Origin of the sequence: Streptomyces sp. T39, assembly GCF_008042045.1 — a bacterium.
Lineage (GTDB): Bacteria > Actinomycetota > Actinomycetes > Streptomycetales > Streptomycetaceae > Streptomyces.
In genome coordinates, this window is sequence record NZ_RDBP01000012.1 from 255,247 (window position 1) to 304,674 (window position 49,428).

The 49,428-nt window shown below is 72.9% G+C and carries 36 protein-coding genes, 2 tRNA genes and 4 pseudogenes; 8 read left to right on the forward strand and 34 right to left on the reverse strand.

The window, feature by feature from the left end; all coding sequences use genetic code 11:
- Together EAO77_RS02025 and EAO77_RS02030 are read left to right on the forward strand one after the other, a co-directional pair.
- Positions 1–409: pseudogene (locus EAO77_RS02025) on the forward strand (hypothetical protein); the annotation flags it as partial.
- Positions 406–1,995: an NADH-quinone oxidoreductase subunit NuoF family protein gene (locus tag EAO77_RS02030; RefSeq protein ID WP_147986416.1), complete on the forward strand. Its 1,590-nt coding sequence runs from the start codon at positions 406–408 to the stop codon at positions 1,993–1,995. The pseudogene EAO77_RS02025 and the gene EAO77_RS02030, both read left to right, overlap by 4 nt.
- Positions 1,996–2,121: 126 nt before the next feature.
- Here the strand turns inward: EAO77_RS02030 and EAO77_RS02035 are convergent.
- The 9 genes from EAO77_RS02035 to EAO77_RS38390 all read right to left on the reverse strand — a co-directional run bounded on the left by EAO77_RS02035 (position 2,122) and on the right by EAO77_RS38390 (position 7,371).
- A tRNA-Ala gene (locus tag EAO77_RS02035) sits at positions 2,122–2,194 on the reverse strand.
- A gap of 163 nt (positions 2,195–2,357) precedes the next feature.
- Complete coding sequence (locus EAO77_RS02040) at positions 2,358–2,591, reverse strand: hypothetical protein (RefSeq protein ID WP_147986417.1); 234 nt, start codon at positions 2,589–2,591, stop codon at positions 2,358–2,360.
- Between the two features lie 3 nt (positions 2,592–2,594).
- Positions 2,595–2,768 (reverse strand): hypothetical protein, encoded by a 174-nt coding sequence (locus EAO77_RS38385; RefSeq protein ID WP_187283090.1) that lies wholly within the window; start codon positions 2,766–2,768, stop codon positions 2,595–2,597.
- A 346-nt stretch (positions 2,769–3,114) separates the two neighbouring features.
- Positions 3,115–3,187: transfer RNA gene (locus tag EAO77_RS02045), tRNA-Ala, on the reverse strand.
- Between the two features lie 152 nt (positions 3,188–3,339).
- Positions 3,340–4,023 carry a histidine phosphatase family protein gene (locus EAO77_RS02050; RefSeq protein ID WP_147988891.1) on the reverse strand — a complete coding sequence of 228 codons (684 nt, stop codon included), beginning with the start codon at positions 4,021–4,023 and terminating at the stop codon, positions 3,340–3,342.
- Positions 4,020–4,454, reverse strand: coding sequence for a ribosome silencing factor (gene rsfS, locus EAO77_RS02055; RefSeq protein ID WP_147986418.1), 435 nt, complete (start codon positions 4,452–4,454; stop codon positions 4,020–4,022). Before rsfS ends, EAO77_RS02050 begins: the two co-directional genes overlap by 4 nt.
- Before the next feature lie 190 nt (positions 4,455–4,644).
- Complete coding sequence (locus EAO77_RS02060; RefSeq protein WP_147986419.1) at positions 4,645–6,528, reverse strand: LCP family protein; 1,884 nt, start codon at positions 6,526–6,528, stop codon at positions 4,645–4,647.
- 19 nt (positions 6,529–6,547) lie between these two features.
- Positions 6,548–7,171 (reverse strand): nicotinate-nucleotide adenylyltransferase, encoded by a 624-nt coding sequence (nadD, locus tag EAO77_RS02065; protein WP_147986420.1) that lies wholly within the window; start codon positions 7,169–7,171, stop codon positions 6,548–6,550.
- Between the two features lie 38 nt (positions 7,172–7,209).
- Positions 7,210–7,371 (reverse strand): hypothetical protein, encoded by a 162-nt coding sequence (locus EAO77_RS38390; RefSeq protein WP_187283091.1) that lies wholly within the window; start codon positions 7,369–7,371, stop codon positions 7,210–7,212.
- 191 nt (positions 7,372–7,562) lie between these two features.
- On the opposite strand from EAO77_RS38390, the gene EAO77_RS02070 reads away from it, so the two are divergent.
- The gene (locus EAO77_RS02070; protein ID WP_147986421.1) at positions 7,563–8,627 is read left to right on the forward strand and encodes a M48 family metallopeptidase; all 1,065 of its coding nucleotides are present in this window, start codon (positions 7,563–7,565) and stop codon (positions 8,625–8,627) included.
- Positions 8,628–8,689: 62 nt separating this feature from the next.
- On the opposite strand, the gene EAO77_RS02075 is transcribed toward EAO77_RS02070, so the two are convergent.
- The 5 genes from EAO77_RS02075 to proB form a co-directional block, all read right to left on the reverse strand.
- Complete coding sequence (locus EAO77_RS02075) at positions 8,690–9,769, reverse strand: hypothetical protein (protein WP_147986422.1); 1,080 nt, start codon at positions 9,767–9,769, stop codon at positions 8,690–8,692.
- 100 nt (positions 9,770–9,869) lie between these two features.
- Entirely contained in the window at positions 9,870–10,457 is a 588-nt protein-coding gene (locus tag EAO77_RS02080; RefSeq protein WP_147986423.1) for a hypothetical protein, read from the reverse strand.
- 88 nt (positions 10,458–10,545) lie between these two features.
- Positions 10,546–11,838 (reverse strand): glutamate-5-semialdehyde dehydrogenase, encoded by a 1,293-nt coding sequence (locus tag EAO77_RS02085; RefSeq protein ID WP_147986424.1) that lies wholly within the window; start codon positions 11,836–11,838, stop codon positions 10,546–10,548.
- A gap of 656 nt (positions 11,839–12,494) precedes the next feature.
- Positions 12,495–13,091, reverse strand: a complete 597-nt coding sequence (locus tag EAO77_RS02090) for a hypothetical protein (RefSeq protein ID WP_147986425.1) — start codon at positions 13,089–13,091, stop codon at positions 12,495–12,497.
- A 140-nt stretch (positions 13,092–13,231) separates the two neighbouring features.
- Positions 13,232–14,359, reverse strand: a complete 1,128-nt coding sequence (proB, locus tag EAO77_RS02095; protein WP_187283092.1) for a glutamate 5-kinase — start codon at positions 14,357–14,359, stop codon at positions 13,232–13,234.
- Between the two features lie 330 nt (positions 14,360–14,689).
- Here proB and EAO77_RS02100 point away from each other — a divergent pair, with 330 nt between their 5' ends.
- Together EAO77_RS02100 and EAO77_RS02105 are read left to right on the forward strand one after the other, a co-directional pair.
- A complete protein-coding gene (locus tag EAO77_RS02100; RefSeq protein WP_261993771.1) occupies positions 14,690–16,765 on the forward strand; it encodes a glycosyltransferase family 2 protein in 2,076 nt (691 codons plus the stop codon).
- A gap of 69 nt (positions 16,766–16,834) precedes the next feature.
- A complete protein-coding gene (locus EAO77_RS02105) occupies positions 16,835–17,491 on the forward strand; it encodes a dTDP-4-dehydrorhamnose 3,5-epimerase family protein (protein WP_147986426.1) in 657 nt (218 codons plus the stop codon).
- 72 nt (positions 17,492–17,563) lie between these two features.
- Here EAO77_RS02105 and EAO77_RS02110 read toward each other — a convergent pair whose 3' ends face one another.
- The 10 genes from EAO77_RS02110 to EAO77_RS02155 form a co-directional block, all read right to left on the reverse strand.
- Entirely contained in the window at positions 17,564–18,358 is a 795-nt protein-coding gene (locus tag EAO77_RS02110; RefSeq protein WP_147986427.1) for a class I SAM-dependent methyltransferase, read from the reverse strand.
- Positions 18,359–18,433: 75 nt separating this feature from the next.
- On the reverse strand, positions 18,434–19,336 hold the full coding sequence (rfbD, locus tag EAO77_RS02115; RefSeq protein ID WP_147986428.1) for a dTDP-4-dehydrorhamnose reductase: 903 nt from the start codon (positions 19,334–19,336) through the stop codon (positions 18,434–18,436).
- On the reverse strand, positions 19,333–20,316 hold the full coding sequence (gene rfbB / locus EAO77_RS02120; protein ID WP_147986429.1) for a dTDP-glucose 4,6-dehydratase: 984 nt from the start codon (positions 20,314–20,316) through the stop codon (positions 19,333–19,335). The genes rfbD and rfbB overlap by 4 nt, the downstream gene beginning before the upstream one ends.
- Positions 20,313–21,380 (reverse strand): glucose-1-phosphate thymidylyltransferase, encoded by a 1,068-nt coding sequence (locus EAO77_RS02125; RefSeq protein WP_147986430.1) that lies wholly within the window; start codon positions 21,378–21,380, stop codon positions 20,313–20,315. The genes rfbB and EAO77_RS02125 overlap by 4 nt, the downstream gene beginning before the upstream one ends.
- 64 nt (positions 21,381–21,444) lie before the next feature.
- Positions 21,445–22,710 (reverse strand): glycosyltransferase family 2 protein, encoded by a 1,266-nt coding sequence (locus EAO77_RS02130; RefSeq protein WP_147986431.1) that lies wholly within the window; start codon positions 22,708–22,710, stop codon positions 21,445–21,447.
- Between the two features lie 141 nt (positions 22,711–22,851).
- The gene (locus EAO77_RS02135) at positions 22,852–24,978 is read right to left on the reverse strand and encodes a hypothetical protein (protein WP_261993772.1); all 2,127 of its coding nucleotides are present in this window, start codon (positions 24,976–24,978) and stop codon (positions 22,852–22,854) included.
- A gap of 158 nt (positions 24,979–25,136) precedes the next feature.
- Positions 25,137–26,621, reverse strand: coding sequence for a bifunctional cytidylyltransferase/SDR family oxidoreductase (locus EAO77_RS02140; RefSeq protein WP_147986433.1), 1,485 nt, complete (start codon positions 26,619–26,621; stop codon positions 25,137–25,139).
- Between the two features lie 229 nt (positions 26,622–26,850).
- Entirely contained in the window at positions 26,851–28,872 is a 2,022-nt protein-coding gene (locus EAO77_RS02145) for a glycosyltransferase family 4 protein (protein WP_147986434.1), read from the reverse strand.
- 251 nt (positions 28,873–29,123) lie between these two features.
- Positions 29,124–30,104 (reverse strand): UDP-glucose 4-epimerase GalE, encoded by a 981-nt coding sequence (galE, locus tag EAO77_RS02150; protein WP_147986435.1) that lies wholly within the window; start codon positions 30,102–30,104, stop codon positions 29,124–29,126.
- Between the two features lie 44 nt (positions 30,105–30,148).
- Positions 30,149–32,089 carry a PIG-L family deacetylase gene (locus EAO77_RS02155; RefSeq protein WP_187283093.1) on the reverse strand — a complete coding sequence of 647 codons (1,941 nt, stop codon included), beginning with the start codon at positions 32,087–32,089 and terminating at the stop codon, positions 30,149–30,151.
- A gap of 501 nt (positions 32,090–32,590) precedes the next feature.
- On the opposite strand from EAO77_RS02155, the gene EAO77_RS02160 reads away from it, so the two are divergent.
- The gene (locus EAO77_RS02160) at positions 32,591–33,508 is read left to right on the forward strand and encodes a hypothetical protein (protein WP_261993773.1); all 918 of its coding nucleotides are present in this window, start codon (positions 32,591–32,593) and stop codon (positions 33,506–33,508) included.
- A 163-nt stretch (positions 33,509–33,671) separates the two neighbouring features.
- Here the strand turns inward: EAO77_RS02160 and EAO77_RS39695 are convergent, their stop codons facing one another.
- Positions 33,672–34,079: a hypothetical protein gene (locus EAO77_RS39695; protein ID WP_261993774.1), complete on the reverse strand. Its 408-nt coding sequence runs from the start codon at positions 34,077–34,079 to the stop codon at positions 33,672–33,674.
- Here EAO77_RS39695 and EAO77_RS39700 point away from each other — a divergent pair.
- Positions 33,991–34,575 (forward strand): annotated as a pseudogene (locus EAO77_RS39700) (glycosyltransferase); the annotation flags it as partial. The gene EAO77_RS39695 and the pseudogene EAO77_RS39700 sit on opposite strands and share 89 nt — an antisense overlap.
- On the opposite strand, the gene EAO77_RS39705 reads toward EAO77_RS39700, so the two are convergent.
- From EAO77_RS39705 to EAO77_RS02210, 9 genes and pseudogenes are all read right to left on the reverse strand, one after another.
- A complete protein-coding gene (locus EAO77_RS39705; RefSeq protein ID WP_315986071.1) occupies positions 34,516–37,104 on the reverse strand; it encodes a stealth conserved region 3 domain-containing protein in 2,589 nt (862 codons plus the stop codon). The pseudogene EAO77_RS39700 and the gene EAO77_RS39705 sit on opposite strands and share 60 nt — an antisense overlap.
- A gap of 187 nt (positions 37,105–37,291) precedes the next feature.
- Positions 37,292–38,728 carry a GTPase ObgE gene (obgE, locus tag EAO77_RS02175; RefSeq protein ID WP_147986438.1) on the reverse strand — a complete coding sequence of 479 codons (1,437 nt, stop codon included), beginning with the start codon at positions 38,726–38,728 and terminating at the stop codon, positions 37,292–37,294.
- Between the two features lie 127 nt (positions 38,729–38,855).
- The gene (gene rpmA / locus EAO77_RS02180) at positions 38,856–39,110 is read right to left on the reverse strand and encodes a 50S ribosomal protein L27 (RefSeq protein WP_147986439.1); all 255 of its coding nucleotides are present in this window, start codon (positions 39,108–39,110) and stop codon (positions 38,856–38,858) included.
- A 14-nt stretch (positions 39,111–39,124) separates the two neighbouring features.
- Positions 39,125–39,445 carry a 50S ribosomal protein L21 gene (gene rplU, locus EAO77_RS02185; protein WP_147986440.1) on the reverse strand — a complete coding sequence of 107 codons (321 nt, stop codon included), beginning with the start codon at positions 39,443–39,445 and terminating at the stop codon, positions 39,125–39,127.
- Positions 39,446–39,914: 469 nt separating this feature from the next.
- Positions 39,915–43,940 carry a ribonuclease E/G gene (locus tag EAO77_RS02190; RefSeq protein WP_147986441.1) on the reverse strand — a complete coding sequence of 1,342 codons (4,026 nt, stop codon included), beginning with the start codon at positions 43,938–43,940 and terminating at the stop codon, positions 39,915–39,917.
- A gap of 234 nt (positions 43,941–44,174) precedes the next feature.
- On the reverse strand, positions 44,175–44,954 hold the full coding sequence (locus EAO77_RS02195) for a TIGR03936 family radical SAM-associated protein (RefSeq protein ID WP_147986442.1): 780 nt from the start codon (positions 44,952–44,954) through the stop codon (positions 44,175–44,177).
- Positions 44,955–45,081: 127 nt separating this feature from the next.
- Positions 45,082–46,296, reverse strand: coding sequence for a hypothetical protein (locus EAO77_RS02200; RefSeq protein ID WP_147986443.1), 1,215 nt, complete (start codon positions 46,294–46,296; stop codon positions 45,082–45,084).
- A gap of 144 nt (positions 46,297–46,440) precedes the next feature.
- Positions 46,441–48,366, reverse strand: a complete 1,926-nt coding sequence (locus EAO77_RS02205) for a TIGR03960 family B12-binding radical SAM protein (protein WP_147986444.1) — start codon at positions 48,364–48,366, stop codon at positions 46,441–46,443.
- 98 nt (positions 48,367–48,464) lie between these two features.
- A pseudogene (locus tag EAO77_RS02210) lies at positions 48,465–49,202 on the reverse strand (CHAD domain-containing protein); the annotation flags it as partial.
- On the opposite strand from EAO77_RS02210, the pseudogene EAO77_RS02215 reads away from it, so the two are divergent.
- Positions 49,197–49,428, forward strand: a pseudogene (locus tag EAO77_RS02215) (CYTH domain-containing protein); the annotation flags it as partial. The pseudogenes EAO77_RS02210 and EAO77_RS02215 overlap by 6 nt on opposite strands.

Below are 49,428 nucleotides of genomic sequence, written 5' to 3' on the forward strand. Positions count from 1 at the left end.
GCCCCCGCCCGCGAGGTCCGTGCGCCCCGATGACGGCCCGGCCGCGGGAACCTACGGAACGCCGACCGGCGAGGACGCCTACGGCTCCCCCGGGACGTTCGGCGCATCCGCCCCGTACGGCGCCGACACGGGCGCCACGGCTCCGTACGGCACCGGCGCCTCCGCCACGTCCCCGTACGGCACCTCCCCGTACGGAAGTTCCGCTTCCGACCCGTTCACGGGCCCGGTGCCCGACGGTGCCCCGTACGGCCCGGACGCCTACGGCGGTCCGTCCGGCGGCTTCCCGTACACCGCCTCCCCCTACCCGCCCGGCGCCGCTCAGGACGGGCCCGCCCCGGCTCCGGACACCCTCTTCCGGCCGCCGTCCGCCGGAGAACCCTGGAACGCACCCGCAGGAGATCGGCCGTGAACACCCCCCTCCCCGACGTCCCCGAGGTCCGGGTCGTCGGTCTTCCCCAGCTGACGCAGGGCTTCGACCTCGTCGAACGGCTGGACCTCCAGATGCATCTGAAGGTCCACGGTCCGCTGGAGCCGGTGAGCGGCGAGCGACTCGCCCAGCTCGCCGAGGAGATATCCCTGACCGGGCGCGGCGGCGCCGGCTTCCCGTTCGGCAGGAAGCTGCGCGCCGTGGCCAAGTCGGCGATCCGGCGCGGGATACGCCCGGTCGTCGTCGTCAACGGCAGCGAGGGCGAGCCCGCCTGCCGCAAGGACACGGTGCTCCTCAACCGCGCGCCGCATCTGATCCTCGACGGCGCGCTGCTGGCCGCCGAGGCGCTGGGGGCGCGCACCCTGGTCGTCGCGGTGACCCGCAACTCCACGGAGGTCTCGATGCGCGCCGCGCTCGCGGAGCGGGGGCTGTCCGACCGCCGGGGCCAGCAGCTGCGCGCCCGCGTGGTCCGCACGCCGGAACGCATGGTCTCCGGTGAGGCGTCGTCGGTGATCCGCGCGGTGAACGGCGGCCCCGCGCTGCCGCCGGGCCGCCGGGTGCGCGCGGCCGACTCCGGGGTCGGCGGCGCCCCGACCCTGCTGTCGAACGCCGAGACGTTCGCGCAGCTCGCCGTCGCCGCGCGCATCGGCTCCCGGCGCTACGCCCACACCGGGCTCGACTCGGAGCCGGGGACGGTCATGCTGACGATCTCGGGGGCGGTGGCCCGGCCCATGGTCGTCGAGGTGCCGACGGGCGTCCCGCTGCGCTACGTGCTGCAGCTGGCGGGCGCCCCGCCGCTGCCGCAGGGCGTGCTGACCGGCGGGTACCACGGCAACTGGATCGACTCGGTCGCCGTGCACGAGGCCGTCGTCTCCAAGGCGTCCCTGGCGTCCGTGGGCGGCGCGCTGGGCGCGGGGGCGATCCTGCCGATCGGACCGGAGACCTGTCCCCTCGGCGAGTCCCTGCGGGTGGCCAACTGGCTCGCCGCCGAGACGGCCGGCCAGTGCGGGCCGTGCAAGCTCGGACTGCCCGCCGCCGCCGGCGGTCTCGCCGATGTGATGAACGGCGGCGGGCCCGCGGCGCTGGAGGCGCTGCGTGAGGTCACCCAGGCCGTGAAGGGCCGGGGGGCGTGCAAGCACCCGGACGGTTCGGCCCGTTTCTTCGCCTCGACGCTCTCCGCCTTCACGGACGACCTCGCCGCCCATGTGCTGCACGGCGGGTGCGGGCGGCCCACCCTGGGCGTGCTGCCGCTTCCGCTGCCGGGCTACGAGGAGGCCGAGGAGTCCATCCCCAGCGGCGAGAAGGTCTTCATCGACTGGACGCTCTGCCAGGGGCACGGCCTGTGCGCCGACATCGTGCCGGAACTGATCCGGCTGAATCCGGACGGATACCCCTCCGTCGCCGACGCGGTGGTCCCGGTGCATCTGCGCGGCCGTGCGCAGCGCGCCGTGCGCCGCTGCCCGGCACTGGCGATGCGCATCGAGCAGGTGGACGCCCCGCCACCGGCGGCGGCTCGGCCCGCGTTGCCGAGCAGCAACCGCAAGGCCCTGGGCAGCGGCCGCGATTGACGTCCGCCACTCCTCGCGGGGACGGCCTCGGCCGGTCCCCGCGAGGGTGCGGGAACGGTGAGGGGTGCGGGAGCACCACGACGAGAAGCGGGCCACCCTGACCGGGTGGCCCGCTTCTTCTTGCTGTGGAGCTAAGGAGAATTGAACTCCTGACCTCCTGCATGCCATGCAGGCGCTCTACCAACTGAGCTATAGCCCCTTGTTGTGCGTCCTCCGCCCGGTTTCCCTCGCGGCGACGTAGAGAACATTAACGCCCTCGTCGGCGCATCTCCAAATCGTTTCCCTGACGGGCTCCGCGCGGGCCCTCCGGCGGCCGGGGCGGGCGGGGCGCGCCCGGCGGTGCGCGGGCGGAGCCGGGCGGCTCACGCCGTTGCGAACGAATAGAAGCGCTTGAGCGTGCAGTGCTCGTCGAGGAGCCGCCCGTAGATGGGCTCGCCCTCCAGTTCCCGATACGTCTCGATCGGGTCGCCTTTTATGATCAGCGCCCTCGCGCACTCCTCGCACCAGTACTGGTACTCGGGGTTGACCGGGTCCATGTCCCTGACGATGGGCGTACCGCCGCCGCACCAGTCGCATTTCCGCCTGTGTGCACCCATCACTCAGCTCCAGCTGTGACCGCAGGCCGTGCACACGTACGACACACCGCCGTTGTCGCCGAGGACCTGGGCGACATGGGAGGAACCGCAGGAGGGACAGCTGAGGCGGGTACGCGCCCCGGCCGTGGCAGGCAGGTCACCGGCAGCCTCCTCGGCTTGCTCGCCGCTGGCGGGCATCGTGCGCTCCCTCCGTACAGCCGGCGTCCCCTCCCGGCCGTCCGATTCTGCCACGGCGGCGCGCGGAGGTCAGCGGCGTTTGCGAACGAGACCGGCCAGGGAACCGACTACGCAGACAGCGAACAGCGCCGGGATGCGGGCCCGCTGAGGCGCCCCCGGAAACGGAGGCTCCCGCCCCTTCGAGCCGGGTCGGGAAGCGGGCCCGGGGACGGCGGCCCCGGCAGTCGGCGCCGACCCCGGAGCGCAGTGCCGTCCGCGGGCCTTCAGCGCGCCGGGGCCCTCACGACGGCCAGGGTGGCCCTACAACGCGAAATCCCGCCCCCTGACGGGGGCGGGATCCGGATTGTGGAGCTAAGGAGAATTGAACTCCTGACCTCCTGCATGCCATGCAGGCGCTCTACCAACTGAGCTATAGCCCCGCGTGTTCTTCGCGCTCCGCGCTGCGAACAAGAAGAACTTTAGCCTGCGACCTGCCGGAAAGTGAAATCCGGGCCGCGAGCCCGTCCGGGCCCCCTGCGCGGGGGCACGGACCGCGGCACGGACACCGGCGCGGCCGCCCACCGGGCACCGCTCAGGTGTCGTCGCCGAGCACCGGCTCGGGCAGCGTGCCGGCGTTGTGCTCCAGGAGCCGCCAGCCCCGTGCGCCTTCGCCCAGGACCGACCAGCAGCAGTTGGACAACCCGCCGAGGCTCTCCCAGTGGTGGGCCTCCATGCCGAGCAGCCGTCCGATGGTGGTGCGGATCGTGCCGCCGTGGCTGACCACCACGAGCGTGCCGTCGTCGGGCAGTTTGTCGGCGTGGTGCAGCACCACGGGCGCGGCCCGGTCGGCGACCTCGGTCTCCAGCTCGCCGCCGCCGCGGCGCACCGGCTCCCCGCGCTTCCAGGCCGCGTACTGCTCGCCGTGGCGGGCGACGATCTCGTCATGGGTCAGGCCCTGCCACACGCCGGCGTAGGTCTCGCGCAGCGCCGCGTCGTAGGAGACGTCGACGCCCGTGAGGGCGGCAAGCTCGGCCGCGGTGGCGGCGGCCCGCTTGAGGTCGGAGGCCACGACGGCGTCCGGCTGAAGGGCCGCGAGCAGGCGGGCGGCACGCCGCGCCTGGGCCACGCCCGTCTCGGTCAGCTCGATGTCCGTGGTGCCCTGGAAGCGGCGCTCCAGATTCCAGGAGGTCTGACCGTGCCGCCACAGGACGATCCGGCGACCGCGCTTCCTCTCCGTGCGGCCGGCGGCCGCACCCCCGTCCGGCTTCCCGTTCAGCTCAGGTCCCCTTCCGCTTCCTTCCCGGCGAGCTGGGCGTGCTCCTCCGCCTTGCCGCGCGTCCTGCGGGCGTCCTCGGGGAGGGGCAGCTCGGGGCAGTCCTTCCACAGGCGCTCCAGCGCGTAGAAGACGCGCTCCTCGCTGTGCTGGACGTGGACGACGATGTCGACGTAGTCGAGCAGGATCCAGCGGGCGTCACGGTCGCCCTCGCGGCGCACCGGCTTGGCGCCGAGCTGCTTGTTCAGCCGCTCCTCGATCTCGTCGACGATCGACTTGACCTGGCGGTCGTTGGGCGCGGAGGCGAGCACGAAGGCGTCGGTGATCGACAGCACGTCACTGACGTCGTACGCGATGATGTCGTGCGCGAGCCGGTCGGCGGCCGCCTGGGCGGCGGCGTTGACGAGCTCGATGGAACGGTCCGTAGCGGTCACAAGCAGGCTTTCGTCGGTGGTCGGAATTGCTTCAAGGGTCTCACGGACCGCCGACACACCTCGCCCGTATTCCGGCACGCTCCCGCGTGCGCCGCAGCCGCGGGCGGGCACGCCCGCACCGCGCGGCGCGAGGGGCCGCTCCGGGCCTCGTGCCCGGGGCGGCCCCTCGCCGCGTTCCCGCGGCGGTCGGTCAGTCCCCGGAGCCGGATCCCTCGAAGTCGGATCCGAGGACCACCGACACGTCGGCGTTGGTCGCGGCCTTGCCCTTGGCGACCGCGTTCGCGGGGAGTCCGAGGGTCTTCGCGACCTCGTCCGCCTTCGCCCTGTGGGCGTCGTCGGCATAGGTGACCCGGGACGCGTCCGCCCGGTCCGCCGAACCGCCGTCGATGACCGTGTAACCGCCGTTGACCAGGGAGATCCGGGCCTTCTCCGTGGCGTCGGTGTCGCCGGTCGCGTTTTTGACGCCGACCCGGACGGCCGCGCCCGCCTCCGGCGCGCTGACCGAGCCGCCGAGCACGTCCTCGACGACGCTGTCCGCGGCCTCCTCGGTGAGGGTGCCGTTCTGCTGCACCGGCAGGAGGGCGGTTCGGTAGTCGCCCCCCTTGGCGTGCTCGGCGAGGCCGGCGAGGGAGCTGCCGAGGTCCTTCTCGTTGAGGGACGGGTCGAGGATCTGCCCCAGCGTCTCGACGATCACGGTCGCGGACGCCCCGTCGTCGGGCAGCTTCTTCAGCACGGCCTGCATGACCTGGCCGAAGCGCTGGAGCTGCTTCTCCTCCGCCTCGCCGGGGGCCGACCAGGTCGCGTAGGCCACGGCGGCCCGCCCGTCGAGGGTCTGGTTCTCACCCTTCTCGACGAGCAGGGCATCGCCCTTCTCGGCGGCCGGCACGGCGGCGTCCGTCGTCAGGTCGATCGTGCCGACCAGCTCGACGAGGTTCTCCAGGTACGGGGTGTCCAGCCGCCACGTGCCGGAGATCTTCGCCCCGAGCAGGGTGCCGATCGCCTCACGGGTGCCGGTCGAGCCGTCGTCCTCGACGGACTTGCCGAGGGTGGTGGCGGTGCCGTCGTCGTTGGCGACCGACAGGGTGTTGGGCAGCAGGACCGTGGTGCCCTGCTGGGTGGTGACGTTGTCGACCAGCAGGGCCGTGGACGTCTTCTCGCTCTTGGTGTTGTGCAGGTGCACCACGATCACGTCGCGCTTCTGCGGGCCGGCGGCGGTACCGGCGGAGGTCTGCGCGTCCGACGTCCCGGGCAGCTTTCCGGCGTACCAGAGGTAGCCGACACCGCCGACGAGCGCGAGCGCGAGGACGACGGCGAGGGCGACGACCCGGTTGCGGCCGCGGCGCTTGGCCTCCTCACGGCGCTCGGAGCGGCTCTCGGTGAACTTGAGCCAGTCGATGACGTCCTCGGAGTCCTCGTCCGGCTCCTCGATGAAGGCGAACTGCTCCGTGCGGTAGTCGCGGTCCCCCGCGTCCCGCACGTCGCCGCCGGGGCGCACGTCGCCGCCGGAGCGGACGTCGCCGTCCCCGGCCTCCGCCCGGCGCTGCTCCGGGACGGCGGGCGCCTCCGGGGCCGCGGGGGCGGCCTGCTGCTGGGGGATGTTCCACTGCTGGGTGGTGTCGACGGCGGGCTGCGTGCCCGTGTCGTAGCCGTACGGGTCGTAGCCCTGCCCCTGGCCGGCCGGCCCGCTCCCGTACTGCTGGTTGCCGTAACCGCCGGCGCCGGGCTCCGTTCCGTACCCGCCGCCGGCGGTGTCGCCGTAGCCGCCGCCGGCGGTGTCGCCGTAACCGTCGCCGGGGGCCCGGCCGTACCCGCCCGTGTCCCGCTGCGCGGCGTACGGGTCGTGGGTGGCGTACGGATCGTGCGCCGCGTAGGGATCCTGCGGGGCGTACGGGTCGTAGCCCCGGCCCCCGGCGCCCTGCCCGCCATCCTGGGGCTGCTGAGGGTACGGGGAGGACTGCTGAGCGTAAGGGTCGTACTGCTGGGGCTGCTGGTAGACCGGCTGCCCGTACTCGTCGTAGCCGACGATCCTGGGCTGCTGCCCGTACGGGTCGTAGGAGTCGTGCTGGTCGTTCACCGGTGCCCCTCTCCGTGGCTCACTGGCCGCGGTACAACTGGCGCTTGTCGATGTAGCGCACCACACCGTCCGGCACCAGATACCAGACCGGGTCGCCCTGGGCGACCCTCTCCCGGCAGTCGGTCGACGAGATCGCCAGGGCGGGCACCTCCACGAGGGAGACACCGCCCTCCGGCAGCCCGTCGTCGGTCAGATCATGGCCGGGACGCGTCACCCCGATGAAGTGGGCGAGCGAGAACAGTTCCGCGGCGTTGCGCCAGCCGAGGATCTGGGAGAGCGCGTCGGCGCCGGTGATGAAGAAGAGGTCCGCGTCGTCGTTGAGATCGCGCAGGTCCTTCAGGGTGTCACTGGTGTACGTCGGGCCGCCGCGGTCGATGTCGATGCGGCTCACCGAGAACTGCGGGTTGGACGCCGTGGCGATGACCGTCATCAGATAACGGTCCTCGGCCGGTGACACCTGCTGATGGCTCTTCTGCCACGGCTGCCCGGTGGGCACGAACACCACCTCGTCGAGGTGGAACAGGGCGGCCACCTCGCTGGCGGCCACCAAGTGCCCGTGGTGGATCGGGTCGAAGGTCCCGCCCATCACACCGAGACGGCGCCTGCCGGAGCCGGTACCCGCCGCCGCGTTCTGCTCTCCCATGCGTGCAGAGCCTACTGGCACGGGCCGCCGGCCCCGACTCAGCGGTCGCGGTTGAAGCGGGTGGTGATCCACAGCAGCAGCATCAGCACGACGAAGGCGCCGATACCGGTGAGGTAGGGGCTGAGGCTTGCGTGATTGCCGCCGTGCTCGGCGCCCTCGGCGAGAGTGACCAGGTTGGCGGCGGCGCTCGTGAGGCTCATCTTCAGCAGGACCTTTTCATCGGGGAACCGGGCGGAGAGACTTCGCGCACATCGTATGCGGGCCGCTCGGGCACGCTCACGGCGACTCGGTCGTTGAGGTTGTCCACAGGCTCCGTCACGCCTCGGCACCAGCACCTACGCTGGGGTCCTGTCAGGGGGACGAGCACGACTCGCGACACACAGGGGGCATCATGACCGACGGTCAGGAGTACGCGCCGAGCAGGAGGCGCCGGCGCTTCGAGGACATCTCCTCCCGGGCCTACGAACATCCCGCCGACCGCTCGGCGCTGGTGGCGCTGCGCAAGCTCAGCGGTTTCGACACCGTCTTCAAGGCGCTCAGCGGGCTGCTGCCCGAGCGCAGCCTGCGACTGCTCTTCCTCTCCGACTCCGTGCGGGTGAGCGACGATCAGTTCGCGCATCTGCACACCATGCTCAGGGACGCCTGCTACATCCTGGACCTCGAGAAGGTCCCCTCGATGTACGTGACGCAGGACCCCAAGCCGAACGCCATGTGCATCGGCCTCGACGAGCCCATCATCGTCGTGACGACCGGCCTCGTGGAACTGCTCGACGAGGAGGAGATGCGGGCCGTCGTCGGACACGAGGTCGGCCACGCCCTCTCCGGGCACTCCGTGTACCGCACCATCCTGCTTTTCCTCACCGGCCTGGCGGTGAAGGTCGCCTGGATCCCCCTGGGGAACGTGGCGATCATGGCGATCGTCACGGCGCTGCGTGAGTGGTTCCGCAAGTCGGAGCTCTCGGCGGACCGGGCCGGCCTGCTCGTGGGCCAGGACCTCCAGGCGTCGATGCGGGGCCTGATGAAGATCGCGGGAGGCAACCACCTCCACGAGATGAACGTCGACGCCTTCCTCGAGCAGGCGGAGGATTACGAGGCAGGCGGCGACCTGCGCGACTCCGTCCTGAAGATCCTCAACGTCCTCCCCCGCTCGCACCCGTTCACCACGGTCCGCGCGGCGGAGCTGAAGCGATGGGCCGAGAGCCGCGACCACCAGCGGATCATGGACGGGCACTACCCGCGCCGCTCCGAGGACAAGGACACCTCGGTGACCGACTCGTTCCGCGAGTCGGCGTCCCACTACGCCGACTCGGTGCGCACCAGCAAGGATCCGCTGATGAAGCTGGTCGGCGACATAGCGGGCGGGGCCGGCGACCTGGGCGGCAGACTGCGCGACAAGTTCACCGGCGCGACCGGCTCCGGAGGGAGCAACGGCAGCGGCGCCACGAGCGAGGGCTGACCCGCCCCGGCCGGCGTTCGGGGCGGTGCGCACGGCGCCGTGCCCGGCCGGTGCGCCGGGTGTCAGGGTGCGGCGGGCGAAGGGCCGGGCCGGTCGGCCAGCGATCCGCACAGGGCCGCCCTGGCGGGGCCCGGGGCGTAGGGATCCGTGCCGGCCGGGCCCGTGGACGTGGCGCGCCGGCCGGCCAGCAGGGGGTGCAGCACGGCCGCCGTGTCCTCCGCGCAGTCCTGCGGACCGGCCTGCGCATGGCTGGTCAGCACGGTGAGCCGGTGGTGGCGCAGATCGTCGCGGTCGAGGCGGAAGTGCAGCTCGCGCCGCACGGTGTACAGCGACGCCCGTTCCTCGACCGGGCCCGCTGCGGCGGCCGGCCGCAGGGCATACGCGAAGGTGTGGTCGGCCGTGACCTCCAGCGCCCCGGCGTCCTGCTCGGTGACGAGCAGCGCGCCCGACACCCGCACCCCGGTGGCTGCCAGCTCCACCTTCGCGGGGTCGAAGCGCACCAGCCAGCCGGTGGCCGCGTGCCGCCCGTCCGCCGCCGGCGTGGCCATGCTCCGGTCGAACTGGGCCAGCTGGTCGGGGTGGAGCAGCGCCCGCACGCCCCGCACCTCGCCGCCCGTGAGCACATCGGGATCGACGGAGGAGGCGACGAGGTAGTCCTTCACGGTGGCCAGCGCGGTGGTCACCTGGTCCTCGGTGAAGTGGTCGGTGCGCCGCACGGCGGGCAGCGCGATGCCCGAGGCGCCGGTGCGGTACTGGGCGGCCGGCCCCTCCTCGAAAACCTGCTCGGGGGTGCCGCCGGGCACCGTGCCGCGGGGGGCCAGCGGGACGAGCGTCATCCGCAGGGTCTCCGCCGGGCGGGAGGCGGAGGGCTGGTAGGGCTGGCGCACACCCAGATAGACGGCGGTCCCGAAGGCGAGGGCCACCAGCACCAGGAGAAGGAGGATCCGACGGGGGCCGTGTCCGCCGCGGGAGGGCAGGCTCCGCACGGCCGGTGCGTGATCGCCCATGCGCTCCACGGCGGAGAACTCCTGGACGCGGGCAGCGTTCACGAACGATTCGTCGAAGACGACGGATGCGTACTCGTCCTCACCGCCGGGCGGCCCCTCGGGCGGCCCCTCAGGCGGGTCTCCGCGCCGACCCATACTTTCAGGGTAGGTCTCCCGGCATCGCCGTAAACGCGCTGGTACGCGTCAAGTTCTGACGAGTTCTCACGCGCTGGGCCACATGGCCGCACCCGCCGGTTCAGGGCGCTGCGGGCCCGGTGGGGACGCGCGACCGCGGGTCGCCGACGGCGGCCGTGGGACCGCCTCCGCTGCCGCTGACGGTGGCGCCCGTCGGCGGTGCGTCCACCCCGGTCCTGGCGGGCTGCGGCACCTCGCGGCCCCCGGAAGCGCCCCGGTAGACGGCGGTGAAGGCCAGGGCGACCATGCCGATGCCCATCACCAGGGCGAGGATCCAGGCCACGGGCCGGTGCCAGTGGGCGGTGCCGCGGTAGGGGCGCAGTGCGCCGCCGTGGCGCCCGTACGGGCCGTCCGGGTCGTCGTGGGCGACGTCCTCGTCGTACGCGTGCCCGGGGTCACGGCCGTGGGCACGGTCGCGGAGGTCGTCGTCGGAGGGGGCGTTGCGGAAGCCGGAGCGGGCGGCCTCGGCCTCGGCCCGGGCCTCGGCGGCTGCCAGCAGCCGCTCCACCGCCGACGGTTCGTGGAACTCCGCGGCCCGTACGAAGTCCTCGTCGAACACCACGGAGGCGAAGTCCTCGTCCGCGCCCCCGCGGTCGTCGTCGGGCTCCCAGCCGTCCGGGAACGGCCTGCCCCCCACGTCGTCCGGCACCGTCCCAGAGTAGACCGGCGGGACCGCTTTCGGCAGGCAGAGCGAGAAGTCTCCCCGCCCGGGTGACGGTCCGGGCGGGGGCCGGCGGCTACCGGGTGTGACCGTCGCCGGTCACGATGTACTTGGTCGAGGTGAGTTCCGGCAGGCCCATGGGCCCGCGGGCGTGCAGCTTCTGGGTGGAGATGCCGATCTCGGCGCCGAAGCCGAACTCCCCGCCGTCGGTGAAGCGGGTGGAGGCGTTCACCGCGACCGTCGTGGAATCCACCAGCTGGGTGAACCTGCGGGCGGCGGCCTGGGAGGTGGTGACGATGGCCTCGGTGTGCCCGGAGGACCACAGCCGGATGTGCGCGACGGCCGCGTCCAGCGACTCGACCACGGCGGCGGCGATGTCGTAGGAGAGGTACTCGGTCTCCCAGTCCTCGGCCGTCGCGGGCACGATCGTGGCCTTGGTCCCGTCGGCGTAGCCGACGACCCGCTCGTCCCCGTGGACGGTGACTCCCGCCTCGGCGAGGGCGTCCAGCGCGCGGGGCAGGAAGGCGTCGGCGATGTCGCGGTGGACGAGCAGCGTCTCCGCGGCGTTGCAGACGCTCGGGCGCTGGGCCTTGGAGTTCAGCAGGATGTGGACGGCCATGTCGAGGTCGGTCTCGGCGTCGACGTAGACGTGGCAGTTGCCCGTGCCGGTCTCGATGACGGGGACCGTGGAGCCCTCGACGACGGTGCGGATGAGGGAGGCGCCGCCGCGCGGGATCAGCACGTCGACCATGCCGCGGGCCCGCATCAGCTCCTGCACGGAGTCGCGGCTCTCGCCCGGGACGAGCTGCACGGCGTCGGCCGGCAGGCCCGAGCCGCCGACCGCGTCGCGGATGACCTTCACCAGCGCGGTGTTGGAGGAGTACGCGGAGGACGAGCCGCGCAGCAGCACCGCGTTGCCCGACTTGAGGCAGAGCGCGGCGCCGTCGACGGTCACGTTGGGGCGGGCCTCGTAGATGATGCCGACGACACCGAGCGGGACGCGCACCTGGCGCAGGTCGATGCCGTTGGGCAGCGTCGAGCCGCGCACCACCTCGCCGACCGGGTCGGGCAGCGACGCGACCTGTCGTACGTCGGCGGCGATGGCCCGCACCCGCTCGGGGGTGAGCGTGAGCCGGTCGATGATCGCGTCGCTGGTGCCGGCCTCGCGGGCCCGCTCGATGTCCACGGCGTTGGCCTCGACGATCTCGCTCGTCCGCACTTCGAGCGCGTCGGCGATCGCCAGCAGCGCGTCGTCCTTCGCCGCCCGCGGCAGCGGCGCGAGGTCGGCGGCGGCGGCCTTGGCCCGGTAGGCGGCCCGGGTGACCGGGGACATGTTGTCGTACGGCGTGACCGAAGAGAGCGACGTCATACCCCGCAGGGTAGTGCGCCCGCGGGGGTGGACCGGAAGTATCCCGGAGTGCGAGACGAATGCGGGACGAACGCCGCGAAGCGGCGGGCGGGCGGGCGTCCGTCGCCCGGGCCGGGCGGCGGACGGCGCCCCGCGCGGGCTCCGGCACGGGCCGACCGCGCCGGGGGCGGGCGCGGGCGCGGGACGGGCCGACTGCGGTCGGGGCGCAGGACGGGCCGACTACGGTCGGGGCGCGGGCAGCGGGCAGCGGGCCGGGCGGCCCCGCCCCGTCGACCGGGGCGTCGCGCCGAGGGACGGCGTCGACGGTGGCCGCACCGCGCCCGAGCCCGATCGCGGCACGCCACCGGTTCAGCGCCCGCGCGTACCGCTCGCCGCGGGACGGCATCGGGGGGCCGCCCACCGCCTGCCGCCGGGGCACGGGCAGCGGGCAGCAGGCCGGGCAGCCCGCCCCGTCGCCCCGGGGCGCCGGCGCGAAGACTCGTCCCCGAGCCGCCAACGACCACGCGGAGATCCGCTACTGGGAGGAGGCCCGCGACCTCCACGACGCGGCGGCGGTGGCGCTGCGGCTGTGGGGCGAGCACCGCTCGACGGCCAAGCTCCCGCCTGCCCGAGCCGGGCCGCGGGATGGCGCCCAGGGGCGCGCCGCGCCGGGCGCGTCAGAAGGGGTGGACGCCGATCGGGGAGGCGGGTGGCGGGCCGTAGCCCTCGGCGACCCGCAGGTGGTACGTCTGCCGGTCGATGACCTCCAGGCCGACGATCTCCCACGGCGGGAGCTTGGCCGTCGAGCGGTGCTCGCCCCACAGCCGCAGCGCCACCGCCGCCGCGTCGTGGAGGTCGCGGGCCTCCTCCCAGTAGCGGATCTCCGCGTGGTCGTTGGCGTACCGGCTGGTCAGCAGGAAGGGGTGGTCGTGGGCGAGCTGTTCGAGACCGCGGCGGACCTCCTTCAGCGGCGCCTCGGGCCCCGAGACGCTCAGCGTGATGTGCCAGAGCCGGGACAGCGGCTGCTCCCGCGGCGTCCGACCGCCCTCGCCGGGCTGCCGCGCGCTCTGGGTGCCCTGCTCCCGCGTGGCCTGGGACCCGCTCCGCGCGCCTGCCGGTGTCCCGTCGGGCGCGCCGGTGCCGGGCTCGCCCAGGTGTCCGCCGAGGTCGGCGACCCCGCCGACGCTGGTCAGGGTCCGCTCCTCACCCGACGCCCGGTGGCCGGGGGGCCTCCCAGGGCCTCGGGGGGTGTCCCCCGGGCGCGCTCGTCTCACCGGCCGCCTCCTGTCGCTTCGTCGCGGGATCGTGGATCCCGCGCGTCCGCATCAAAGTGGACCAGTCCGCGGCTCGGTCCGGGGCGGTTTTGGTAAAGGTCTCTGCCTGATGCCGGGACTTTCCGCCTTTCAGGGGCGGGTCACGTCTCCAGGACGACGAGATCGTCCCTGTGTACGACCTCGCGTTCGTAGGCCGGTCCGAGTTCGCGGGCGAGCTCCCGGGTGGAGCGGCCGAGCAGCTGGGGGATCTCCTTGGCGTCGAAGTTGACGAGCCCCCGGGCCACCGGCCGCCCCTCGGCGTCACGCAGCTCGACCGGGTCCCCCGCGCTGAACTCGCCGTCCACGGCGGCGATCCCGGCGGGCAGCAGCGACTTCCGGTCCTCGACGACCGCCCGCACGGCGCCTTCGTCGAGGGTCAGCGAGCCCTGGGGCGTCGAGGCGTGGGCGAGCCACAGCAGCCGGTCCGCGGAGCGCCGTCCGGTGGCGTGGAAGAACGTGCCGGTGTCGCGGCCGGCGAGGGCGTCCGCGGCACGGCTGGCGGAGGTGAGGACGACGGGCACGCCGGCCGCGGCGGCGATCCGGGCGGCCTCGACCTTGGTGACCATGCCTCCCGTGCCGACGCCCGCCTTCCCCGCGCTGCCGATCTGCACGTGCGCGATGTCGCCGGGGCCGCGCACCTGGTCGATCCGGGAGGTGCCGGGCCGGGAGGGGTCGCCGTCGTAGAGGCCGTCGACGTCGGAGAGGAGGACGAGCAGGTCGGCGCGGACGAGGTGGGCGACGAGCGCGGCGAGGCGGTCGTTGTCGCCGAAGCGGATCTCGTCGGTGGCGACCGTGTCGTTCTCGTTGACGACGGGCACGGCGCCCATGTCGAGCAGCTGGTCGAGGGTGCGGTACGCGTTGCGGTAGTGCGCGCGGCGGCTGGTGTCGTCGCCGGTGAGCAGCACCTGGCCGACCCGGACGCCGTAACGGGCGAAGGAGGCGGTGTAGCGGGCGACCAGCAGGCCCTGGCCGACGCTGGCCGCGGCCTGCTGCCGGGCGAGGTCCTTCGGCCGGCGGGCCAGCCCGAGCGGTGCCAGACCCGCGGCGATGGCGCCGGAGGAGACCAGGACGATCTCCTTCTCACCCCCGCTGCGGACCTTGGCGAGGACGTCGACGAGCGCGTCCACGCGGTCGGCGTCGAGGCCGCCCGCGGCGGTGGTCAACGAGGACGAACCGACCTTGACGACGATCCTGCGGGCCTGCGTCACCTGCTGTCTTGCCACTGTCACACCACGAATCTATGCCAGCGTCCGCTCCGGGCGCGCGGGTGTTCCGAGCGCTGGACACCGCACCGGGCGGGACGGCGGGTCGCGAACGGTCACGACGCGGCGGCCCCCGGCCCCCGGAGGCGCCGTCGCCGAGTCCGGCCGGGGCGGACGGGGCAGCGGCAGGACGGACACAGGAGAGGGAGGGAACGCCTTGTTTCGGCACGAGTTGTGTCGGATGTCCCTGATGGTTCACTCCAGCCGATAAGGTGCCCGTCGGGCGGTGGCACGCGCCCGCACCGTCCTGCCTCCGGCCTGTTCGAGTCGGGCTTCCACAAGAGACGGGGCACAGCCGTGTCGGTCAAAGTGAGTGTCGTCATCCCGGTGTACAACCCGGGCAAGTACCTCGATCCCTGCATCGAATCGCTCGTCGGCCAGACCATGCCCGCCGGGGAGTTCGAGGTGCTCTTCGTCGACGACGGGTCCACCGACGACACACCGGCCCGTCTGGACGAACTGGCCTCGCGCCACCCGCACTTCCGGGTGATCCACATCCCCAACTCGGGCTGGCCGGGCAAGCCGCGGAACATCGGCGTGGAGGCGGCCAGGGGCGAGTACGTCCAGTTCCTCGACCAGGACGACCACCTCGGCACCGACGCCCTGCGCCGGCTCTACGCCATGGGGCACCGCAACGGTTCGGACATCGTGATCGGCAAGGTGGCCAGCAACTTCCGGGGCGTCCCGCACGGCGTCTTCCGCAAGAACCGCGAACGCTGCACGCTGCGCAACGCCCCGCTGTTCGACAGCCTCACACCGCACAAGATGTTCCGCACGGCGTTCCTCCGCGAGCACGGCATCGCCTACCCGGAGGGCAGGCGCCGCCTCGAGGACCAGCTGTACATGATGAAGGCGTACATCCCCGCCCAGGTGGTCTCGATCCTCGGCACGTACACCTGCTACCACTACTCGAAGCGGGACGACGGCAAGAACGCCGGGTCGGCCAAGCTGGTCCCCGAGGGGTACTACGGAAACCTGCGCGAGGTGCTGGACGTCGTCGTCGCGGGCACCGAGCCCGGGCCGCTGCGCGACCGGGTGCTGCGCCGTTTCTACCGGGTGGAGATGCTCGGCCGCCTCAGTGAGCCGGCCGTGCTCGGCTACGACGACGCCTTCCTGCGCGCGATGACCGACGCGGTCCGCCCGCTCGCCCTGGAGTTCATGGGCGGCGCGGTCCACGACGGCCTCGGCCCCATGCTGCGGCTGCGCTCCGGGCTGCTGCGCGCCGACGACGCCGAGGGGCTGGTCCGCCTCGCCCGCTTCGCCGCCTCGGTCAAGGGCGCGGTGCGCCTGGAGGACCTGGCCTGGCAGCCGGACGGCCGGGTCGCGGTGCGGATCGAGGCCCGGCTGGTGCACGGGGAGGGCCGCGAACCGCTGACCATGGTCCGCCGCGACGGGCGGCTGTATCTGGACCCCGCGGTCACCGACCGGTTCCTGCCCGCCGGGGAACTCGTCGACATCACCGACGACCTGCGCGGCTTCACGGCCGAACTGTCGCTGCGGGACCGGGAGACGGCGGTCGAGTGGCCGTGTCCCGCGTCGTTCGCCGCCGAGGTGACCGACCGGCCGGACGGGACCTGCGAAGTGGTGCTGCGCGGCACGGGGCACCTGGCCACGGAGGGCGGCAGGAAGGGGCGCGGCAGCCTGCCGCGCGGCTTCTGGGACGCCTGGGTGACCGTGCGGGGGCTGGGTGTCGTCCGCAGGACCCGGCTCGGCGCCGACCGGGCGGACCATGTCGCCGACCGCTGCGTGCCGGCCCTGCTGTCCGGCGGGCCGCGGTCGGTCATCCCGTACTTCACCGACCCGCACGGCAACCTGACGCTCGACGTGGCGCGCCGCGGCAAGCGGACCGCCGCGTATCTGCGCGGCCGGACGGTGCTGCGGATGCCGGGGACGCCGGTCCAGCTGCGGCTGGACCTGTTCACGACGGGCGGCACCGCCCCGGGGACGGGCGCCGGCACCGGCGCTCCCGAGCTGGTGCTGACCAAGCCGTCGTACGACGGCGAAGTCGCCGAGGCCACCGTGGTGCACTCCGCCGCGGGCGCGCTGCGCCCGGCTCTCGGCCGTGCCCATCTGACGCTGCCCCGGCGGCTGCCCGGGGCCCCGGAGGGGACCTGGCAGCTGTCGGTGCGGCTGGACGGGGAGACGGGGCCGCTGCTGCCTCTCTGCACCGCGGACGTCGACGGCGCGGGACGGCTCCGGCCGGACGGCGGCCTGCCGGTGCCCGACCCCGTGCTGCTGCGGCAGCTGATCACCGAGCGCCGGCGGGCGGCCGCCCGCCGGGCGGTGCGGTCCGTCGTCGGGCCGATCGTGCGCAGGCTGCCGGCCGGGGGCCGCAAGCGGGCCCGCCGCCTCGCGGCCCGGGTGTTCGGCTGAGGTCCCGGGCCGGGCCGCCGCGCACCGCGGCGGCCCGGCCCTCAGCAACGACAGAGAGGACGTGAACAGATGCGGGAACTCTCCATCGCCGGAGCCTGGGTGCACGAGCCGAGGGTCTTCCCCGACAGCCGCGGCAGCTTCCACGAGTGGTTCAAGGCACCGGACTTCGCCGCCACGACCGGCCACCGGCTGCGGCTGGAGCAGGCCAACTGCTCCGTCTCCAGCCGGGGCACGCTGCGCGGCGTCCACTTCGCCGATGTGCCGCCGAGCCAGGCGAAGTACGTGACCTGCGTGCGGGGCGCGGTGCTGGACGTGGTCGTCGACATCCGGGTCGGGTCGCCGACGTTTCGCCGGTGGGAGTCGGTCCGGCTCGACGACCTCGACCACCGCGCGGTGTACCTGTCGGAGGGGCTCGGGCACGCCTTCATGGCCCTGACGGACGACGCGACCGTGGTCTACCTCTGCTCCGAGGGGTACGCCCCCGAGCGGGAGCACGGCCTCCATCCGCTCGATCCCGGCCTGGGCATCGCCTGGCCCGAGGGCATCGCGCCGGTGCTCTCCGAGAAGGACGCCGCCGCGCCCGGGATCGCGGAGGCGGAGCGCCGGGGCCTGCTGCCCCGCTACGAGGAGTGCCGGGCGTACTACGCGCGGCTCAACGGCGAGGACGGCGGCACGGGGACCGCCGACGGCACGGGAGCGGCCCGGCGGGCGTACGACCGGGCCTGACCGCGCGCGCCGGCGGCGGGTGTCCCGCGGACCGCGGGGTCCGCGGGACACCCGCCGCCGGGCTGCCGCCCGTCAGCCCGTCAGCCGCTCCAGGCTCCGCCGCACCGGGGCGAAGGACGCGCGCCCTCTGCGCAGCGTGCGGGCCCGGACGAGACCCGGCCAGAAGCCGGCACCGAGGAGCGCCTCGGGGCTCACCGCGTTCTTGCGGGTGAGCACCGCGTCGGGGACGTCCTGCGGGTCCGGGACGACGTACTCCTCGATGATCCGGTCGTAGGCACCCTGCAGCACGGTGTTCGCGGGGTCGGCGCCGAAGACGACGGCGACGCCGGTGGGCGCGGTGTCCACCTCCACGACGACGAGGTCGGGCCGGTATCTCCGGAGCACCTGGACGACCTTGTAGACGTCCCCCGTCCAGAACTTGGTGTGGCGGTCGCGCGCGGCCTCGTCCACGTTCCTCGGCAGCATGTCGTCGAGGACGATCACACTGGACCAGCGGGAATGCCGTTCGACGTTCATGAAATCACGCAGGGCGTATTCGAACAGGTGCATTCCGTCGATGAACGAGAGTTCCAGGCGCGGTGCGCCGCCCAGTACGTTCATCGGATCCCGGCGGGCGAGCGCACGGAAGGGATTGCGTCCGGTCCGCAGATGGACCAGAGGATCCCTGCGGGCGAAGAAGTCGTCACTCGTGGCCCTCACCAGATGCACGTCGCAGCTGATACTCGTGACCACCCGGAATGCCGGGTCCACGGCCACCGAGGGAACGCGGGAAAGCGCGAGACTGCGTCCGTCGTTGACCCCGATCTCCAAATAGTTCCGGGGTTTGCTCACACGGTGCAGTTGACGCAGGAAGCCGTGACGGTCCACTGGAATCCCTTCATGGGGAATCGCATTCTGTGCTTTCGAGCGAAGTTAGCGTGCGACGTGTCCGGACGCACACTTCTACGGCCCGGTGACACGCGATCTCCTGTGCGCCCGGACGATTTCCGGGAACGCCTCTGCGAGCGCCTCACGCCATTCGCGAATGGGTTCGATCCCCGACGTCCGCAGCCTCTCGTGCCCCAGCACGCTGTACGCCGGCCGGGGCGCGGGCCGGTCGAAGGCCGCGCTGGTCGTGGGCCGCACCCGTTCCGGGTCGGCGCCCAGCAGGCGGAAGATCTCCCGGGTGAGGCCGTACCAGGTGGTCTCACCGGAACTCGTGCCGTGCTGGATCCCGGGCGGCACGGTGCCGGCCAGGGCTCCGCGGCCCAGCCGCAGCAGCAGGGCGGCGAGATCGGCGCTCCAGGTCGGCTGGCCGTGCTGGTCGTCGACGACGTCCACCGTCTCGCGTCCGGCCTCCAGGCCGATCATGGTGCTGACGAAGTTGCGTCCGCCCGCGCCGTAGAGCCAGGCGGTGCGCACCACATGCCCGCTCTCCGGCAGCAGTTCCAGCACCGCCCGCTCGCCCGCCGCCTTGCTGCGCGCGTAGGCGCCGCGCGGGTCGGTGGAGGCGTCCTCGGGGTAGGGCTCGCGGGCGTCCCCGGCGAAGACGTAGTCGGTGGAGACGTGCAGCAGCACGGCGCCGTTCTCCTTGCAGGCCTCGGCGAGCACCCGGGGCCCCGTCGCGTTGGCGGCGTGCGCGGCCTCCTCGTGGGTCTCGGCGCCGTCGACGTCGTTCCAGGCGGCGCAGTTGACCACCACGTCGGGGCGGTGCGCGGCCAGCGCGGCGCGCACGTCGTCGGGTCCCGTGATGTCCAGCGCGGCACGCCCGAGGGCGGTGCTGCGCTCACCGTCCGCGGCGAGCCGCGCCGTCACGTCCCGGGCGAGCATGCCGTCCGCCCCGGTGACCAGCCAGCAGGTGCTCACAGCGCGGCACGCTCCTTCAGCGGCTCCCACCAGGCGCGGTTCTCGCGGTACCAGGCGACGGTCTCGGCGAGGCCGGCGGCGAAGTCCTTGCGGGGCCGGTAGCCCAGCTCCTCGCGGGCCTTGGTGCAGTCGACGGAGTAGCGGCGGTCGTGACCCTTGCGGTCGGCGACGTGCTCCACGCGGTCCCAGCCGGCGCCGCAGGCGTCGAGCAGGAGCCCGGTGAGTTCCCTGTTGGAGAGCTCGGTGCCGCCGCCGATGTTGTAGACCTCACCGGGACGGCCCTTTGTGCGGACCAGTTCGATGCCCCGGACGTGGTCGTCGATGTGGAGCCAGTCGCGCACGTTCAGGCCGTCCCCGTAGAGCGGGACGGTGCCGCCGTCGAGCAGCCGGGTGATGAACAGCGGGATGACCTTCTCGGGGAAGTGGTGGTGCCCGTAGTTGTTGGAGCAGCGGGTCACCCGCACGTCCAGGCCGTGGGTGCGGTGGTAGGACAGGGCGATCAGGTCGCCGGCGGCCTTGGCCGCGGCGTACGGCGAGGTGGGCGCCAGCGGATGGGTCTCGGGCCAGGACCCCTCGTCGATGGAGCCGTAGACCTCGTCGGTGGAGATCTGGACGAAGGCGGAGATCCCGGCGCGGTGCGCCGCGTCGGCGAGGGTCTGGGTGCCCAGCACGTTCGTCCGCACGAACTCGGCGCCGCCGTCGATGGAGCGGTCGACGTGGGACTCGGCGGCGAAGTGCACCACCTGGTCGTGTTCGGCCATGAGCTTGCCGACGAGCTCCGGGTCGCAGATGTCGCCCCGCACGAAGCTCAGCCGGTCGTCGCCGGCGACCTCGTCGAGGTTGGCCTCGTTGCCGGCGTAGGTGAGCCGGTCGAGCACGGTGATGCGCACGTCGCCGGGTCCGTGCGGGCCCAGCAGGGTGCGGACGTAGTGGGAGCCGATGAAGCCGGCGCCGCCGGTCACCAGGAGGGCGGTGGTCATGACGAGATCTGCACCTTGCTGTGGTCGCCGAGCACGAGTCGGTGGGAGGAGGGGTTGCGGGGGGCCGGGGTGACCTCGACGTCCCGGCCGATGAGCGAGGCCTCGATGCGCCGCACGCCGGTGATGGAGGCACCGCGCAGCAGGATCGAGTACTCGATCTCGCTGTCCTCGATGCGGCAGCCCTCGGCCACGGAGGTGAAGGGGCCGATGTAGGAACCGCTGATCAGCGTGCCGGCGCCGACGATCGCGGGGCCGACGACCCGGCTGCCGACGATCCGCGCGCCCTTCTCCACGCACACCCGGCCGATGATCTCGCTGCTCTCGTCGGCGAAGCCGTCGATCCGGCAGTCGACCGTCTCCAGCACGGACCGGTTGACCTCCAGCATGTCGGTGACGTTGCCGGTGTCCTTCCAGTAGCCGGCGATGGTGGTGGAGCGCACGTCGCACCGTCGGTCGATCAGCCACTGGATGGCGTGGGTGATCTCCAGCTCGCCGCGCCGGGACGGCTCGATGGCGCGGACGGCCTCGTGGACGGCGGGGGTGAAGAGGTAGACGCCGACGAGCGCGAGGTCGCTCTTGGGCTGCTCGGGCTTCTCCTCCAGGCCCACCACGCGTCCGGTGATGTCGAGTTCGGCGACGCCGAAGGAGGTCGGGTCGGCGACCTTGGTCAGCAGGATCTGCGCGTCGGGGCGTTCGGTGCGGAATTCGTCGACCAGACCGCTGATGCCTCCGACAATGAAATTGTCGCCGAGATACATCACAAAATCGTCTTCTCCCAGGAATTCCCGGGAGATGATCACCGCGTGCGCGAGACCGAGTGGCCGCTCCTGCGGAATGTAGGTGACCTCGACGCCGAACCGGGAACCGTCGCCGACGGCTTCCTCGATCTCCGCCGCGGTCTCCCCGACGACGACGCCGACCTCGGTGATACCGGCTTCGGCGATCGCCTCGAGGCCGTAGAAGAGCACCGGTTTGTTGGCCACCGGAACCAGTTGCTTGGCGGAGGTGTGCGTAATGGGCCGGAGTCGTGTGCCGGCTCCTCCGGAAAGTACGAGTGCCTTCACTGTCCCTGCCCTGTGGGTCGGAAAAACGTACTGCCGGGGCGTATACCGCCCCGGCATCCCGATGTTACCTATTCCGCACCCTTCTTCCGGCGTCCCGGAGCGCGCGTACCGCACGGATTCTGCGTACCCGGCGGCGAATACGGCCCGGCATTTCACGAAGGAGGGACGCGCCGCCTTCCGGCGGCAGGACCCGGCTGCTTCCCGCCCGGTCCGGAACCGTCACCCGGTACGTGCGGGCCGGCAGCCCGGCGCGGCGGTCGCCGAAGTACGGGAGGGCGAGATACACCCGGCCCGTCAGGCGCCGCCGCACCACCCGGGGGACGGACCCGGCGGCGGTGTACTCCAGCACACCCTTCAGCAGATCGAGCCGCCCCCGGGCGACGCACTCCAGGACCAGCCGCTCGGCGACCTTCAGATGCGCGGCGACGCCCCTGTTCCAGTACGGCCCGGTCAGCCGGGCCGCCAGCCGGAGCCGCTCCCGCTGCTCGGCCTCCGGCCGGCCCAGCAGCGCGGGGGCGAACTGCTGGAGCAGCCCGACCGTGAACGGCCGGACCATCAGCAGGTCACGCCCCGGGCCCGGCGGTTCCAGCCGCGCGATCACCCCCGCCAGCGCGGTCACCGCCGCGAACCGGGACTCGTACCCGCCGCGCCGCGTCGCGTGCTTCCCGTCCTCTCGGCCCACCAGGTAGTAGCAGTCGTAGTCCGCGACGACGGAGACCCCGTTCCCGGCGAGATACGCCTCCATGGTGAAGAGCGCGTCCTCGCCGGTCGTGAAGGTCTCGTCGAAGGTGAGCCCGAGCCGTGTCAGCAGCTCGCGGCGGAAGAGCTTCTGCGCGCTGAGGGCGTAGACGACGCGGGAGGTGCGGACGTCGGCGTGCTCCACGGTCCGGGTGAACATCGAGCGCGGGACGCCCCGCCCCCGCCCGGCCATCCTGCCGAGCACCACGTCCGTCCCGGCCCGGTCCGCCATGGCGACCATGCGCTCCAGGGCCTCGTCGCCCAGGAAGTCGTCGGCGTCGAGGAAGAAGACGTAGCGCCCGCGGGCGAGGGCGAGGCCCCTGTTGCGCGGACCGCCGGGGCCGCCCGAGTTGGGCTGGCGCACCACGGTGGTGCGGACCTTGGAGCGGGCGGCGAACTCCTCCAGGTACTCCCCCGTGCCGTCGGCCGAGCCGTCGTCGACCGCGAGGAGCTCGATCCGGTCGGGTCCGAGCGTCTGCGACTCCACCGACTCCAGGCAGCGGATCAGGTACGGCATGGCGTCGAAGGCGCCGACGACGACGGAGACGTCCGGGACACGGGGAGCGTTCGGGGGTATCAGCGGGTGGTTCATGGGTTCCACCAGAGCGCGCCGCGCGGCCGGGGGCCGCCGCTCGCGGCCATCCGGACCAGGGACACACCACGGTCCGGGAACGCGGAACGGCCCGGCGGCGCCCTTCGGGGAGGGCGCCGCCGGGCCGTTCGGCGGTGTGCGTCAGGCCACGGCGGTGTCGTCCAGACCGGGCGGACGTTCGTCCAGGGCGGGCGACGTCTCGTCGAAGCCGGGCGAGGCGTCGTCGAGGCCGGGCGCCTGCTCGGCCGAGGCCGCGAGACGCTGGGCCACACCCGCGTTGCGGGTCTCCGCCTTCTCCGTCAGGACGTGCAGCGCCGTGCGGAACTGCTCGATCGACGTCGGCTCGTCCGGACCGAGCAGGTACTCCTTCAGCTCGCGCCGTGCGGTGGCGCGGGCGTCGGAGGCCGGGTCGGCGACGGCGGCGAGCAGTTCGTCGAGCTCCACCGCGGCGTTGGAGAGCACGACCGCGGCCCGCACGGCGGTGTTCTGCCGCCGGAACTCGCCCGCGCCCAGCCCGGCCGAGTCGGTGACCGCGTAGGGCTTGCCGCTGGCGATGAAGTCCGAGACGACGCTGGAGATGTCCGAGACCATGGCGTCCGACTCGTTGAAGCAGTCGTACAGCCGCGGTTCCGGCCCCTGCACGACCGTGTGCTCCCACCAGCCGAAGGAGCGCCAGTAGGCGGCGTTCTGCTCCTCCTTCAACTGCGCGGTCTCCGCCTCGCGCACCGGGTCGGCGAGGGCGTCACGCGACTCCTCGGCCTCGTCCCGGCCGGACCGGGTGGCGCCCGCGATCTCGGCCAGCCGGGTGCGCACCCGCTCCAGTTCGGCCCGGGCCGCCGCGTGTCCGGCGGCGTGGGTGGCAGCCTCCTGCACCCACCGCGGCTCCTCGGCCCGAGCGGCCGACGCCTTCTCGATCATGGCGCAGATCCGCCGGTGCACGGCCTTGGCCTGCGGGTCGCGGGTTCCGGTGAAGGGATGCGGCTTGTAGATCAGCCGGACCGGGGAGTCCGCGTCCAGCAGCCGCCGGACGATGTTCTCGCCGGCCAGCAGCAGGGAGGTGTTGCCGGGGTTGTCGTCCCAGCCCTCCCAGGTGGGGGCGTAGAGCACGGTGGGGATGGGGTGGAGCGGGCGGCCGCCCCTGCCGTGCGCCGTGGCGATGCCGCCGAGCTGCGGGCGGCCCACCTCGACGATGTCCTCGTGCCGCACCCCGACGTCCGCGAGGGCGTAGCGGTCGCGGCCCGCGCGGCCCGCGGTCCACACCTCGTCGTAGACCTTGCTGAACGGGTTCACGCTGGCGAGCTTGTCGCTGTCGCCGTGGCCGATGAACACGTGCTTCATCGTCGGCACCCGCAGCATGTGGATGTTCTTGCCGACGTTCGCCGCGTACAGGGTGACGCGGACGGAGGACAGGTCCAGGTTCATCAGGTGCACGCCGCCGGGCACACAGAGCACCGGCAGCGAGGTGGTGCCGAGCTGCGGGACGATGGCCCGCTCGCGCAGGCAGACGAGCGGACGCCCGCCGAGCCGCGCCATGGTCTCCAGCCACATGTTGACCTGGTAGGCCGAGTCCTTGGAGCCGGAGAAGTAGAGCATCACGGTGGGGCGGTACTCGCGCAGCCAGGCGTCGACGCCGTCGAGCACCTCCTGCTGCGAGGCGGGCAGCCGTGCGGCGCGCAGGTTCGGCAGCAGCACGGCGATGTAGGCGACGGCCCCCGCGAGGGTGAGCGCGAGGCCCGTGTAGGCGAAGCCGTCGACGCCGGAGGCCAGGGTGATCAGGACACCGGCGAACGCCAGGACGTCGAGGTGGAGCATCTTCTCCGCGCTGCGGTTCATCAGTACGGGCCGGGGGGCCTGCGGGATGCGCACGTGCGAGAGGTCGATGTTGCGGGTGACGACCGGCAGCCGCCGCCGCAGCCGGATCAGGGTGACGATCGCACCGTGGGCGGCCTGGAGTCCGTAGAAGCCGAGGAGACAGGCGACGGTCACGTAGAAGACGGACTCCTGCGCGTAGCCCATGCGGGCCATGAGCAGGATCAGCAGCAGCTGCCGCATGAGGAAGCGGATCGACAGTCCCGCCCGGACCTTGGCCAGCCGGTTGACGAGATAGCTGGACCGCTGGTGCAGGTAGGTGTCGGCCAGATAGGTCACCGCCACCGCGGCGGCGAAGAACCAGATGCTGGGGATTATCGCCGCGAGCATGACGCAGGGGAATCCGAGCATCAGCAGCAGCGCGGCGGCCAGTTCAGGTCCGCTGCCCACGCGAGCCATCCGAATGGCTTGAGAAAACACGAAGAGACCGCTCCTGGGAATGTGACGGTATTTCCTTGCCGAGAATTTCCTGCGACGCGCCTGTGAGGAACCTGTGGAACGGCGTCGGGCCTCCGCGGAGACCGCAGAGGCCCGAAAAGGTTCGTCAGCCGGCTGCGTCATTCACCCTCGTGCCGGTCCAGCAGGGACGCCAGCGCCTGCTCGAAGCCGGAGCCCTCGCAGGCGTCCCGGGCGGGGTCCTGCTGGCGGACGTCGATGACATGCCCGGTGAGTTCGGACAGCAGCACGTCGAGCGAGGTGCGGGCCACCGCCTCGGACGACAGCAGCGAGCCGGACGGCTCGGTGCCGAACGCCTTGGTGCGCATCGGGGTGGCGGTGCGTTCGGGGTTGACGCAGTTCACCCGGATGCCGTCGCCGGCCCACTCGTCCGCGAGGGCCTGGGTGAGGTTCACCATGGCCGCCTTGGTCGAGGAGTACAGGCTGTACTCGGCACGGCCCCGGGTGTAGCTGCTGGAGGTGTACAGCAGCAGCTGGCCGCCGGTCTCCGCGAGGTACTTGTGGGCGGCCCGCGCGATCTGCACCGGCGCCAGGTAGTTGACGTTCAGCGCTTCCTGGATCGCCGAGTCGTCCGTCTCGGTGAGCTTGCCGATCCGCAGGACGCCCGCGGTGTTGATCACGAAGTCGATGCGGCCGGTCTCGGCGTACGCCGTGGCCAGCGCCTCGTCGACCTGCTCCGGGTCCTCGACATGGGTGCCGGTGGTGGACCGGCCCAGGGCGTAGACGTGCGCCCCGTAGGAGCGCGCGAGGTCGGCGATGTCGGCGCCGATGCCGTACGAACCGCCGAAGACGACCAGGGTCCGCCCGGTGAGCAGGTCCTTGTAGGCGGCCTCGTCGGCGGGGCTGGGTGCCGCCGTGGAGGCGAGCTGGAAGAGCTTGTCGGCGATGAAGACGTCGACCGGCTGGGTGACCTTCATGTTGTACTCGTCGCCCGCGACGACGTGGATGGGGACGTCCGGCAGGTACTTCAGCACGACCGAGCAGTCGTCGGTGGCCTGGAAGTTCGGGTCCTCGGCGGCGATCTCGTAGGCCCGCCGGATGGTCGACAGCTTGAACGCCTGCGGAGTCTGCCCCCGGCGCAGCCGCGCCCGGTCGGGCACGTCGGTGATGAACTCGCCGTCCTCGCCGTGGGTGCGGGTGACGATGATCGTGTCCGCGGACGGGATGGCGACGTCGACGGCCTGGTAGCGGTCGAGGGCTTCGACGCAGTCCTTGATGACGCGCTCGGACAGCAGCGGCCGGACGGCGTCGTGGAAGAGGACGTTGCGGTCCTCCCCCTCGGCCAGGCCCTCGGAGAGGGCGGCGATGGCCCGCTCCGTGGTCTCGCTGCGGGTGGCGCCCCCCTCGATGACTCTGGCGACCTTCGAGAGCCCCGCCTTGGCGACCATCCGCTCGACGTCCGGCACGTACCCGGGGGCCATCATCACGAGCACGTCGTCGACCGAGTCCGCGTGTTCGAAAATGGCCAGCGTGTGCTCTATGACCGCCTTACCCGCAATCTTCAGCAACTGCTTGGGAATCGCCAGGCCCACTCGCTGGCCCGTCCCGCCGGCGAGGAGAACGGCTGTTGTTCGGGTTCTGGCCATGTGCTGCACGGGACAAGTGGACCAATCGTGCGGGGGCTGGGGACCAAACTGATGCTGGCATTCCGGTTTACCGTCCCGCAAGACGACCGGCAGCTTGCACACATTCGAAAAAACCTGCTGTTCACCTGGGATTTCAGGGCCCGGCACCCGCGTCGGAACAGTCTCGCGAAGTGAGCGACGCCACAGATTCAGGAGGGGTGAAATACCCCGGAGTCACACATTCCGCGCCCTACAGATCCACCACATTGAGGGCGAGGTCGTTGGAGAGCGTGTAGTAGACGTGCACACGGATCTTCGGCCTCGGTCTTCCCAGTATCCGCTTCGTCACCGCGCGTACGAGGTTTTCCTGACGGCGTTTGGAAATGACCGTGTGCGGAAAGGCGTAGCTGCGCTGTTTGCCGACGACGTCGTCGAGCAGACGGGCGATCCGCACCGGCTCCGCGCCGGGCGCACAGCGGATGTGGAAGTCCCACACGTCGTGCGCGGTGGTCTGGGACGCCGCGGGCAGGGCCACGGGGAAGCGGAACCGGAAGCCGTCCTCGCCGATCCGCTCGCCGGGCAGGACGATCTCGTCCTCCGGCTTCCCCCTGCGCCGCAGGACGAGGTCGGGACGGCCCTCGACGGCCGCGGTGCCCAGCATGCTGCCCTCGAAGGTGACGGTGGGCCCGTCGATCCTGACGTCGCCCGCCTCGGCGTGCACCGGCCGGTGCCAGGCCCGCAGCATCAGCGCCCCGGCCTTCGCCTTGTCCTCGTACGGGAGCAGATGGCGCACCCCCGTGCCGGGCACGACGCGCTCCGCCGCGTACAGGGCCCCGCGCTGGTCGACGATCCGGGCGGTCACCCGGCCGCGCCCCGCCGAACCGGCCACTTCCACGAAGACGTTCCACACGCCCTCGGGGAACGCGTCGCCCGCCGGGATCAGAGCCGATCCCGCGTCGTCGATGCCGTACGAGCGCACCTCCGTGCGCTCGCCCGTGCGGGTGCAGACCAGCCGGGCGCCCCGCTCGATGCCGGCGGGCAGCGGAGCGGCCAGGGTCACCCGCAGCGAGCCGTCGCGGGCGACGGTGCAGTCGGCGACGGGCGCCATGCCGGGGACCGCCACGCGTTCGGCGACCTCGGCGGCGAGTTCGCCGAACAGCGCCTCGTACTGCTTGGTGACGACCCCCGGGTCGAAACGGCGCGCGCTGCGCACCGCCGCGGCGGCCATCGAGCGGCGCAGTTCCTCGTCGTCGATGAGGCGCAGCAGCCCCCGGGCCACCGCACCGGCGTCGCCCACCGGGACGAGCAGCCCGTCGACGCCGTCCTCGATGATCTCGCGCGGCCCGTAGTCGCAGTCGGTGCTCACCACCGGCACGCCGCAGCGCATCGCCTCGACGATGGTCATCCCGAACGACTCGTGGCGGGAGGTGGAGACGGCGACGGCGCCCTTGGACCACTCGGGCTCGATCGGGGAGTACGCCCCCATCAGATGGACGCGGTTGTAGAGCCCGAGGGCGGTGATGCGCTGCCACAGCCGGTCGTGCTGGTCCCCGGAGCCGTAGATGCGCAGGGTCCACTCCGGACGCCGGGCCGCGACCTCGGCGAAGGCGTCGACGAGGACGTCGTACTGCTTCTCGCCGGAGAGCCGGCCGGCGGCGACGACCGTCCTGCTGGTGCCGTCCGACGGGGGCACCGACGGCTCCGGCACGCTGTTGGGGATCGACAGCACCCGGGTGGTCGGCAGCGGCATCTTGTCGCGCCACACCTTCGCGTCGCCCTCGGAGACGGTGACGAACGCGTCGAGGACGTCGAGGTGTTCGTACATCTCCTCCCGCAGCGCGGCGCGGTGGTGGTTGTGCGTCATGTGCTCCTGGCCGATCCGGACGGCCGTGACGGGAGCGAACCGGGCGACGCAGGCGACGAGACCCGGACGGGTGCCGATGACGACGTCGGCGTCGCTGTCCGCGTAGTGGGCGCGGATGCGTTCGTCGGTGAGCCGGCTGTACTCCTTGTAGCGGGCCTCCGCCCGGGGGAAGACGGCGGCGGGCTGGGAGATCAGCGGGTCCAGGAGGTCCGCGCTGCCCTTGCGGATGTCGACGAGGGGGACGACGGACAGGCGCGGGTCCAGGGCGAAGGCCGAGTCGTCGCGGTGGCGGAGGACCGAGACGATCTCGACCTCGTGACGATCGGCCAGCTCCTCCGCCAGGTTGAGGGTCGTGCGGATGGTGCCGCCGATCCCGTAGACGGTGTGGATGAGGAAGGAGATCTTCACCGGCGCTCCCGTTCACTCGGCCCCGGCACCGACGAATCCGGGTGCGGCTCGGACACCGAGGACGCGTGCCCGACGAAGCGCGGCCCACGTTATGCCCACTCATGCGCGATCAGCGGCATTCACACCCGTTCGGGTGTGCTCGTGTCGGTCCGGGCCACGCTCCGGAACGCGGGCGCACGCACCGCGGCCCGCTCGCGCGGGAAGCGCAGGCGGGCCGCACGGCGGATCGTCCCCCGGGTCAGTGCTCCGGGTCAGTGCTCCGGGGCGGGGTGCCGCAGACGCCAGCCCTCCCAGGCGGAGGCGACCATGTCCCGGACCTCGTACCGGGCGCTCCAGCCCAGTTCCTTGCGGATGAGCTCTGCGGAGGCCACCACCCGGGCGGGGTCGCCCGCCCGGCGGGGCGCCACCTCGGCCTCGGCGTCGGTGCGGCCGCTGACCTCCCGGATCAGGTCCACCATCTCGGCCACGGACACGCCCTCGCCCCGGCCGATGTTCAGCACCAGCGCCGCGGTGGGGTCCTCGACGAGCCGGCGCGCGGCCGCGACATGGGCGGAGGCGATGTCCTCGACGTGGATGTAGTCACGGACGCAGGTGCCGTCCGGGGTGGCGTAGTCGTCACCGAAGATCAGCGGCGGCCGGCCCTGGTCCAGGCGCTCGAACACCATCGGCACCAGGTTGAAGATCCCGGGGTCGCCGAGCTCGGGAGTCGCGGCGCCGGCTACGTTGAAGTACCGGAGCGACGCGGTCGCCATGCCGTGCGCCCGCCCGGCGGCGGCCACGAGCCACTCGCCGGCCAGCTTGGTCTCCCCGTACGGGCTCATCGGGGCGCACGGGGTCCGCTCCGTCACCAGGTCGACGTCGGGCATGCCGTACACCGCGGCGGACGACGAGAACAGGAAGCGGCTCACGCCCGCGCCGGCCGCGGCCTCCAGCAGCGTCTGCAGACCGGTGACGTTCTCGCGGTAGTAGTGGAGCGGGCGCTCGACGGACTCGCCGACCTGCTTCTTCGCCGCCACATGGACGATGCCCCGGACCTCGTGCTCGCGCAGCACCCGGTCCACCAGCTCACGGTCGAGTACGGAGCCGCGCTCCAGCGGCACGCCGGCCGGGAGCCGGGCGGGGTCACCGGTGCTGAGGTCGTCGAGGACGACCACGCGCTCCCCGCCTTCGGTGAGGGCCTTCACCACATGAGAACCGATGAAGCCCGCACCGCCTGTGATCATCCACGTCATCCGCTCATTCTAGAAGACCGCCCCCCGCGCCCGGTCCGGCCCTCTCAGGCGCTGCCGCTGCCCTCCCGCACCCGGGTGACCACCGGGATGCCGTCCAGCCCGAGGGCCACCATCACGGCGGGCCCCCCGTGCGGTGCGACGGCAGTCGTCGGTGTGCCCAGCACGGGGGCGGCGCCCCGGGCGGCGGCACGGATCACGGTGCTGTCGCCGTCCGGCCCGCCGAGCGCGCCCCCGCCGACCGCGATGCGCAGATCGGACGCCTCCGGACGCCTGCCGCCGACGAGGGCGACCCGGCCGTAGCCGGAGACCGGCCGGTCCGCCACCGTCGACCAGCGTGCGGGCCGGCCGGCGGCGAGGCGCTCCACCATCACGCGGTCGCTGGCGACGCGCCGGTAGCCGACCAGCACCGATCCGTCGGCGGCGGTCACCGCGTCCGGCACGTCCCCGGGCCGGGCGACGAGCCGCCGGGACCCCTTCTTCAGCCGGCCGCGGGCGCCGCGCTGGGCCCAGTGCTCCATCCAGCCGGACGAGGCGGCGAACAGGTGGACGCGGCCGTCGCCGTCGACCGTGGCGGCCAGTCCCTCCTGGACGTGCCCGCCGGGCAGCCGCCGCCAGGGCGACCAGGTGCCGCCGGTGTCGAGCACCCGGGTGCTCACGCCCTTGTGTCCGTTGCGCACGAAGAGATGGGTGCGGCCGTCCGCGCCGGTCACCGCGACCGGGGTGCCGGTCAGCCGGGTGCGGCGGGGCTCCGTCTCGGGGCTGCCGAGGCTCTGCCAGGTCTCCTCGCGGTCGCGGCCCTCGCCGCGCGGCCCCTGGCGCAGCATCACCACCTCCCGCACGTTGTGCCGGACGCCCGGCCCCAGCCGGGAGAAGCGCAGCGCGAAGACCAGGTGGGCGCCGTCCGCCGCCGTGGTCACGGCTATGGAGGGCGCGAGCGGCCCGCCGCCGAGGTCCTCCGGGTCGCCCGGCGTGCCGTCCGGCCGCCCCGACCAGCGCGCGAGGCGGGTGCCGAGCACCGCGTAGACGGTCGTCCGGCCGTCGTCGGCGTCCACGACCGCCCGCGGGCCCGCGGTCGGGTAGCGCCGGTGCGTGCTGCGCACCCAGCCGCGGTCCGACGCCAGCACCCGGTCGCCGCCGATGGAGTAGTCGCCGCAGCCGGAGCTGTTGCCGCATCCCCACGACGGGTCGCCGCCGTAGGCGTTGAGGTGCCGTGTCTTCAGCGCGACCGTCTGCGGGGGGAGATTGTGCGGCCAGCGCTGGTTGTAGTAGCCCCGGTACGCCTCGGTCTGGAAGGCGGGCGCCCCGGCCGCGCCGCCGGGGCCCGCCGCCCAGGAGGTGAGCGCGCGCCAGGCGAAGAGGGCGGCCGCGGTGTGGTCGGGGTGGTCCGAGTAGCCGCGCTGGTCGCTGCCGCGCGGATGCCGCTGGTCGTGCACCTGGGCGTCGGGGTCGGGGTCGAGCGTCCGTATCAGGGTCGGCCGGTAGCGGCGGAGCAGGGCGACGAGGGCCTGGACGAGGTCGTCGTGCCCGTACGAGGAGGCGCCGCTCACCGGCGACCCGGCGGCGGGCTGGGTGGGGAGCAGCACCCCGGGCGTCTTCCACAGATGGGTGAGGTTCACGGGCCTGCCGCCGGCCCTGGCGTGCATGCGCAGGTTCAGGAACACCAGGTCGACTCGGCGGCCCAGGTGCTCCAGCCGGTTGAGCTCGGCCTCGCGCCCGCCGGGCAGCCGGACGGTTCCCCGCTCCCACGGGGTGAACAGCGGCAGGCCCATCATCTGGGCGTACGCCTGGCGCAGGCCCTGCTGGCGCGCGGAGACGTAGGCGGGGACGTCCGCCTCGGGGGCCGGCCGGCCGGGGACCTTGTTGACCCCGAAGGATCCCCCGTCCGTGATGTAGACGGAGGTGACCGGGACCCCGTTCTCCATGGTCTGCGCGACGTCGGGATTCATGAAGAACAGGTCGTCGTCGGGGTGGGCGACGATCTGCATCACCGCTGCCGGACCCGTACGGGCGAAGGCCCGCCGGGGCTGCGGGGCGAGCCGGCCGACCGGTGTGCCGGAACCGCCCCCGGCCGCCGGTGCGTCCGAGGGGACAGGGCGGGGCGCCGCGACGCAACCGCTCATCATGCCCGCTGCCGAGGCTCCCGCGACGGCGGCCAGGACGGCACGCCGCGAGAGTGCGGAACAATGAGTTTCGGTACGGCGAGCCATGTATCCCTCTTCACGTCGGTGCCGATCACCCGGATCGGCCACTGGTAAAGAGGAGAAAAATGACGACAGGTTTCACCTGGACGAGTGATCGCCGTCACATAAGGTTCGAATTATGAGTCAACTTGCCGATGATGCTCATTCTTGGCACCATGCGACGCTGACCATCAGATCTGAATGGAAGCCGGGAACGCTGTGAGTGACTCACTGCTGCCCTATGCGGTGGGCGCTGCCAAGCGTGCTCGCCGGGCCGCCGTACGTGTACGACGTCGCGTAGAGCAATTGCACACCGTCCCCGCGATCGGCGGTGGAATCCGGCCACGCGCACAGCTCCGGCCCGTCCACTACTCGGTCTCCAGCGGCAGGACCCTGAATTTCGCGGTGTCCGTCCCCGGCCGCGACATCGCGTCGGCCGACCTGATGCTGTCGCACGGCACCAGCCGCGAGCGCGTTCCGCTGGAGCTGGAGCCCCAGGCCGACGGCACCCTGCTGCTCACCGCGACCGTGCCCCTGCGCCACCGGGACCGGCCGGGGCAGGGCGCCCGCGGGCCCGCCCTCGGCAACGGCATCTGGCGGCTGACCGTCCTGCTCACGGACGCCGCGGGAAGCACCCGCAGGGTCCGGGTCACGGCCGCGGCGAACGCCGAGATCTCGGACGGCCCGACCCTCACGTACTCCCCGTCGCCCGTGGACGGCACGGTCTTCCGGCCGGTCCGCTCGGTCGACGGCTTCGCCCTGCTGAAGGTCCGCCCCGCCCGGCCGCACGCCGAGCTCACCTCGTTCGACCTGCGCTGGGACCGGATCACCGTGCACGGCCGCCTCGTCGGCCGGGACACGGCCGGCGGCTCCGGGACGGCCGAGGCCGTCGTGCGCCGCGGCAGCCAGACCGCCACGGCGGAGCCCCGCTGGGACGGCGACCGCTTCACCTTCGACGTGCCGCTGGACCGCATGGGCGGGGGCCGCGGCACCTCCCGCACCTGGGACCTCTTCCTGCGGGTCGGTGGCAGCCGGCTCCGGATCGCCCGCCGGCTGACGGACGTCCGCCACCCCAAGCAGGTGTACCGCACGCCGTTCCGCATCATCGCCCTGGACAGCGGTGCCCTCCTGCGGGTGCACGCCCACGTCACGGCGGCGGGGGCGCTCACCGTCGCCTGCGCAGAACTCGAACCGGCGCACCGAAGCACTGAGGACATCGCATGAAGATCACGTTTCTGCTCACCTGGGGCGACGAGATGGGCGGCACCGAGATGGCCGCCTACACCCAGGCGATCCACCTCGCGCCCCGTCACGAGGTCGAGGTCCTCAGCGTCTTCAAGACCCGCCAGGAGCCGTTCTTCGCCGCCGCGAAGAGGGTCGAGCGGCGCTACCTGATCGACCGGACCGGCTCGGTCGAGCGCCCGGTGCGTTCCTCGGCGCTGACCGCCGACGCGTGCCGCACACTGGCCTCGCTGCCGAGCGAGATCATCAAGCCGTCCTGGGAGAGCACCTTCAACCGGCTCTCCGACGTCGAGCTGAAGCGGGAGCTCGCCGAGCTCGACTGCGACATCCTGGTCAGCACGACCCCGGCCCTGATGGCCGCCATCGCCGAGCTCGCCCCGGCCCGGGTGATCACCGTGCACCAGGAGCACCGGGCCTCCCAGCTCCGCGGTGTCACCGGCGAGCCGCTGCTCGTGTACGCGCCCATGCTCGACGCCCTGGTCTCGCTCACCGAGCGCACCGACGACTGGTTCGCCGACTCGCTCCAGGGCGCCGCGCCCGAGCTGGTCCACATCCCGAACGCGGTGCCCGACGGCTACCGCCAGCGCTCCGACCTGGAGAGCAGGACCATCGTCCTCGCTGCCCGGATGACCCCGGAGAAGCAGCTGGACCACGCGATCAACGCGTTCCACAAGGTCCGCGACGACTTCCCGGACTGGACCCTGCGCATCTTCGGCGACGGTCCCCAGCTCGTCAGGCTGCGCCGGCTCGTCGAAGGGCTCGGCCTGCACTCGCACGTCGAACTCATGGGCCGCTCCGACCAGATGGAGCAGGAGTGGGCCAAGGCCGCGCTCTGCCTGCTGCCGTCGCGCAACGAGGCGTTCCCGCTCGTGCTGCTGGAGGTGTTCGCCGCCGGTGTGCCGGTGATCGCCTACGACATCGTCACCGGCCCCGCCGAGATCATCCGGCACGACGTGGACGGGCTGCTCGTCCCCCCGGGCGACATCGACTCACTCGCCGCCGCCATGTCCCGGCTGATGAGCGACGACGAGACCCGGCACGCCTTCGGCAAGGCCGCCAGGACCGGCGTCAACGAGCGCTTCTCCGGCGAGAAGATCACCGCGCAGTGGGAGGAGCTCTTCGAGCGCCTCCTCGCCGGCCGTGACACGCCCGAGCGCCTCGCCGCCCGTGCCGACCGCACCGCCCTGCGCATCGCCGAGGGCGGCACCAAGAGCTTCAGCGTCGCCGCCCCGGTCTCCCACCTCGCGAACTCCGCCGACGAGCAGAAGGCCCGCGAGGTCCTCATCCAGGCGCAGGACCGGTCCCTGATCCGCTCCGCCGGCCGCCTCGCCGAGGAGCGGAACGACATAAACGGGCCGACGATGGCCGATCTCAACCTGGAGATCACGGCCGGCGCGTTCGAGAACGCCGGGATCCCCTTCGTCCTCGTCCGCAACGACGGTGTCCCGCACCTGCTCGCCGTGCCCGTCGAGCGGCGCGCGGACGCGCTGCGGGCGCTGGCCACCGAGCTCGCGGGCCAGCCGGTCTACGGCGAACTGATCACCCCGCGCGGCGCGGCCCCCGGCGCCGTGCTCGCCGAGCGGCTGGAGGGTGTCGGCGACATCGCCGGCGTCCGGGTCTTCAAGCCGGTGACGAGCCCGAGCCGGACCCTGCGCTACGGGCCCGCCTACGGCTGCACCGTGGAGTTCTGGGACGAGGACGAGGACGGCTGGCGCAACAGCCCCCGGTCCGCCACCCTCCTCGGCCGCCGGCTGCCCTCGCTCGAGGCCACCGCGAAGCTCCAGGTCGGCGAGCACGCCTACCCGACGCTGACCCAGTTCACCAAGAAGCTGATGTGGGACGTCGACTTCCCCGTCGACGTCGTCTACACCTGGGTCGACGTCCTTCTGGCCCGTCACGTCCTGCTCGGTGGAGACCGTGTCGTTGACGCAGAACACCGTCTTGTCGCGGTTGGCGAGCAGCCGGCCGAGCCGGGCCTCCGTCCACGGATGCGTCAGGTCGAGATACGTGTAGGGCAGCGCCGACGGCACGGCACGCCGCGTGTGGTACGCGTAGTAGTGGTGCAGCGAGGAGGCGATGGAGATGTCGTCGATGCTCCGGAACCGGCTGCCCTCGGTCGCGCGGTACTCGAACTCGAACTCGGTCTCGATCTCGGTGAGCACGCTGCGSCGCAGCGGGTGGGGGGCGTGCAGGAAGCCGTGGGTGGCGACCCGCCCGAACGCCTCCTCCAGCAGGGCCCGGTTGTTCTTGGCGGCGGCGAAGTAGCCCTCGTCGTCGGGCGACGGCTCGCTCGGCGGCACCGCGGTCGGCGAACGGAAGAGCTTCGCGAGCCCGTTGCTCATGAAGAACGAACTCGCCGTCAGCGGACGCCCGATGAACACGTCGTCGTTGAGGTAGAGGAAGTGTTCCGAGAGGCCCTCGATGCGGTGCAGCTGGCTCTCGATGGCGTGCGAGTTGAACGTCGGCAGCCACTCGGGGTCGGTGAAGATGTCGCGGTGGCTGACGACCTCGATGCCGGGCTGGTCGGTGTCCAGCCACTCGGGGGTCTGGTCGTCCGTCACCAGGTAGAYGGTGCGCACCCAGGGCGCGTACATGTGGAGCGAGCGCAGCGAGTAGCGGAGCTCGTCCCGGCTCAGGTAGCGGGCGGCGTTGGCGGCCTCCGCGTGGTAGCCCTCGCCGGAGAACTCGGCCCGCCGCCGCAGCCACGCGGGGTCGGCGCCGTCGACCCAGGTGTAGACGACGTCGACCGGGAAGGTGACTTCGTCGGTGTGGACCACGGCCAGTTCGGGCCGGGTCGGCACCTGGGCGGCGTCGGCGGACTCCCGGGGGGCGAGGCTGGTGAAGTACGACTCCGGCACGGTGACGGTCTCGCCGGCCAGCGGCAGCGTCAGGGCGAGCTTGCCCGGACGGGGGGCGGTGAGTTCGCCCTCCTCCTCGAACCAGAACTCGATGTCGCAGCCGTACTGCGTGCCGAGCTTGAGCTGGCGCGTGAGATCGGTGCGGTACCAGGTGATCCGCACGACCTCCGCGTCCCGCAGCCGGCGCCAGGTCGACGCCTCGTAGCCCGGCAGCGACGCCTGGGGCACGGGGCCGTTGCCCCGCACCACGGTGGCGTATCCCGGCTTCTCGGAGCAGGCCGCGGCGAGCGCCTTCAGCACGGCCTCGCGGTCCTCGACCCGGACGGCGACCGCGGACGCCGTCTCCGAACGGCCGCGGACGCAGAAGTGCTCGATCCCGGAGCCCTCCAGGGCGCCCAGCACGGCGGCGAGGTTCTCCCGGCGCGCCCGGAGCGGCGTCATGCCCTCGTCGACGAGCGCGACCTTCGGCTCCTGGCCGATGGAGACGACGGCCCGGTCCGGCCCGGACGCGAGGGCCTCGTAGCGACGGGCGACGCGGCCCGCGCGGATCCGCTCGGCGACGGCCGTGCCGTTGGCGATGCGCATCTTCAGACGGCGGCGCATGTCGGCGTCGACCTGCGAAACGATCGCCCGCCTCACACTCTCCGGGACGGCGCGGCGGTAGACCCCAAGCAGCCTGGGTGCCTCGGGATTTCGCACGGCGGGCGACTCCTCGAACATCAAGGGAAAGACAACGTGAACTCGTCCAGTATGACGGGTGCCGGACGGACACCGTTCCGCCGGGAGCGCTCCTGGGCCACACCCCCCGCCGGCCCCGCGCGCACCGCGCACGGGGCACAACGGCCGCGCGCCCGCCCCCACGGCCCGAAGGCCGCCGGGGCGGGCGCGCGGGGCGCACGGGCGCCGGTCAGAAGGGGTCGAAGCCCTCGAACTCGCGCTGCGCCTCGTCGCGCTCCGCCTCGCGGTCGCGGCGGCGCTGGGCCGCCGGGCGCGGGGCCTCCAGGCGGTGGTCCTCGCCGCGGCGGCCGAGCATCTCCGCACCGGCCATCATCGTCGGCTCCCAGTCGAAGACGACCGCGTTGTCCTCCGGGCCGATCGCGACGCCGTCGCCGGCGCGGGCGCCGGCCTTCATCAGGGCGTCCTCGACACCGAGGCGGTTGAGGCGGTCGGCCAGGTAGCCGACGGCCTCGTCGTTGTTGAAGTCGGTCTGACGCACCCAGCGCTCCGGCTTCTCGCCGCGCACCCGGTACAGGTCGTCCTCCTCCGCCGTGACGGTGAACCCGGCGTCGTCGACCGCCTTGGGACGGATCACGATGCGGGTCGCCTCCTCGACCGGCTTCGCCGCACGCGCCTCGGCGACGATCTCGGCGAGGGCGAACGACAGCTCCTTCAGACCCTTGTGGGCCACGGCGGAGACCTCGAGGACGCGGTAGCCGCGCTGCTCCAGATCCGGCCGGATCATGTCGGCGAGGTCCTGGCCGTCCGGGATGTCGATCTTGTTGAGGACGACGATGCGGGGACGGTCGTCGAGGCCGCCGTACGCGCGCAGTTCCTCCTCGATGACGTCGAGGTCGGACACCGGGTCGCGGTCGGACTCCAGGGTGGCCGTGTCCAGGACGTGCACCAGCACCGAGCAGCGCTCGACGTGGCGGAGGAACTCCAGGCCCAGACCGCGGCCCTGGCTGGCGCCGGGGATCAGGCCGGGGACGTCGGCGATCGTGTAGACGGTCGAACCGGCCGTCACCACGCCCAGGTTGGGGACGAGGGTGGTGAAGGGGTAGTCGGCGATCTTCGGCTTGGCCGCGCTGAGCACCGAGATCAGCGAGGACTTGCCCGCGCTCGGGTACCCGACGAGCGCGACGTCCGCGACGGTCTTGAGCTCCAGGACGATGTCGCCGGAGCGGCCCGGCTCGCCGAGCAGCGCGAAGCCCGGGGCCTTGCGGCGGGCGGAGGCGAGCGCCGCGTTGCCGAGGCCGCCCCGTCCGCCGTCGGCGGCGACGTAGGTGGTGCCCTGTCCGACCAGGTCGGCGAGGACGTTGCCCTGCTTGTCGAGGACGACGGTGCCGTCCGGCACGGGCAGCACGAGGTCCTGGCCGTCCTTGCCGGAGCGGTTGCCGCCCTCGCCGGGCTTGCCGTTGGTGGCCTTGCGGTGCGGGCTGTGGTGGTAGTCCAGCAGCGTCGTCACGGACTGGTCGACGACCAGGATGACGTCGCCGCCGCGGCCGCCGTTGCCTCCGTCGGGGCCGCCGAGCGGCTTGAACTTCTCCCGGTGCACGGAGGCACAGCCGTGGCCTCCGTTACCCGCGGCGACGTGCAGCTCGACGCGGTCCACGAAGGTGGTCATGGGTGTGCCTCCAGTGAATGGGTGGGTCCTGCGGAAAAACGGATGGAACTGTCTGTCTCTACAACACACGAAAGGCGGACCCGCTTCCCGTACGGGAAGTGAGGTCCGCCCCTCGGATCGGAACCGGTCAGGCGACCGGAACGATGTTCACGACCTTGCGACCACGGTGGCTGCCGAACTCCACCGCACCGGGCAGGAGCGCGAACAGGGTGTCGTCGCCGCCACGGCCCACGCCCGCACCGGGGTGGAAGTGGGTGCCGCGCTGACGGACCAGGATCTCACCGGCGCTGACGACCTGACCGCCGAAGCGCTTCACGCCGAGCCGCTGAGCGTTGGAGTCGCGACCGTTCCGGGTGGACGATGCGCCCTTCTTGTGTGCCATGTCTCCTCAGTCCCTTACTTCGCAGCCGCGGGGATGCCGGTGACCTTGATCGCCGTGTACTGCTGACGGTGACCCTGGCGGCGGCGGTAGCCGGTCTTGTTCTTGTAGCGAAGAATGTCGATCTTCGCACCCTTGTGGTGGTCCACGACCTCGGCCGTGACCTTGATACCGGCCAGCACCCACGGGTCGCTGGTCACGGCGTCGCCGTCGACAACGAGCAGGGTCGAGAGCTCGACCGTGTCGCCAACCTGGGCAGTGGAAATCTTGTCAACCTCAACGATGTCGCCGACAGCAACCTTGTGCTGGCGACCACCGCTGCGCACGATGGCGTACACGCGGATCTCTCTCTCGCTCGGAACCGAATCCCTGATGCCAGCCGCACGTACGGGCCGGGGCCCGGGTGATCGGGATGGTCCGAAGCGGACGAGCGGCCTCTCCCGGCGGACCGGAAGGGAGGTGCTCAGGGATGGGCGTATAAGGAAACACGCCGATGGACAAGGTTACGGATCCGTCCCCCACCGGTCAAACCGGCCCCTCACGTCCCCGCCGGGGCCGTGAGCAGCGGCGCGCGCCCCGGGGCGGCCCCTGCCCGCACCCGGTGTCCACGGACCTCACCAGGCGCCCCGGCACCCCGCACACGGCCGTCCAGGGGCTGCCGCGCCGCGCCTGGCAGCGTCTGCGCCCCGCCGGCCGCGGGGCGCAGAGTTCGCAGGGCATGCCCGCGGACATGCCCGCGGCCCGCCGCCGGTGGGAACCGGTGACGGGCCGCGGGCGGGGCAGGGACGCGCCCTGCCGTGCTGCTGCCTACTCCTGCGACGTACTCGCGGAGACCCCCGCAGGCGAGGCCTGCTCGGCGGCCACGGTCTTCTTGGAGACCTTCTTCGCGGTCGTCTTCTTGGCCGCCGTCTTCTTGGCGGTCGTCTTCTTGGCCGCCGCCTTCTTCGCGGTGGTCTTCTTGGCGGTCTTGCGGGCCGCCTTCTTGGCCGCCGGGGCCGGAGCCTCGGCGTCCTGCGCCGCGGACTCGTCCGCGTCGGCGGCCGGCTCGGCGGCCTTCGCCTCGGCCGGGACCACGACGACGGCGGCCTCGTCGGCACCCGCGGGCGAGCCCGCCGGTGCGGTGACCTTGCGGGTCACCCGGCGACGTGCGCGCGGCGGGGCCGCGACCGGTGTCTCGGCGGCCGGCTCGGTCACCGGCTCCGGCTCGGCGGCGGGCGCGGCGACAGGAGCCGCCTCCACCACGACCGGCTCGGCCGGTTCGGCGACCGCCGGGGGTCCGGCCGGCGCGGACGCCGCACGGGTCGCCCGGCGACGGGTGCGGCCCGCCGGGGCCTGCTCCGCCGCGGCCGGGGCCGGCTCGGCGACCGGCTCGGCGACCGGCGCCTCGACCGGCGCCTCGGCCTGCTCCGCCACCACGGGCTCGGCCGTCCTGGGCGCTCCCGCAGGCGCGCTGACCTTGCGGGTCGCCCGGCGGCGCCCACGGCCCCGGGTCGCGGCGGCCTCGGCCTCGGCGGCGCTGCTGTAGAGCTCCTCGTCCGGGGCGAACGCGGGCTCGGCGAGCGCCGCGGGAGCCGCCGCCTCGGCCGCGACCTCCGCCTCGGTCTCGAACTCCGTCTCCGCCGTCCCGGCGACCTCGGCCGGAGCGTGCTCGTGCTCGTGCTCGTGGCCCTGGTCCGCACCGCCGCGGCCGCGCTTCTTGGAGCGCTTGCCGCCGCCCCCGCCACCGGAGGTGGACGGCTGCTCCATGTGCACGATCACGCCGCGGCCGTTGCAGTGGACGCAGGTCTCGGAGAACGACTCCAGCAGACCCTGGCCGACGCGCTTGCGGGTCATCTGGACGAGGCCCAGCGACGTCACCTCGGCGACCTGGTGCTTGGTCCGGTCCCGGCCCAGGCACTCCAGCAGCCGGCGCATGACCAGGTCCCGGTTGGACTCCAGCACCATGTCGATGAAGTCGACGACGACGATGCCGCCCAGGTCGCGCAGCCGCAGCTGGCGCACGATCTCCTCGGCCGCCTCCAGGTTGTTCCTGGTGACGGTCTCCTCGAGGTTGCCGCCCTGGCCGGTGAACTTGCCGGTGTTGACGTCGACGACGATCATCGCCTCGGTCTTGTCGATCACCAGCGACCCGCCGCTGGGCAGCCAGACCTTGCGGTCCAGCGCCTTCATCAGCTGCTCGTCGATCCGGTGGACGGCGAACACGTCCGTCTCGCTGGTCCACCGCTGCAGACGGTCCGCCAGGTCGGGCGCCACGTGCGAGACGTAGCCGTGGATGGTCTCCCACGCCTCGTCACCGCTGACGACGACCTTGGAGAAGTCCTCGTTGAAGATGTCGCGCACGACCCGGACGGTCATGTCCGGCTCGCCGTAGAGCAGCGTCGGGGCGTTGCCGCTCTTCGCCTTCTTCTTGATGTCCTCCCACTGCGACTGGAGCCGCTCGACGTCACGGCGCAGCTCGTCCTCGCTCGCGCCCTCGGCGGCGGTGCGCACGATGACGCCCGCGTCCTCGGGGACGATCTTCTTGAGGATCGTCTTCAGACGCGCCCGCTCGGTGTCGGGCAGCTTGCGGCTGATCCCGGTCATCGACCCCTCGGGGACGTAGACCAGGTAGCGGCCGGGCAGGGAGACCTGGCTGGTCAGACGGGCGCCCTTGTGGCCGATCGGGTCCTTCGTCACCTGGACGAGCACCGACTGGCCGGACTTGAGCGCGGCCTCGATCCGGCGCGGACCGCCGGACATGCCGAGGGCGTCGAAGTTGACCTCACCGGCGTACAGGACCGCGTTGCGGCCCTTGCCGATGTCGACGAACGCGGCCTCCATGGACGGCAGCACGTTCTGGACCTTGCCCAGGTAGACGTTGCCGACGTAGCTGGTGGCCTGCTCCTTGTTGACGTAGTGCTCGACGAGCACGTCGTCCTCGAGGACGCCGATCTGGGTGCGCTCGCCGCTCTGGCGGACGACCATCACCCGTTCGACGGCCTCGCGGCGGGCGAGGAACTCCGCCTCGGTGATGATCGGCACCCGGCGGCGGCCCTGCTCGCGTCCCTCGCGGCGGCGCTGCTTCTTCGCCTCCAGACGGGTCGAGCCCTTGATGGACTGGACCTCGTCGCTCGGCTCCTCCTTCTTGCGGGGCTCGCGGACCTTGACGACCGTGCGCTCGGGGTCGTCCGTGCCCGACTCGCCCTCGGCGGCCGAATCACCGCTGCGACGGCGGCGACGGCGGCGGCGACGGCTGCTGGACGTGCCGGCGGCGGACGGCGTGTCCGTGCCGGACTCCTCGTCCTCGTCGTCGTCCTCGTCCTGCGCCTCCTCGGCGGCCTCCGGCTCCTCGGACGCCTCGTCCTGGGCGTCGTCGGCCTCGGCGGCCTCGCCACGACGACGGCGGCGTCCACCACGACGGCGACGGCGCGAGGGGCGGTCCTCGTAGTCGTCCGACTCCTCGCCCTGGGCGTCCTCGGCCTGCTCGGGCTCGGGCTCGGGCTCCGCCTCGGCGGGCTCGACCGGCTCGGCGGGCGTCTCGACGGCCTCCACGACGGCGGCGGACTCACCACGACGGCGGCGACGGCGACGGCCCGCGGGCTCCTCGGTCACCGGTGCGGTGTCCTCGGCCTCCCGGGACTCGGCCGGGGCGCTCGCCGCGGCGGCGGCAGCGGCGGCGGCCGTCTCCGGCGTCTGGAACATGGGCTCGGCGAAGACGGGAGCCTGGAAGGTCGGCACGGCGGGCCGTGCGGCGCGGCGGCCCTTGGCCGGGCGCTCGTCGGCCTGCGAGGTGAATTCGACGGGGGCGGCGGCGCGACGGCCTCCGCGCCCACGGGTGGCGGCCTTCTCCGCGGCGGCGACCTTCGTCTCCTCGGCGGCGATCTGCTCCACGACGTCCTCGGGCAGGCTCTCCCCCTCCACGGGGGTCTCCTCCGCCACGGGACGGGGGGCACCGGCGGGAGCGGTGGCCTTGCGGGTGGCACGGCGACGGGCGCGCGGCGCGGGCGCCTCCTCGACCGGCTCGGCGGCCGCTTCGGCCGCTTCCTCGACGGCCACGGGCTCGGGCGCGGTCTCGGTGACCCCGGCGGCCTTGGGCGCACCGGCGGGGGCCGACGCACGGCGACGGGTACGACGCGGCGCGGGCGCCTCCTCGACCGGCTCCACAGTCTCGGCCTCGGCCTCGGCCTCGACGGGCTCGGTCACCGCCGCTTCCGTGACCTCGGTGACCTCGGCGGCCTCGGCGGCCTTGGGCGCACCGGCGGGGGCCGACGCACGGCGACGGGTACGACGCGGCGCGGGCGCCTCCTCGACCGGCTCGGCGGCGGACTCGGCCACGACGGCCTCCTCCTCGACCGCCACCGGCTCGGGCGCGGCCGTCTTGCGGGTGGCACGACGACGCGCACGCGGCGCGGGCGCCTCCTCCACCGGCTCGGCGGCGGACTCGGCCACGACGGCCTCCTCCTCGACCGCCACCGGCTCGGGCGCGGCCGTCTTGCGGGTGGCACGACGACGCGCACGCGGCGCGGGCGCCTCCTCGGCGGAGGCGGCGGCGGACTCGGCCACGACGGCCTCCTCCTCGACCGCCACCGGCTCGGGCGCGGTCGCCTTGCGGGTGGCACGACGACGCGCACGCGGCGCGGGCGCCTCCTCGGCGGAGGCGGCGGCCTGGGGCTCGTCCGGCACCGCGGATGCGGCGGGTGCGTCCGTCCCGGCGGTCCCGGCCGTCTCCGGGGGACCCGCCGGGCGCGACGCCGCGCGGCGCCTGCGGCGCGGCGGCAGCGTGTCGCTCGGGCTGGTGTGATCTTCGTTCTGCGGGTTACCGGCAGAGCCGGACTCGTTCGGCTGTTCGAGCATGCGGGCGTTTCTCCCGTCGTGCCCCCGGGCGCCGCGCCTGGATCCGGTCCGGCCGCGGCCCGCGTGATGTGCGCGGTGCCGCCGTCCGGGGCGCGGGCGCCGCACGGGAGCTGATGTATGGCTCGCCGGTTCCGTACGCGATGTACGCACGGCCTGGCGAAAGTCTCCTGTGTCCTTGCGCGGCCCGACCCAGGTGGCTCCCGAGTACCAGAGCCGCGCATTCGACGACCGTCCTTACGCGGCGGGACCTTCCGGCGCCGTCGCAGAAGCGGTTCCGGCGGCCGTGGGTGAAGCGGCCGGGACAGCCTCGCGGTCGGGCGCGAGCGGGTCGGTCACCGTGCCGGACTCCTCGTCGAAGAGCCCCTGCGCCAGCCTGGTCACCGCTGCGGGGACCGGCGGCGCCAGGTCGGCCACAGCTCGGAGACCGGACAGGACGTCGTCGGGTCGCACGGCAGGTGTCACGTGCCGAACAACCAGCCGCAGTATCGCACAAGGCCCGTCCCCGGGCCTATCAGGCTGTGGACGACCCGCCTGAAGACCGGCCACGGCCCCTCGTGCGTCGAAGGTCCGCATGCCGTTCTTGGTCTTCCGCTGGACCTCCACCGTCTCGGCGGCGAGGAACGCGGCGACGGCCTTCTCGGCCCCCTCCGGCTCGACGCCCTCCAGCCGCAGCTCCCAGACGGACGCGGTCAGCCGGTCCGCGAGACCCGGGGTACGGGCCTCCACGGCGTCGGTGATGTCGAGGCCCGCCGGCAGCGACTCGTCCAGCAGCTCGCGCAGCCTGGCAGGGTCACGGTGTGCCGTCAGGGCGATCTCCAGGTACTCGGCCTCGCTGCCCGTGCCGGTGGGTGCGGCATTGGCGTACGACACCTTCGGGTGCGGGGTGAAACCCGCCGAGTACGCCATGGGCACCTCGGCGCGCCTCAGCGCCCGCTCGAAGGCGCGCTGGAAGTCACGGTGGCTGGTGAACCGGAGGCGGCCGCGCTTGGTGTAGCGCAGTCGGATGCGCTGCACCGCAGGTGCGGGCGGCGGGCCTTCGGGCTGTCGCTTGCCCAGTGGTTCTTCTCCTCGGTGCGGGACGGGCGCGGGTGGCGCGCCGCCCTCGGACGTGCGGGGGGTTCCTTCGGGGGCCGGGCCCGGCTCACGCCCGCTCGGGGAGCGAGGTCTCGGTGCCGGCCGCCACGCCGGGAACGGTCTGTGGTTGTTGCGTACCCACCAGATTACGCGCCTGAAGCGCCGGACCGGGCACGGGCTCGGCAGCACGGGGTCCGCCGACCAGGGCGCGCCAGGCGTCCCGGCGTGCCTGCCGCACGGTCGCCCGCGCCCCGGCGAGCGCGGCACGGGCGGCCCGGCCGGCCTCGGCGGCGGCCCGTCGCGCGGGGCGCCAGACCGCGTCGCGCACGACATGGCCGGCCGGTGTGCAGATCGCACGGTAGAACCACCTGGCCGGGCGTCCGGCCACCTGCCAGGCCAGCCACTTCAGCGCGCGGCCCGCCGCCCGGGAGACGTGGCCGGCCACCCGCCAGGCGATGTGGAGTGCCGCCCCGATCTCGCGTCCGACCGGCACGACGACCCGCCGCCACAGCCATCCGGCCGGTGCCACCAGCAGCGCCGTCACCACCAGGGCGAGCACGGCCGCGATCGCGCGCACCGACCAGCCGGCACCGGCGGCGACCGCGCGCCCCAGCCGGGCGACACCCGCGCCGAGGCACCGGGCCGCCCACGCCAGCCCCTGCCCGAACGGCGTGAGCACCCGCCGGTACACCCACACCGACGGCACCACCAGCCCGTACGTCACCACCGGCACCACCACGTACCGCCACACCGCCACCAGCGGGACGACGAACAGCACCCCGAGGACCCGGCCCACGCCGACGGCACACCACCGGACACCCGCACCCAGCGTCCGCGCGAGCCACGCGACACCCGTCCCCACCCGCCCCAGCGCCCACGCCAGCCCCTGCCCGAGCGGCGTGAGCACCCGCCGGTACACCCACACCAGCGGCACCACCAGCCCGTACGTCACCACCGGCACCACCACGTACCGCCACAGCGCCACCCACGGCCAGTAGAGGAGCGCCATCACCAGCAACTGGACCACGGTGGCGAGCGCGTGGGCGACGGGAGCGACGACATGGTCGAAGAGCCAGGTCAGCGCGTTGCCGAGCGGCCTGAGCAGGACCTTGTGCACGGCCCGGCCGCCGAGCGCGAGCAGGTCCCAGAGCATCCGCACCGGCACGACGAGGACGAGCACCACGATCCGCACCGGAATCCTGACGGCGACCGTCAGGCACCCCTCCCCGCCCTCGTACGGAGCGGGCGGAGGCGACGGTGACGCGGGCTTGTTCAGGTCCATGCCAGGCAGGACGCAATCCGGCCGTCCGCGGATCCCTCCCGGCGCGCGCACCTGCCCGAAGGGCCCCGGGCCGGGCCCCGAAAGCGACGAGGCCCGGTCCGGAGGTCTCCCTCCGGACCGGGCCTCCCCGAGCGGGGCGGACGGCTACTTGACGACCGTCAGCGGCAGCAGCTTCTTGCCCGTCGGACCGACCTGGATGTGCGTGTCCATCTGAGGACACACCCCGCAGTCGAAGCACGGCGTCCAGCGGCAGTCCTCGACCTCGGTCTCGTCGAGGGAGTCCTGCCAGTCCTCCCAGAGCCAGTCCTTGTCGAGACCGGAGTCCAGGTGGTCCCAGGGCAGGACCTCCTCGTACGTGCGCTCACGCGTGGTGTACCAGTCGACGTCCACACCGAACTCGGGCAGCGTCTTGTCGGCGCAGGCCATCCAGCGGTCGTAGCTGAAGTGCTCGCGCCAGCCGTCGAACCGGCCGCCGTCCTCGTACACGGCACGGATCACGGCGCCCACGCGGCGGTCGCCGCGCGAGAGCAGGCCCTCGACGATGCCGGGCTTGCCGTCGTGGTAGCGGAAGCCGATGGAGCGGCCGTACTTCTTGTCGCCGCGGATCCTGTCGCGGAGCTTCTCCAGCCGGGCGTCCGTCTCCTCCGCCGAGAGCTGCGGAGCCCACTGGAAGGGGGTGTGCGGCTTGGGCACGAACCCGCCGATGGAGACCGTGCAGCGGATGTCGTTGGAGCCGGAGACCTCGCGGCCCTTCTGGATGACGTTCATCGCCATGTCGGCGATCTGCAGGACGTCCTCGTCGGTCTCGGTGGGCAGGCCGCACATGAAGTACAGCTTCACCTGGCGCCAGCCGTTGCCGTAGGCGGTGGCGACGGTCCGGATGAGGTCCTCCTCCGAGACCATCTTGTTGATGACCTTGCGCATGCGCTCGGAGCCGCCCTCGGGGGCGAACGTCAGACCGGAGCGACGGCCGTTGCGCGTCAGCTCGTTGGCCAGGTCGACGTTGAACGCGTCCACCCGGGTCGAGGGCAGGGACAGGCCGATCTTGTCCTCGGTGTAGCGGTCGGCGAGGCCCTTGGCGATGTCGCCGATCTCGCTGTGGTCGGCGCTGGAGAGCGACAGCAGGCCGACCTCCTCGAAGCCGGTGGCCTTGAGGCCCTTGTCCACCATCTCGCCGATGCCGGTGATGCTTCGCTCCCGCACGGGGCGCGTGATCATGCCGGCCTGGCAGAAGCGGCAGCCGCGGGTGCAGCCGCGGAAGATCTCGACGGACATCCGCTCGTGGACGGTCTCCGCGAGCGGCACGAGCGGCTGCTTCGGGTAGGGCCACTCGTCGAGGTCCATCACGGTGTGCTTGGACACGCGCCACGGCACGCCGGAGCGGTTCGGGACGACGCGTCCGATGCGGCCGTCCGGCAGGTACTCGACGTCGTAGAAGCGCGGGATGTAGACGGACCCGGTCCTGGCGAGGCGGAAGAGGACCTCCTCGCGGCCGCCGGGACGGCCCTCGGCCTTCCACGCGCGGATGATCTCGGTCATGTCGAGCACGGCCTGCTCGCCGTCGCCGATGATCGCCGCGTCGATGAAGTCGGCGATCGGCTCCGGGTTGAAGGCGGCGTGCCCGCCGGCCAGCACGATCGGGTCGTCGATGCCGCGGTCCGCGGACCGGAGCGGGATGCCCGCCAGGTCCAGGGCGGTGAGCATGTTGGTGTAGCCGAGCTCGGTGGAGAAGCTCAGTCCGAACACGTCGAAGGCGCTCACGGGCCGGTGCGAGTCGACGGTGAACTGCGGCACCCGGTGCTCGCGCATCAGCTCCTCGAGGTCGGGCCACACGCTGTAGGTGCGCTCGGCGAGGACGCCCTCGCGCTCGTTGAGCACCTCGTAGAGGATCATGACGCCCTGGTTGGGCAGGCCGACCTCGTACGCGTCGGGGTACATGAGCGCCCAGCGGACGTCACAGGACTCCCACGGCTTGACGGTGGAGTTCAGTTCACCGCCGACGTACTGGATGGGCTTCTGCACGTGCGGGAGCAGAGCTTCGAGCTGTGGGAAGACCGACTCGGCAGACATCTGGAACCTTCGTGGAGCTGGCGGGGGCGACTCTCAAGCGTAACGCCACCGGGGGCACCCCTCGTACGGCGTCGGTGAACCGCCCCCGCCCGTCCCGGTCAGGAGGTGAGTGCGGCCCGCAGTGCGGGGTCCGCCGCACCGGCCCACGCCTCGGGCAGCTCCGCCTCCCGTTCGGCGGCCTGTGCCTGTTCACGGCCGTGGAGCAGGCCCCAGGTGAAGGCGGACTCCCCGGCCGCGTGCGCGGCGACGGCCAGGTCGCGCACGGCGTCGCGGGCCACCACGCTGTCCTGGTGGTCGCCGAGGACCTTCTGCACGGCCTTCATCCGCTTGGCGAACGTGCGGGCCGGGCGGCCGAGGGCCGGGGTGGCCGCCTCCGCCGCGTAGCGGGCGCGCTTGGCCGCCTTCCTCGACTCGTGCAGTGCGACGTCCCGTTCGGGGCCGGGGTCGAGTGCGAGGGCGTGGTCGACGCGGCGCTCGACGCGCCGGTACTCCCGCAGCACGGCGTCGGGGATGGCGGCGTCCGGTGCCTTGCGGGCGGCCTTCAGCAGCGGTGGCCCGGCGAGCAGTGCGTCGAGCCGGGCGAGCAGGCCGAGGTAGCGGTCGCTGTCGAGAGCGGCGACGGCGATGCGCCGGGTGCGGACGTCGCCGGCGGTGGCCCAGATGGTCAGGCGTGCCTCGACCGGGCCGAGCAGCAGGGTGTCCGGCAGTTCGCCGATGCGGTCGCGGAGCCGTGCCGCGAGGACCTCCTGGTCGCGGGCGGCGCCGAGTTCGCCGGCGAGCCACTTGAGGTCGTCGATCAGCGGCTGGGTGGCCTGTCGGTCGAGGATCTTGCGATAGGGGAACTGGACGCCGTCTACTACGACACCGAGGACCTGCGGCTGGCCGCGGCCTCCGTCACCCTCCGGCGCAGAACCGGAGGAGCGGACGCCGGATGGCACCTCAAACTGCCCGTCGAACCGGGCGTCCGGGACGAGATCGCCGCCCCCCTGTCCGACACGCTGCCGGCCGAACTCACCGCCCTGGTGCGGGCTCACACCCGCGGCGACGGCCTGCTGCCCGTGG

Bases quoted from the DNA above. Each gene is read 5' to 3' on its own strand.
- EAO77_RS02040 (WP_147986417.1), bottom strand. From the start codon at position 2,591: ATGGGTGCACACAGGCGGAAATGCGACTGGTGCGGCGGCGGTACGCCC.
- EAO77_RS38385 (WP_187283090.1), bottom strand. From the start codon at position 2,768: ATGCCCGCCAGCGGCGAGCAAGCCGAGGAGGCTGCCGGTGACCTGCCT.
- nadD (WP_147986420.1), bottom strand. From the start codon at position 7,171: ATGGGAGAGCAGAACGCGGCGGCGGGTACCGGCTCCGGCAGGCGCCGT.
- EAO77_RS38390 (WP_187283091.1), bottom strand. From the start codon at position 7,371: ATGAGCCTCACGAGCGCCGCCGCCAACCTGGTCACTCTCGCCGAGGGC.
- EAO77_RS02070 (WP_147986421.1), top strand. From the start codon at position 7,563: ATGACCGACGGTCAGGAGTACGCGCCGAGCAGGAGGCGCCGGCGCTTC.
- EAO77_RS02075 (WP_147986422.1), bottom strand. From the start codon at position 9,769: ATGGGTCGGCGCGGAGACCCGCCTGAGGGGCCGCCCGAGGGGCCGCCC.
- EAO77_RS02085 (WP_147986424.1), bottom strand. From the start codon at position 11,838: ATGACGTCGCTCTCTTCGGTCACGCCGTACGACAACATGTCCCCGGTC.
- EAO77_RS02105 (WP_147986426.1), top strand. From the start codon at position 16,835: ATGCGGGAACTCTCCATCGCCGGAGCCTGGGTGCACGAGCCGAGGGTC.
- rfbB (WP_147986429.1), bottom strand. From the start codon at position 20,316: ATGACCACCGCCCTCCTGGTGACCGGCGGCGCCGGCTTCATCGGCTCC.
- EAO77_RS02130 (WP_147986431.1), bottom strand. From the start codon at position 22,710: ATGAACCACCCGCTGATACCCCCGAACGCTCCCCGTGTCCCGGACGTC.
- EAO77_RS02135 (WP_261993772.1), bottom strand. From the start codon at position 24,978: ATGGCTCGCGTGGGCAGCGGACCTGAACTGGCCGCCGCGCTGCTGCTG.
- EAO77_RS02140 (WP_147986433.1), bottom strand. From the start codon at position 26,621: ATGGCCAGAACCCGAACAACAGCCGTTCTCCTCGCCGGCGGGACGGGC.
- galE (WP_147986435.1), bottom strand. From the start codon at position 30,104: ATGACGTGGATGATCACAGGCGGTGCGGGCTTCATCGGTTCTCATGTG.
- EAO77_RS02155 (WP_187283093.1), bottom strand. From the start codon at position 32,089: ATGCAGATCGTCGCCCACCCCGACGACGACCTGTTCTTCATGAATCCC.
- EAO77_RS39695 (WP_261993774.1), bottom strand. From the start codon at position 34,079: ATGTGGACCAGCTCGGGCGCGGCGCCCTGGAGCGAGTCGGCGAACCAG.
- obgE (WP_147986438.1), bottom strand. From the start codon at position 38,728: ATGACCACCTTCGTGGACCGCGTCGAGCTGCACGTCGCCGCGGGTAAC.
- rpmA (WP_147986439.1), bottom strand. From the start codon at position 39,110: ATGGCACACAAGAAGGGCGCATCGTCCACCCGGAACGGTCGCGACTCC.
- EAO77_RS02190 (WP_147986441.1), bottom strand. From the start codon at position 43,940: ATGCTCGAACAGCCGAACGAGTCCGGCTCTGCCGGTAACCCGCAGAAC.
- EAO77_RS02200 (WP_147986443.1), bottom strand. From the start codon at position 46,296: ATGGACCTGAACAAGCCCGCGTCACCGTCGCCTCCGCCCGCTCCGTAC.
- EAO77_RS02205 (WP_147986444.1), bottom strand. From the start codon at position 48,366: ATGTCTGCCGAGTCGGTCTTCCCACAGCTCGAAGCTCTGCTCCCGCAC.